At 50.8% G+C, this 57671-nt stretch carries 52 protein-coding genes and 1 tRNA gene (2 of these 53 cut by a window edge); 29 read left to right on the top strand and 24 right to left on the bottom strand.

The genetic code is table 11. The features are described from left to right. On the top strand, positions 1-26 hold the 3' portion of the coding sequence (locus U9S71_RS17395; protein ID WP_326328944.1) for an L-threonylcarbamoyladenylate synthase. The gene continues 595 nt to the left of window position 1, outside the view; 26 of the gene's 621 nt are visible here — the last part of the coding sequence; the start codon falls outside the window, past its left edge; the stop codon is at positions 24-26. A gap of 45 nt (positions 27-71) precedes the next feature. Next, positions 72-1241 (top strand): Na+/H+ antiporter NhaA, encoded by a 1170-nt coding sequence (gene nhaA / locus U9S71_RS17390; RefSeq protein WP_326328943.1) that lies wholly within the window; start codon positions 72-74, stop codon positions 1239-1241. Here the strand turns inward: nhaA and U9S71_RS17385 are convergent. Further along, positions 1170-1925, bottom strand: coding sequence for a basic secretory protein-like protein (locus tag U9S71_RS17385; protein WP_326328942.1), 756 nt, complete (start codon positions 1923-1925; stop codon positions 1170-1172). The two genes, nhaA and U9S71_RS17385, sit on opposite strands and share 72 nt — an antisense overlap. Before the next feature lie 254 nt (positions 1926-2179). Here U9S71_RS17385 and U9S71_RS17380 point away from each other — a divergent pair, with 254 nt between their 5' ends. After that, positions 2180-3610, top strand: coding sequence for a sensor histidine kinase (locus U9S71_RS17380; protein WP_326328941.1), 1431 nt, complete (start codon positions 2180-2182; stop codon positions 3608-3610). Positions 3611-3618: 8 nt separating this feature from the next. Beyond that, positions 3619-4329 carry a response regulator transcription factor gene (locus U9S71_RS17375; protein ID WP_326328940.1) on the top strand — a complete coding sequence of 237 codons (711 nt, stop codon included), beginning with the start codon at positions 3619-3621 and terminating at the stop codon, positions 4327-4329. Here U9S71_RS17375 and U9S71_RS17370 read toward each other — a convergent pair. Genes U9S71_RS17370 through U9S71_RS17360 form a run of 3 tightly spaced genes read right to left on the bottom strand, consistent with a single transcriptional unit; the run spans position 4321 to position 6027 of the window. Next, positions 4321-4611, bottom strand: coding sequence for a DciA family protein (locus tag U9S71_RS17370; protein ID WP_326328939.1), 291 nt, complete (start codon positions 4609-4611; stop codon positions 4321-4323). The two genes, U9S71_RS17375 and U9S71_RS17370, sit on opposite strands and share 9 nt — an antisense overlap. Next, positions 4598-5722: a DNA replication/repair protein RecF gene (gene recF, locus U9S71_RS17365; RefSeq protein WP_326328938.1), complete on the bottom strand. Its 1125-nt coding sequence runs from the start codon at positions 5720-5722 to the stop codon at positions 4598-4600. The genes U9S71_RS17370 and recF overlap by 14 nt, the downstream gene beginning before the upstream one ends. 8 nt (positions 5723-5730) lie before the next feature. Next, positions 5731-6027, bottom strand: coding sequence for a DUF4834 family protein (locus U9S71_RS17360; protein WP_326328936.1), 297 nt, complete (start codon positions 6025-6027; stop codon positions 5731-5733). A gap of 185 nt (positions 6028-6212) precedes the next feature. Between U9S71_RS17360 and U9S71_RS17355 the strand changes: the two genes are divergently transcribed. Both U9S71_RS17355 and U9S71_RS17350 read left to right on the top strand, forming a co-directional pair. After that, positions 6213-6809: a hypothetical protein gene (locus U9S71_RS17355; protein ID WP_326328935.1), complete on the top strand. Its 597-nt coding sequence runs from the start codon at positions 6213-6215 to the stop codon at positions 6807-6809. Positions 6810-6968: 159 nt separating this feature from the next. Further along, positions 6969-9350, top strand: a complete 2382-nt coding sequence (locus tag U9S71_RS17350; protein ID WP_326328933.1) for a hypothetical protein — start codon at positions 6969-6971, stop codon at positions 9348-9350. Positions 9351-9368: 18 nt separating this feature from the next. Here U9S71_RS17350 and U9S71_RS17345 read toward each other — a convergent pair whose 3' ends face one another. Both U9S71_RS17345 and tilS read right to left on the bottom strand, forming a co-directional pair. Next, the gene (locus U9S71_RS17345) at positions 9369-9854 is read right to left on the bottom strand and encodes a hypothetical protein (RefSeq protein ID WP_326328932.1); all 486 of its coding nucleotides are present in this window, start codon (positions 9852-9854) and stop codon (positions 9369-9371) included. 4 nt (positions 9855-9858) lie between these two features. Beyond that, entirely contained in the window at positions 9859-11196 is a 1338-nt protein-coding gene (tilS, locus tag U9S71_RS17340) for a tRNA lysidine(34) synthetase TilS (RefSeq protein ID WP_326328931.1), read from the bottom strand. A 154-nt stretch (positions 11197-11350) separates the two neighbouring features. On the opposite strand from tilS, the gene U9S71_RS17335 reads away from it, so the two are divergent. The 5 genes from U9S71_RS17335 to U9S71_RS17315 all read left to right on the top strand — a co-directional run bounded on the left by U9S71_RS17335 (position 11351) and on the right by U9S71_RS17315 (position 13537). Next, positions 11351-11956: a DUF6624 domain-containing protein gene (locus U9S71_RS17335; RefSeq protein ID WP_326328930.1), complete on the top strand. Its 606-nt coding sequence runs from the start codon at positions 11351-11353 to the stop codon at positions 11954-11956. Positions 11957-12263: 307 nt separating this feature from the next. Continuing rightward, positions 12264-12464, top strand: coding sequence for a hypothetical protein (locus U9S71_RS17330; RefSeq protein WP_326328929.1), 201 nt, complete (start codon positions 12264-12266; stop codon positions 12462-12464). Continuing rightward, positions 12446-12835 carry a type II toxin-antitoxin system VapC family toxin gene (locus U9S71_RS17325; RefSeq protein WP_326328928.1) on the top strand — a complete coding sequence of 130 codons (390 nt, stop codon included), beginning with the start codon at positions 12446-12448 and terminating at the stop codon, positions 12833-12835. The genes U9S71_RS17330 and U9S71_RS17325 overlap by 19 nt, the downstream gene beginning before the upstream one ends. 265 nt (positions 12836-13100) lie before the next feature. Next, positions 13101-13376, top strand: a complete 276-nt coding sequence (locus U9S71_RS17320) for a hypothetical protein (protein WP_326328927.1) — start codon at positions 13101-13103, stop codon at positions 13374-13376. Further along, complete coding sequence (locus U9S71_RS17315; protein WP_326328926.1) at positions 13373-13537, top strand: hypothetical protein; 165 nt, start codon at positions 13373-13375, stop codon at positions 13535-13537. The genes U9S71_RS17320 and U9S71_RS17315 overlap by 4 nt, the downstream gene beginning before the upstream one ends. 22 nt (positions 13538-13559) lie before the next feature. On the opposite strand, the gene U9S71_RS17310 is transcribed toward U9S71_RS17315, so the two are convergent. The 3 genes from U9S71_RS17310 to U9S71_RS17300 form a co-directional block, all read right to left on the bottom strand. After that, entirely contained in the window at positions 13560-15761 is a 2202-nt protein-coding gene (locus tag U9S71_RS17310; RefSeq protein ID WP_326328925.1) for a S41 family peptidase, read from the bottom strand. 133 nt (positions 15762-15894) lie between these two features. Further along, complete coding sequence (locus U9S71_RS17305) at positions 15895-17118, bottom strand: hypothetical protein (RefSeq protein WP_326328923.1); 1224 nt, start codon at positions 17116-17118, stop codon at positions 15895-15897. Next, positions 17108-17680 carry an RNA polymerase sigma factor gene (locus tag U9S71_RS17300; protein WP_326328921.1) on the bottom strand — a complete coding sequence of 191 codons (573 nt, stop codon included), beginning with the start codon at positions 17678-17680 and terminating at the stop codon, positions 17108-17110. Before U9S71_RS17300 ends, U9S71_RS17305 begins: the two co-directional genes overlap by 11 nt. A 187-nt stretch (positions 17681-17867) precedes the next feature. Here U9S71_RS17300 and U9S71_RS17295 point away from each other — a divergent pair, with 187 nt between their 5' ends. Continuing rightward, entirely contained in the window at positions 17868-18860 is a 993-nt protein-coding gene (locus U9S71_RS17295; protein WP_326328919.1) for a glycosyltransferase, read from the top strand. A gap of 475 nt (positions 18861-19335) precedes the next feature. Here U9S71_RS17295 and U9S71_RS17290 read toward each other — a convergent pair whose 3' ends face one another. Together U9S71_RS17290 and U9S71_RS17285 are read right to left on the bottom strand one after the other, a co-directional pair. Further along, positions 19336-20430, bottom strand: a complete 1095-nt coding sequence (locus U9S71_RS17290; protein ID WP_326328917.1) for a permease prefix domain 1-containing protein — start codon at positions 20428-20430, stop codon at positions 19336-19338. After that, on the bottom strand, positions 20397-20747 hold the full coding sequence (locus U9S71_RS17285) for a PadR family transcriptional regulator (RefSeq protein ID WP_326328915.1): 351 nt from the start codon (positions 20745-20747) through the stop codon (positions 20397-20399). The genes U9S71_RS17290 and U9S71_RS17285 overlap by 34 nt, the downstream gene beginning before the upstream one ends. Positions 20748-21091: 344 nt before the next feature. Between U9S71_RS17285 and U9S71_RS17280 the strand changes: the two genes are divergently transcribed. Then, positions 21092-22033, top strand: a complete 942-nt coding sequence (locus tag U9S71_RS17280; RefSeq protein ID WP_326328913.1) for an AraC family transcriptional regulator — start codon at positions 21092-21094, stop codon at positions 22031-22033. A gap of 134 nt (positions 22034-22167) precedes the next feature. On the opposite strand, the gene U9S71_RS17275 is transcribed toward U9S71_RS17280, so the two are convergent. Further along, positions 22168-22644: a hypothetical protein gene (locus U9S71_RS17275; protein WP_326328912.1), complete on the bottom strand. Its 477-nt coding sequence runs from the start codon at positions 22642-22644 to the stop codon at positions 22168-22170. A 95-nt stretch (positions 22645-22739) separates the two neighbouring features. Here U9S71_RS17275 and U9S71_RS17270 point away from each other — a divergent pair, with 95 nt between their 5' ends. The 3 genes from U9S71_RS17270 to U9S71_RS17260 all read left to right on the top strand — a co-directional run bounded on the left by U9S71_RS17270 (position 22740) and on the right by U9S71_RS17260 (position 26771). Next, the gene (locus U9S71_RS17270) at positions 22740-23357 is read left to right on the top strand and encodes a hypothetical protein (protein ID WP_326328911.1); all 618 of its coding nucleotides are present in this window, start codon (positions 22740-22742) and stop codon (positions 23355-23357) included. 130 nt (positions 23358-23487) lie between these two features. Beyond that, positions 23488-24240 carry a hypothetical protein gene (locus tag U9S71_RS17265; protein WP_326328910.1) on the top strand — a complete coding sequence of 251 codons (753 nt, stop codon included), beginning with the start codon at positions 23488-23490 and terminating at the stop codon, positions 24238-24240. Positions 24241-24269: 29 nt separating this feature from the next. Next, on the top strand, positions 24270-26771 hold the full coding sequence (locus U9S71_RS17260) for an OstA-like protein (RefSeq protein ID WP_326328909.1): 2502 nt from the start codon (positions 24270-24272) through the stop codon (positions 26769-26771). On the opposite strand, the gene U9S71_RS17255 is transcribed toward U9S71_RS17260, so the two are convergent. Further along, positions 26701-27423: an SDR family NAD(P)-dependent oxidoreductase gene (locus U9S71_RS17255; RefSeq protein ID WP_326328908.1), complete on the bottom strand. Its 723-nt coding sequence runs from the start codon at positions 27421-27423 to the stop codon at positions 26701-26703. The two genes, U9S71_RS17260 and U9S71_RS17255, sit on opposite strands and share 71 nt — an antisense overlap. A 217-nt stretch (positions 27424-27640) precedes the next feature. On the opposite strand from U9S71_RS17255, the gene U9S71_RS17250 reads away from it, so the two are divergent. The 3 genes from U9S71_RS17250 (at position 27641) to U9S71_RS17240 (ending at position 30179) form a co-directional block, all read left to right on the top strand. Next, a complete protein-coding gene (locus U9S71_RS17250; RefSeq protein ID WP_326328907.1) occupies positions 27641-28102 on the top strand; it encodes a cold-shock protein in 462 nt (153 codons plus the stop codon). An 86-nt stretch (positions 28103-28188) separates the two neighbouring features. Then, a complete protein-coding gene (panB, locus tag U9S71_RS17245; protein ID WP_326328906.1) occupies positions 28189-29004 on the top strand; it encodes a 3-methyl-2-oxobutanoate hydroxymethyltransferase in 816 nt (271 codons plus the stop codon). A 95-nt stretch (positions 29005-29099) separates the two neighbouring features. Beyond that, entirely contained in the window at positions 29100-30179 is a 1080-nt protein-coding gene (locus U9S71_RS17240; protein WP_326328905.1) for a mechanosensitive ion channel family protein, read from the top strand. On the opposite strand, the gene obgE is transcribed toward U9S71_RS17240, so the two are convergent. The 3 genes from obgE to U9S71_RS17225 form a co-directional block, all read right to left on the bottom strand. Then, on the bottom strand, positions 30169-31167 hold the full coding sequence (gene obgE, locus U9S71_RS17235; RefSeq protein WP_326328903.1) for a GTPase ObgE: 999 nt from the start codon (positions 31165-31167) through the stop codon (positions 30169-30171). The genes U9S71_RS17240 and obgE overlap by 11 nt on opposite strands. A gap of 9 nt (positions 31168-31176) precedes the next feature. Next, on the bottom strand, positions 31177-31749 hold the full coding sequence (locus U9S71_RS17230; RefSeq protein ID WP_326329010.1) for an adenylate kinase: 573 nt from the start codon (positions 31747-31749) through the stop codon (positions 31177-31179). A gap of 63 nt (positions 31750-31812) precedes the next feature. Continuing rightward, a tRNA-Arg gene (locus U9S71_RS17225) sits at positions 31813-31886 on the bottom strand. Between the two features lie 155 nt (positions 31887-32041). Between U9S71_RS17225 and U9S71_RS17220 the strand changes: the two genes are divergently transcribed. From U9S71_RS17220 to U9S71_RS17210, 3 genes are all read left to right on the top strand, one after another. Next, positions 32042-32878, top strand: coding sequence for an alpha/beta fold hydrolase (locus U9S71_RS17220; protein ID WP_326328902.1), 837 nt, complete (start codon positions 32042-32044; stop codon positions 32876-32878). 48 nt (positions 32879-32926) lie between these two features. Further along, on the top strand, positions 32927-34096 hold the full coding sequence (locus U9S71_RS17215) for an MBL fold metallo-hydrolase (RefSeq protein ID WP_326328901.1): 1170 nt from the start codon (positions 32927-32929) through the stop codon (positions 34094-34096). Positions 34097-34201: 105 nt separating this feature from the next. After that, on the top strand, positions 34202-39793 hold the full coding sequence (locus tag U9S71_RS17210; protein ID WP_326328900.1) for an MG2 domain-containing protein: 5592 nt from the start codon (positions 34202-34204) through the stop codon (positions 39791-39793). 7 nt (positions 39794-39800) lie between these two features. Here the strand turns inward: U9S71_RS17210 and U9S71_RS17205 are convergent, their stop codons facing one another. Further along, the gene (locus U9S71_RS17205) at positions 39801-40805 is read right to left on the bottom strand and encodes a D-alanine--D-alanine ligase (RefSeq protein WP_326328898.1); all 1005 of its coding nucleotides are present in this window, start codon (positions 40803-40805) and stop codon (positions 39801-39803) included. Positions 40806-41008: 203 nt separating this feature from the next. On the opposite strand from U9S71_RS17205, the gene U9S71_RS17200 reads away from it, so the two are divergent. The 5 genes from U9S71_RS17200 to U9S71_RS17180 all read left to right on the top strand — a co-directional run bounded on the left by U9S71_RS17200 (position 41009) and on the right by U9S71_RS17180 (position 46493). Then, positions 41009-41770, top strand: coding sequence for a PASTA domain-containing protein (locus tag U9S71_RS17200; protein WP_326328896.1), 762 nt, complete (start codon positions 41009-41011; stop codon positions 41768-41770). A gap of 36 nt (positions 41771-41806) precedes the next feature. After that, positions 41807-42850, top strand: coding sequence for an endolytic transglycosylase MltG (gene mltG, locus U9S71_RS17195; RefSeq protein WP_326328894.1), 1044 nt, complete (start codon positions 41807-41809; stop codon positions 42848-42850). Next, on the top strand, positions 42850-43257 hold the full coding sequence (locus tag U9S71_RS17190) for an acyl-CoA thioesterase (protein WP_326328892.1): 408 nt from the start codon (positions 42850-42852) through the stop codon (positions 43255-43257). Before mltG ends, U9S71_RS17190 begins: the two co-directional genes overlap by 1 nt. Positions 43258-43260: 3 nt before the next feature. Next, positions 43261-44274 carry a YihY/virulence factor BrkB family protein gene (locus U9S71_RS17185; RefSeq protein WP_326328891.1) on the top strand — a complete coding sequence of 338 codons (1014 nt, stop codon included), beginning with the start codon at positions 43261-43263 and terminating at the stop codon, positions 44272-44274. An 83-nt stretch (positions 44275-44357) separates the two neighbouring features. Next, on the top strand, positions 44358-46493 hold the full coding sequence (locus U9S71_RS17180) for a response regulator (RefSeq protein ID WP_326328890.1): 2136 nt from the start codon (positions 44358-44360) through the stop codon (positions 46491-46493). Between the two features lie 9 nt (positions 46494-46502). On the opposite strand, the gene U9S71_RS17175 is transcribed toward U9S71_RS17180, so the two are convergent. Next, positions 46503-47429, bottom strand: coding sequence for an OmpA family protein (locus U9S71_RS17175; protein WP_326328889.1), 927 nt, complete (start codon positions 47427-47429; stop codon positions 46503-46505). Positions 47430-47696: 267 nt separating this feature from the next. Here U9S71_RS17175 and rpsA point away from each other — a divergent pair, with 267 nt between their 5' ends. Together rpsA and U9S71_RS17165 are read left to right on the top strand one after the other, a co-directional pair. Continuing rightward, a complete protein-coding gene (gene rpsA, locus U9S71_RS17170) occupies positions 47697-49640 on the top strand; it encodes a 30S ribosomal protein S1 (RefSeq protein WP_326328888.1) in 1944 nt (647 codons plus the stop codon). 195 nt (positions 49641-49835) lie between these two features. Next, on the top strand, positions 49836-49958 hold the full coding sequence (locus U9S71_RS17165) for an SRPBCC family protein (protein WP_326328887.1): 123 nt from the start codon (positions 49836-49838) through the stop codon (positions 49956-49958). A gap of 10 nt (positions 49959-49968) precedes the next feature. Here U9S71_RS17165 and U9S71_RS17160 read toward each other — a convergent pair whose 3' ends face one another. The 6 genes from U9S71_RS17160 to U9S71_RS17135 all read right to left on the bottom strand — a co-directional run. Further along, positions 49969-52188: an NADP-dependent isocitrate dehydrogenase gene (locus tag U9S71_RS17160; RefSeq protein WP_326328886.1), complete on the bottom strand. Its 2220-nt coding sequence runs from the start codon at positions 52186-52188 to the stop codon at positions 49969-49971. 95 nt (positions 52189-52283) lie between these two features. Continuing rightward, on the bottom strand, positions 52284-52745 hold the full coding sequence (locus U9S71_RS17155; protein ID WP_326328884.1) for an RES family NAD+ phosphorylase: 462 nt from the start codon (positions 52743-52745) through the stop codon (positions 52284-52286). A gap of 1 nt (position 52746) precedes the next feature. Then, a complete protein-coding gene (locus tag U9S71_RS17150; protein WP_326328883.1) occupies positions 52747-53232 on the bottom strand; it encodes an Xre family toxin-antitoxin system antitoxin in 486 nt (161 codons plus the stop codon). A 61-nt stretch (positions 53233-53293) separates the two neighbouring features. Next, positions 53294-55180, bottom strand: a complete 1887-nt coding sequence (locus U9S71_RS17145) for a RecQ family ATP-dependent DNA helicase (protein ID WP_326328882.1) — start codon at positions 55178-55180, stop codon at positions 53294-53296. After that, positions 55177-57324 (bottom strand): ComEC/Rec2 family competence protein, encoded by a 2148-nt coding sequence (locus tag U9S71_RS17140; protein WP_326328881.1) that lies wholly within the window; start codon positions 57322-57324, stop codon positions 55177-55179. Before U9S71_RS17140 ends, U9S71_RS17145 begins: the two co-directional genes overlap by 4 nt. Further along, a protein-coding gene (locus U9S71_RS17135) for a ComEA family DNA-binding protein (RefSeq protein WP_326328880.1) crosses the window boundary here: on the bottom strand, positions 57312-57671 show its final stretch. The gene runs 1686 nt beyond the window's last position; only the last 360 of its 2046 coding nucleotides appear in the window; its start codon lies off the right edge, out of view; the stop codon is at positions 57312-57314. Before U9S71_RS17135 ends, U9S71_RS17140 begins: the two co-directional genes overlap by 13 nt.

Raw genomic sequence — 57671 nt, 5'->3', positions numbered from 1 at the left:
AAGGGGATATCAGTCTTTTCATGTAGCAGAAAGAAACAGATTAAGCAGTAACCGATAATTATTTTTCACAGATGCGCAAACAGATCAAGCAGTTTTTCGAAGCCGATTCCGCAAGCGGTATCACCCTACTGGTATTTTTAATTATCTCATTGATTATTGCCAATTCCCCTTTGGGACCGGGCTTTGAATCCCTGCTTGGCCAGCAAATCGGCTTTGAAACATCGCAGGTACACCTCAAGTACAGCGTGCTACTTTGGATCAACGATGGGCTGATGGCCCTCTTTTTCCTGATGGTCGGCATCGAAATCAAGCAGGAGCTAGCCCACGGCCAGCTGTCATCGGCCAAAAAAGCGTCCCTGCCCATATTCGCTGCCCTAGGCGGCATGCTGGTTCCGGCAGGCCTCTACGCCCTGTTCAATACCGGCACCGAGACCGCCCACGGCTGGGGTATCCCCATGGCAACCGATATAGCCTTCGCCATCGGCATCTTATCCATCTTGGGCAAACGGGTACCCGTGGCACTGAAAGTGTTCTTAACCGCACTGGCCATAGTGGACGATCTGGGGGCCATCCTGGTCATCGCTATCTTCTATACCACGGAGCTCCACAGCACCTACCTGCTCTTTGCGCTCGGCATATTCGTGGTGATGATGTTCCTGAATCGCATCGGCATCAAATCGGTATGGTTCTACCTTATCCCCGGTGTCTTCATGTGGTATTTCATCCATCATTCGGGCATCCATGCCACCATAGCGGGTGTACTTACGGCCATGACCATCCCCATCAAAGGCCGGCAGCCGGGCCACTCCCCCATCCAAACCGTGGAACATGCAATCGCCAACCCGGTCAACTTCATCATCATGCCGCTCTTTGCCCTGGCCAACACCAACATCCGGTTTGAAAGTGGCATGATGGAAGGCCTTGCCAGTCCGCTGGGGATGGGCATCATTGCGGGCCTATTTATCGGCAAGCCGATCGGCATCACCTTACTGTCGTGGATTTCGGTAAAACTAGGGTTGAGTGAACTGCCCAAAGGTACCAAATGGTTTCAGGTATTGGCCATGGGGCTGATGGGTGGTATCGGTTTTACCATGTCGATATTCATCGCGTTGCTGTCGTTTGATGATGTCTATCACCAAACGGAAGCCAAGTTTGCTATCCTTATCGCCTCAGCCCTTTCCGGTGTTATCGGTTATATCATCCTTCAGAACATAGGAAGAAAGTACATACGCCGCCCATAGCCCATCGAGGGTAAGGCCCGTTTGGTCTTCCCATACATCATCCGTGTAAGTACGGGTACGCATGGCGGCATCAAGCACGTTCACCAACCCCGGCTTCCGGTGGGTTTCTATCCAATCCAGAAAGCGAGCGGTAACCCGATAGCTCTGGCTATAATGGTGGTCATCTTTCACATCGGGCAACGACCACCCTGCCCCGGCATTGTCCACGCCATATTTGTAGCGCACATAATCCGCAACCCCTTCCACCAGCCAACCCGGGTGGTTACCCGATGGATAAGCCTGTACGATGTGCATCACTTCATGGGTCACTACATCCACGTCGCCCGGTTTCTTTTCCAACCAAGCCTGGCTAATCACCACCCGGCCATCGTGAGCATAGGCCACCCCGTCATACGCTGTGTCGATGGTTAGTGTTACCTCACGCACCGCTGCCGGGTTAAATGCTTCGACCAGCGGGGGGTATACACTGAAAAACACCTCCTGCAACCTTCTGGCCACCGTGGCATCAAACTTCGCATCCTGCTGGATGAACACCAAGGCAAAGCCATCACGTACCAAGGTGTCGGCCACGCCGCCACCCTTCCGGTCGGCAGAGACCGAACGCTTGGTTGTACCGCATGAAATCAAACCGGCCTGGGAAACCACAAGGAGCAGGCCAACAAAGAAAAGGCGAATCGTTATCATGTTTGTTTTAGCAATAAAAATGGGCAACCTTTGTCTTCGCAAAAGTCGCCCATTCCGCATTTGGATTTATTCTGTTTTAATAGGGTACAATTACATCTACCATAACAAAAGTAGTACATTCGTGCTTCGGGGCCTGTTAACAAATGCCCAACGAAATGTTAACAAAAATCAAATAGCCGGTTGCACGGCACGTATTCTTATGATTTCATTACTATATTCGCTTCTATTAAAACAACGGCTAATCAGGTAAATACATGCGGTATTCGTTGACGACACATAAAGGTGTTTCCCTGCTGGGACTCATTTTATTGATTTCCGTGGTGTTCTACCTTACGTTCAATACCTTTAAGTTGAGGGACGAGCAGTACCAGGCCGTTGAGAAAACGCTCATCAACGAGCGCTACACCCAGCGTATCCGCAACGACAAAGTGTTTCCGGGCGGCGTAGCCATCATCGATCGATATGTGATGGGTAATATCCATGCATTAGAAGCGGCTTACCGGCAAGGCCCAGCGGTTTTTGCGCACGAAAAAAACCTCATGCTCGACAGCATGTTCCACGCACTCCGGGCGGGCAACACCATGGATAGCCTTTTTGCGGCCGTTAAAACGGAATACCAACTGGACGAGGATCTCGAATATTTGCTTACCATCAACGACATCCAGTTGGTTTTCAAAAACATGACGGTCGTCAACATCTATCAGGCCAACGAACCACCCCCCTTTCTTGTAGACAGCCTGAATACACCCATAGGCGTCCGCATCGGCGGTGCACTCAACACGCCGTTGCCACAAAATGAAATCAGCAACATCACAGTCAGCAACGCCGAAGACTATAATTATTGGATGACCTTCTCGCTGCATGCCGACCACCGCAATCGTACCTGGCGTGTGATGAGCCTGATGATGCCTACGCTACTACTCGCACTGTTTGCCATCGGCTGCGTGGTGTCAATCTATTACGTGACCTATCGGAACTGGCTCCGCCAGAAAAAACTGGCTGAGATGAAGTCGGACTTCGTCAACAGCATTACGCACGAATTCAATACGCCCCTCTCCACCATCATCGTTGCCAACAAGAATATGCAAAACGATAACGTCTTGGCCAATGCAGAAAACATCAAGCCCCTCACGAAAATCATCGAGCGGCAATCCCTCCGCCTGCAGAAGCTATTTGACCAGGTGATGGACATCACCACGATGGATGACGCCACGCTACAGAAAGAGCGCTACGAACTCAACCAGCTGCTGAATGAAATGATTACCGACTACAACGTAAAGCTATCGATCCAGAACGCTGCCGTGACCCTGCAAACCGTTGCGCAGCCCCTTGATGTGGAGCTCAATAAGTTTTTTTTCACCACGATGCTGCTAAACCTATTTGACAATGCCATCAAATACAACCGCAGCGAATATAAGCAGGTCGTGGTAGAGACCATACTTACCGAAAACACCATTCAGCTAAAGGTATCAGACAATGGCACGGGTATTCCGGACAGAGAGATCGAACATGTATTCGAAAAGTTCTACCGTTTCCAGAAGCAGGGGGCCCAGCATATCTCGGGGCTGGGATTGGGACTCTATTACACCTACCAATGCATCAAAAGTCATGGGTGGACCCTCTCCGTGGAGAGCAGGGAACATATCGGCAGCCAGTTCACCATCCATATCCCACATAAAAGTTAACGCAGAAGATGAATCCGAAATTACTATACGTAGAAGACGAAATGGATCTGGGCAATGTAACCAAACAATACCTAGAAGCGATGAATTTCGAGGTCACTTGGTGCGTGGATGGGAAAACAGCCTACCAGGAATATCTTCGGGGCGGAAATACGTACAGCCTGGTCATCATCGACATCCAACTGCCCGACTTCAACGGCTTCGACCTGGCGCAGAAAATCATGGCGCACGACAAAAACGCTTACTTCCTATTCCTTACCGCCCGCAAGGAGAAAAAAGACCGGCTGCTGGGGCTGGATATGGGCGCGATGGACTACATTACCAAACCGTTTGATATCGACGAACTGGTATTGCGCATCCGCAACATCGTACGGCGGAAAAATGTCGTAGCGGTGGCGGATCCCCCTGCCGAAACCATTCAAATCGGCAACATTACACTAAATAAGGAAGCGTTGAGCTTGTCGGTGGATGGCCGTGTGAAAACAACGGTAACGCTACGCGAGGGCGAGTTGCTGGAATACCTGTATACTCATCGCAATACCATTGTGAAACGCGAAGACCTGTTGATCCGGTTTTGGGGCGAAAACGACTATTTCATGGGGCGCAGCCTCGATGTGTTCATATCGCGGCTCCGTAAGCTGTTGCGGCAATCGGGCTCGGGGGTACGTATCGAGAACAGCTACGGCGTTGGCTTTATCCTCTCTGTACCGTCGTCAGAGTAAAACCAGGTCTTCGATCACCACCTGCCCCACATGCTCATTGAGACGACCGATAATCTGCGACCGCATGAGCACCAGCTCACTTTTAATGACCGATGATTCGACCTTAACAAACAGTTTCTTGTCGCGCACATACAGCTGCTTGGTGCGGCTGGCGATAGCCTTGCCCATCAACTCGGGCCAAGCCGATACAAGAGCGGTTTCGTCAAACTTGCGCCGCAGCCGGTACACATCGAGCATACGCTCGATGGCTTCCTTGATGGTCATGTCTTCACCCCTGCTCATGCTGCTCCAATTGATGTGCCGTGCCGTCGTCAATTTCGAAAACCTGCACACTTCGGTTTATCTCATCAAAGATACGCTTTATCCGCATGGAATCCGTATCGGTTAGGAATATCTGCCCGAAATCATCGTCAGACACCATCTGCATCAGCTTCCGGGTACGCTGGTCGTCCAGCTTATCGAAGATATCATCGAGCAGCAGCAGTGGCTTGAACCCTTTCCGGCGGTGCAGGAAACTATACTGCGCCAGCTTCAACGCAATCAGGAAAGACTTCTGTTGCCCTTGCGACCCGAATTTCTTGAGTGGCATATCGCCGTGGATAGCGAAGACCAGGTCGTCTTTGTGTATGCCCGCGGTGGTCCGTTCCAGCAGGCGATCGCGCTCCAGATGCTGCGCCAGCAATGCAGCGAACGAACCCTGCATCAGTTGCGATTCGTATACCAAAGACACCGTTTCGGCTGTGTCGGTGAGGAACCGGTAATGGCGGTCGAACTCGGGAATAAACTCGGCCATGAACGCCTGGCGTTTTTCAAAAATAGGCACCCCGAGCTCCACCAGCTGCATATCGAGCACTTCCAGCAGGCTACGGTCCAGCACGCCACCCCTGGCAGCCTGTTTCAACAAGCTGTTGCGTTGCGCGAGGCATTTATTATAAGCGATGAGTCCATCGAGGTAAGCCAGGTCGGTCTGCGAGATCACGCTGTCTATGAATCGGCGGCGTTCCTCGCTGCCATCGGTAACGATGGCGGAGTCGCTTGGCGACACCATCACCAGCGGGAATAGACCGATATGGTCGGCCAAGCGGTTATAGGCCTTTTTATTCTTCTTGAATTGTTTCTTCTGGTTACGTTTGAGGCTGCACGCCACCGTATCCGGCTGGCCCTCCTTGTCAAACTCACCCTGCACCATAAACCATTCAGCATCACGGCGGATCTGCTGCGAGTCGATGGGGTTGAAGAAGCTTTTGCACAAGGACAGGTAATGGATAGCATCCAACAGGTTTGTCTTGCCGGCGCCGTTGGGCCCTGTAAACGCATTCACCTCCGGTGCAAAGTGCAGCGTAGCTTCGGTATAATTCTTAAAATTAAGGACAGCGAGTTGTTTTAGCCACATATAGGCAGCTATTCAGCAGACGACTTGATTTCTTCGAAATCCACAAATTCACCGGCGTTTTTAGCGCCGTTTTTGGGTTTGTCCTGTGGCGGCATGTACTCGATGCGCACCTTGCCATCCGGCTGGCGCCGGCCACTGGGGTTAGCCCCACGGAACGTCGTATTTCCTTGTTGGTATTGTTGTTGGGCGTTGCCCATTACCTTTTCTGCCATCTTGCGCATCGCCCATGGGAAAAGGAGCCGTGCTACCAAACGTACCAACCACAGAACGGCTATTGCGATGACTAAAAACTTCAATAATCCCATATTGATACAAACTTACATAAAAATGGATTTACATGCAAGTTTGTCACTATTGATTTACGGGACTTTCGTCGCCTCTTTTTTCGCCCCTTGTACCAACCGAAGGTACGTTCACCAATAAATCCAACGGATTGTTGGATAAATGAATTCAAAAGGCTAAATTAGCCGATACCAACAATTACGAGCCGATGACCCAGCATTCAGTGCGGTATTTAGCCACCCTTCTTTTGGTATTATCCGCCACATCCGTGCTATCCCAGCAGGTACGTTCCACCGATCCGGATAGCGCCACGTTCTTGTGGCCCATACCGAAGAAGACATTGCTTTTTGAATACCCTCCGTCTTTGCCCGTTGACACCGTCGCTCCATGTTATGTAGCTGATTTTGATCTAGCAGGCCATACTGTTTTCACCAGCACGGAAGTTAAGCCCCAACCTTGTAGGGGTCTCGGATGCGAGGAGACTTACTTGAAAAATTTATCGGCAGTCATGGGGCTGCCTGCCGATGCGCTTAATGCGTCCACGACGCCCGATTCCATCATCGTCCAATTCATCGTGCTCCGGAAGGGGAGGATGACCGCGCTCGAATGCACCGACCTCAACAAACCCGGTCACCAAGACATACTGCAGGCCATTAAAAGACTCGCCTGTGTCTGGGTTCCCGGCGTGACGGGCGGTCGCCCGCTACACACAGCATGCAAAATAAAAATCGACTACAGTAAAGGCCAAAACGGCGAAATACGGTCGCTGGATGCGCTTGAATACCGATACGATAACGTGCCTTAACTGAATGGTCAGGGATAAATCAGGTCGCTGCTTTCGCCTTGACGATCGCCTGTTTCAACTCCACCGGCCGTTGCGTACATTCACCAATAAATCCGGAGAATCATTGGATAATTGAATTCAAAAAGCTAGCTTAGCTGACACTAACGATTATATGCCACGATGACACCGTATTCCATGCGCTATTTAGCCGTTTTTCTGTTGGTTTTATCCACTATCCCAGTGCTGTCCCAGCAGGTATATTCCACCTATCCGGATAGTGCCACCTTATTTCCGAAAAGGCATGGATCCTTTGAAAATTACGCGTTTATACTGAATGGAAAGGTCATCGAACAGCATGAATTGGCCGAGTACCCGGGTGCGACATTGAATAACGTATTCCCTTATGTCATTACGCTTGGAGGGCATAACTACCCCGGTGCCGTATACTTCCATACGCAAGAACGGTATGCCCCTTCCGTCCGTTATGCCGATGATCCGGCCTATTTCGTCAACGGCAGGCAAGTCAGTCCTTTTCATATCCGGCAAACCGAGGTGGAAGCCTATACCCGAATTGAAAAGTCGGTTGGGGACACCTTGATAAACGGCACGTTGTACAAGGGCTGTATACAGGTGCATACCGACGAGGATTTTTTTGCTCATCGCACCGCGCTGCCACAGCTCATCCATCAATACGCGGGCTTGCCGCCCGATAAAGTGATCGTTCATTGGCGCAGCTCCGCGTCCCAATACCGGGACGGGGACGAATTCGGCGTGATTATCCGTGATCATTTCCCCATCCATTACTTCAGCATTAAAAAACGAGGCAATACGCCAAACGTATCCGCTTTTTTTCGGTATGACGTGCGAGCGGTGGAAGTCGATCGCATCCAATTCGCGGAAGGCGAACGGTATGTGGTCCACGTGATTGACAACAGTTACCGCCGGAGCACACCAAAAGGTAGATTGCTTTTTGAAAACCCTTTGGCTATTGACACCGTCGCACCATGTTATGTGACTGATTTTGACCCGGAAGGCCAAGCTATCTTCACCAGCACGGAAATCAAACCCCGGCCCTGTCACGGCAAGGGGTGCGAAGCAGACTACCTGAAAAAACTGTCGGCAACCCTGGGACTGCCTGCCGATACTCCCCACGTAACCAGCAGGCCCGATTCCATCACCGTCCAATTCATCGTGCTGCGGAATGGGATGCTGACGGCACTCGAAGGCAATGAACTGGATAAGCCCGGCCATGAAGACATGCTGCAGGCCATCAAAAAGCTTGCCTGCGTATGGTTGCCCGCGGTACAAGGCGGGCGCCCGGTAATCGCTAGGCGAAAAATGAAAATCCATTACCGTAAAGACCAAAGCGGCAACCTCCTGTCGCTGGATACCTTTGTAACCTTGCCGGTAGAAATTAAAACATCATATTTGCAGCAGAGATCACATTCGCGGCGGGCAAATCCCACACCTCCGGATAGTGCCGCATTATTCCCGACAACATTCGGAACGTTTGAAAATGACCAATTTATATTGAACGGGGGAACGATTGCCCACGATCAGCTGACTGACTACCCCGAAGCAAAGCTGAGCAAGATCCTGGCCGGCGCAGTTTATTTCCACACCCCCTGGTATCCACCGCCACCGGCCCGTCCGTATACGGACGAACCCGCCTATTTCATCAACGATATACAGGTGAGCCCATATACCATCCGGTCGTCGAGGGCAGAAGCGTATCACCGCATCGAGAAATCGACACAGGACACCGTGATTGACGGCACCGGGTACCACGGCACCATCCGAGTTTACACCGATGAGGATTTTTTTGCCGAACGTATCCCCCTGCCAGAACTCATTCAAAAGCATACCGGTTTGCCGCCCGAAAAGGTCATCGTCCATTGGCGCAGCCGCTATAAAAACACATCGGGCGCCGGCACCATCATCCACGACCAGCTTCCCTTATATTACATCAATCCCAAAGGTTTACAAGCTGTCGAAGTGGACGGCCTCCAGTCTGCGGGGGGCGAACGGTATGTGGTCCACCTGGCGGACAGTGGGTACCTATTCAATTACGCTTCCAAGTATGGCTGGACGTTTCCCCGTAGAACGTTGATGATTTTCGCTGACCCCGCTACCATCGACCCGATGTGTCCTTGCTATTCGGCTGATTTTGACACGACGGACAATAGCACTATCTATCACCGGGCGAAAGGAGAACCGGAGCCTTATCTGGGTGTAGCACTTTACCTGAAAAACCTATCATCAATCATGGGACTGCCCACGGACAAAACCGCAGCACCGACGACGCCCGATTCCATCACGGTCCAATTCATCATGCTCAAAAATGGAAAGCTATCCGGACTTAAATCTACCGGTGTCGACAAACCCGGCCACGAACAAATACTACAGGCAATCAAACGGCATTCCTGCCCTTGGTCGCGTGCATTTGAGGGAAGCGAGCTCGTGCGGTTCAGACGAAAAATGACCATCTTTTACGGCAGGGACCGACAGGGAAACATCCAGTCGCTGGATGCGCTTGAGTACCGTTATGATAACCTGCCGTAAATGGGTATCAGGGATAAATCAGGTTGCTGCTTTCGCCTTCAGGATCGCCTGCTCCAACTCCACCTGCCGCTGCGTGCCGATGATATACAGTAGGCCATCGCGATCCGTGAGCCAAATCGCATCCTTGCCCCCGGCATAGAACTTAATACGACCCTTTTGGTGCAGGTTGTAGACAGGGTTATTGATGAAAAACTTGCTGTACGGCTTACGCTCCACATTAACGATGCTGTTGAGATCGATCTTCACCAGTCGGGTGGTCCACAATCCGCTCAGCTTCACACAGCCCTCTTCTACGGTAACCCGGTATTGCAACATATACATCATCACGATCGAAACGAAGAGGATGGCGATGCCTACCACGAGGAACAATTGGCTCTCGCTCTCGCGCTCTATGTTGATGTAATAGGCGGTGAAACAGAACAACGCCAGCACCAGCCGCACGCTGAGCCAGCCGCGGTCGCGCCCCAGGTACTGGTTTTCTACGTAAATCGGTTTTTCCTCCATGGCATTAAAGACGTGCTAATGTAAACACTTTTTTCGTTTTGGCCGTAATTTTATAGCGATTGTCCATCCGATAAGGCACCACCCAGATAATATCGCCGTTGCCGTTGATCACTATCGGTACCCGGTGCTTACGGTAAACCGGAATTTTCAGCGACACGAAAAAGTCGCTCAGCTTTTTGCTGCCTTTCATCCCCAGCGGCTGGAAGGCATCACCCGGATGCCACGAACGGATCTGCAATGGGAAAACAAGCAGGTCGGCATCGAACTGGGCAATGTGGGAGGCAGCGCGCACCACCGTATCCGTAGACCAGCCCGACTCGAGACGGTAGTCCCCCCAACAAACGGATTCTCCGGCTTCATGGATGGTCACCACTTCCTCCGTAAATGCGTCGCTCCGTCTCATCACCACCACCTCACGGTCGAGGTGGAGCACATGCGACGGCGAGGAAAACTGCTTGCCGGGTATACCGGGCAAGGCTGCAGTCAAATCGGCCAATACCGTTTCGGTAAACCCGTAGGGCTTGAACAACTCGTACAGCAAGAACGGTTGCGGGTCGAGGCCCATCAGCGCTGCGGTGGGGATGTGCCACTCTTCCTCCCCTTCTATTTGCTGCGGCACAAACAGCTGGTCGCGCAGTTCGGCCACATACCGCTGTACGACCACATAGGCGCCCGAGAAATGGGCCATATTAGCGGCCATGGTATGTTCGAGTGCCGGATTCAGTTCCTTCAGCTTGGGGATGACCTCCAACCGGATTTTATTGCGGGCGTATTTGGTCGAAAAGTTAGACGCATCATCGCGGTAATCCAAGCCCCGCCCCGCCACTTCGGCTGCTACTTCCGCAGCGGTGAGGAACAGCAACGGGCGGATGATGCGGCCGCGCTTGGACTGAATGCCACGGAGGCCGCTTAGCCCCGTACCGCGCACCAGGTTGAGCAGCAGGGTTTCGAGATGATCATTCTGATGCTGTGCTACTGCTATGCAATCGTAACCCTGCGAGCCACGGATGGTTTCTAGCCATGCGTAGCGCAGGTCGCGCGCTGCCATCTGGATGGAAATACCATGCGCCTGTGCGTACGCCCCGGTATCGAACGCCGTGGTGTAGAACGGCACGTCTAACTGCCGTGCCAGTCGGTTTACGAGCGCTTCATCAGCATCGGCCGCTGCACCGCGCAACTGGAAATTACAGTGGGCGATGCCGATTGGGTAGCCAGCGGCCGCAAATAGATGCGTCATCAGTACCGAATCCTTGCCCCCGCTCACGGCCAGCAATATGCGTCCGTCGGGCTGGCACAGTCTCTGTTCATCAAGGAATTGGGAAAATCGCTCCTGCACGTTCATACGGCCAAAGGTACGGGATATTTACTTTTTTCACCTACCTTACCTCAACGCTGAATATATGCTGGCATACGCTATAGATACGAATAAAACACGATAGATTTTGAAAATGATATTTGTCCCATCAAAACGGGCATGGCTTATTAGTTCAATAGTATTGACATTATTCAGCTGCGGCCAGGGTACCGACCCTTCGAGACTCCAAAGCACGGACACAGACTCCGTGCCTTATGACTCGCTTCGAGTTGTTCTTGAGGAGATTTATGACGCTGATCAGGGTATCAAGATTGAGTTGATGAATGCGTTGGGTGGCGACCTAGGTGACTTATTCGGCCGAATGGCTCAGATTGACTCCGTAAACCGGATTAAAATGAATGGCATCCTTTCGGACTACGGCTGGCTCCCCCAAAGCAAGGTAGGAGAAAAAGCATCCAGTGCCATTTTCTTCGTTGTGCAACATGGCGGCAAAGAGATGATTCAAAAAAACCTACCCGCTTTGCAAAAACTTGCCAGCGAAAACGAGGCGAAGTCCACCCATGCTGCCTTGATGGAAGACAGGTTATTGATGAAACAGGGCAAAAAGCAAATTTACGGTACACAAGCATCTGGTGATACTACCGGGCAGTCTTATGTATGGCCTGTAGCAGATCCCAAACGGATAAATGAGCTGCGGAAAACCGCCGGGTTTGAACTCACCGTAGAAGAGAATGCCGAACGGCTGGATGCGATTTACAACCCCAAGCAGGAATTACCGAAAAAATAGGGATATTCATCCTGTCGTATGCTTACCCATTGCCCGCAATGTATTTACGACAGTGCTCGGTCAATTTTGCAAAATTACTTTCAATAGTAATACTACGCGGCAAAACCGCTTGAGCAAACACAGGGCTATGGTTCCGAAATAAGGCAATTTAAAAAATACAGCATCTGATCGCGTAAACTGGATTACTTTTATGGCGATGATTCGAAGCTTGCTGTTGGAGTGTAAGCACATCGAAAATTTTTATGTAAGTTTGTATTTATTGGAAAGGAGACCCAAATAAATGTATTCAGAAGCCAAAAAACTACATTTGATAGAAGAGTTGCTGCGGACGAAGAGTGATCGCGTGCTCGCCGAGGTGGAGGCCGTCTTGAAGCGGGCCGAAAAGCCCATAAAAACCCGGAAGCTTTCCGAGAAGTATGCAGGTTCATTAAACCTCACTAATGAACAGTATACGGCTTTTCAAAACCAAATTTCAGAAGGACGAAACGAGTGGGAAAGGGATATTTAATCGATACCAACGCGGTCATCGACTACCTGGACAATAAGCTTCCCGCTTCAGGTATGACGTTCATGCATAAAATAGTTGATAACATACCTAATGTATCCGTTATCACAAAGATTGAGGTTTTGAGATTCAATGCTCCACCTGTGGTCTATCAGACCCTTACGGATTTTATGCATGACAGTACGGTGCTTGGTATAGACAATCAAGTAGTTAATGAAACTATCGCTATATGTAAGGCTCATCGCATAAAACTTCCCGATGCTATTATTGCCGCTACCGCATCTATTTATAAGTTAAAGCTCGTTACCCGTAATGTCTCAGACTTCAACAAACTCCCAGAAGTATTGTTAGTTAATCCGCACGATATAGGATAAGTATGGGAACAACTACCGTTAAAAACCTATACATCAAGGCACTCATGATGCCGCCATTTTCCCGCCTCGCCGATAGCTGTTAGCTGTCCGATTACGAACAACAAGTGTTCGATATCGAACACATTAACATGTAGCCAACCTCATAACCATCACGTATGCTGATATTTACTCATTTGGTCTGATAACCAACACCAACCCCTATGAATGGGGCCTCGGCGTTTCATACCAACTGTATACCACCCAACATACCGGTATACAAGCCAACGTGGATATGTTATTTCCCGAAGACTATGACCAGTATGATGAGGAAGGCGAACAGTTGCGGGGCTTCGGCGTCCGGCTAAACCCCGAATGGCGCTATTATACCAGCCGGACAGCGCGCAACAACATGACGAGTTTTTTCATCGGAGCCGGCCCGCTGCTTAAGACCATGCGGATACAGGAGGCCGAATGGCGGTGGAAGCAAAACGGTACATCGGATATGCGCAGCGCCTGGTCTTTGAGGCTTCCTATGGATTCGGGCTTACACAAAATTGGGTGAAAACGACCGGTGACGGGCCCCGTCCGCGGCGGAACGTCCTTATCCCGCTCGATGACCTCTCGGTTTCGAACCAACGGAGCGGTTTCTCTCCGTATATCGATGTACGGGCCGGGGTGGGCTTCCGGCTGTTCAGCCAGCGGGAACTGGCGCACCACCTCTAACCATAACGTATCGCCATTGAACTTACGGGTTGTTAATGAACCGAACGGCCCTTTCAAGCACTTCATCCCGGCCCTCCTTCATTCCTTTAATGGTGGGTTTCACCTCGATATCCGGTACGATACCCACCCGTTGCGTTTCGCTACCATCGGGGTAGTAAATACCCAAGCCGCTGATGACAGTGCGGATACCGCCAGGCAGCATAATTGGCGAGACATTACCGTCGGCACCAGCTGTGGCCGACCCCATCACCGTGGCATTGGGATGCACCCGATAGGCCATGGCATGGTATTCCGCAGAGCTTAGTGACATCTCGTTGACCAAGACCACCACCTTGCCGTCATACCGCTTACCATTTCTGACACCTACGGTAGCAGGCTGACTCATGACAAAAAGGCCCGGATGCTGTATGCTGCCACGGCTATAACTCACAAACGGTATCGGGCGGGGCATCAGGTACGCACTCAACTGATGGATCGGGAAATGCTTCGGATAGTTACGCACATCGATAATCAGCCCCTTACGGTCTTTCATGCGGTCCCAATATAGGGGCAGGTCCTTAGCATCGAAGTTGCCGTTGTTGATGTAGGCGATGTCGTCGCCGATGATCTTAAAGCTCTTGTCCTCCACATAGAACGGATTGTTGAAGGTCAGCTCGCCGGCTGTGTATGTCTTCACTATTTTCGATAGCCGCTGGCCATCCCGCAGCACATCCAGCCGGATGGTCGAGTCGTTTGACCGTACCAGCATCGGGCCGATGTCTTGCAATTGCCGCGCGTGGTTGGAAGCCGGTGCATACTTCTGCAGCTCGCTAGCCCGGTCGGCTACGGCCTTGCCATTTACCGCCGTGATCAAGTCGCCCACTTCCAGCCCGGTCGCCGCGCCCCATTGGCTGTGCCGGTATCCGGTTACCACCGGCTGCCCTTCCACGAAATACACATCTACCGGTGCATGCCGCTCGCCGAAGAACTTTTCCAGTACCGGATTTCCCCGGAGGGAGGCATGCGTATCGTGCACCCGGCCGATCAATTCAAGCAATGCCAGGACGTACCCCTCTGTATCATCCCCTGCTGCAAACTGGGTCACAAACTCTCCGAGCACCTCTTTCCAGTCTTCTTCGATGAGGTTTTTATACGGAAAAAAATACTGGATCATGTTCCAATACCGGTATAACGCCAACAAGCGGAAGCCATCATCGGCAGGATCCATCTGTGCGTAGGCTGCCTCATTCTTGAATTCCGGATTTCCCACGTTTGGCACCATGCCGATGTAGTAATGCGTATCGGTTCGCTTGGCTTGTTTGATGTCCGTAAGCAGCTCGGTAAGCTCGGCCGAAAAACCCGAAGCGGTGATCCAGTCCAGGTCAGGTTGCAGCTTTGCCGTCACAGCCGACATATCATTACCTTCTTTTAACCGCCCCAGCTTCTGTATCCATTCCACCAGTACCTTGTCCCTTTCCGCCACATCACGGGTTTCCAATACGTGTGGCAACACGCGAAACAATTCGTAATCCCAATTCACTTCACCGCTCGCCACCTTGGGGTGATAATATTTTATAAAGCCCCATACCAATCCAAGTGTTTTGAGGTTCTCTGTTTGCGTTGCGTTCAAGTCAGGCAAATTGATCGTAGAACCCTTATCAAAGGCGGTATCCTGTTTTGCGGGGGCCTTTTTCAAGGGTGATATCCTTGAAATGTCTTCGCCATCAATGGTTACCGAAAGGCTATCTATCCAGATTTTGCCCGTACCAGCCAACAAAGCACCCAGTACGATTTGGTCCGTCTTTTCGGGAATCATGTCGAGTGTAAACGAATAGCGTTTCCAATCGGTGGTGCCCGAAATCCCTTCCTGTTGCATGTTATTGAAAGCGATTTGCGGGTCGATCCGCATCCACAGTCCCGCGTATCCTTCCACATCCTCGGTCTTGATGTACCCCGAAAAGGTTATTTTCTTACCGGGGTAGTTTTCGGGGAGGATGACCGTCCATGTTCCGAATGCTGGCGTGTCGCCGGTAAATTCGAGCACCGCGGCATAGTTTCCGCTCTTGGTTACCACGGAATCAAGCGATTGCCTATAATTCTTATTGCCGTTCCCGCTCCATCCAACCGGCATGCCTCCGCTGACCGTTTCAAAATCGAGGTTATAGACCGGGTTTGGGTGATGAGACTGGCAGGCGCCCCACAACGAGGCAGCTAGTAAGGTCAGTAGAAACGTGGCTTTTCTCATGGTTATCATTGGATGTACAGACGATGCTGATTTATACGACGTTGCAAGATAGAAAACATCGGCTTAATGCGCAAACAAATCTGAACCGTCAGGAGCTTACACTTATTTCAGTTTGAAACAAGGTAACTGGGCGTCACCGCAAATACCACCTAACAGACACCCCACCATGCAACCAACGATAGTCGTCGTTCCATAACCTACCCACTGGGACGGCCACAAAGGGAGCCAGCACCAGGTTACGCCGCGGTAGGATCGGCGGGGTATACTGACCAGAAAGCCTGACGAATCCTAAGTACGTATTACCCATATACACCGAGTCGGCCCGCTTCATCACACTCCTCTCCCCTTCCAACCGCCCCGTCCCATCACCATTGCCTACCCACCGGTTACGTTGAAGGATATCCGTGCGCTGGTCGCGCACCACCCGGAAGGGCACGAGCCCCAACGAGGCGCCGAAGTTTTCGGAAATGGCGTAATTCAAGGAGACCGGTACGGCCACCATCCCTACCGCATTTTGCACGCCGACCACCTGTAGGCTAACCGTATCGGCTGGATCCGCTTCTTTATCCTGTCCAACCTTTACATTCAGGTAGCTCACCCCTATTTCCGCAGTTAACCGGTTGGTCAACGGCAACCGAGCGGAAACACCACCACCAAGTGAAAACCCCTTATTCGTTAATACCGGCGATATATGGGCCCCTACGTTTATTCCGCTGAATGTAGGCCAGCCCCACGACCAGCCGCCAATCTTAGGCAGGTCAATGTGCAACGGCTTGCGCCCGCCTTGCGGCGACCGCGCGATTTTTCGCTTCACTATTCCAGTTCTTGCAGGGCGCTGGTTTGCCGGTGAACAGACAATCGGCGCGTTCGTTTCAACACGGGCAATGGCTTTTCTGTGCTGATGCGCTCCGGTGTTACCAACCTCTTCCCTCGGTATCAGATCGCTAACCATACTATTGCGCGTTTGAATAATGGTGTTTTCCGATTGAGCCGTCGGTACGTTCGTAGATTCGCGTGTTTGTCCCTCAGTCGGTGTTACCAACGAATCCACGGTCAGTGAATCGGCCTGCTCCTTGCCCTCGTCGGGCCGCGGATGTGGAACTTCGCTGGGTGTATGCTTACCGGCATCATCCGTGCGATCGAGCAACGGCAGCACCCGGACCGAAGCATACACGACCACAACGAGCGCCACAGCGATCCCGGCTAATTTCACGAATAAGGGAACCGGCTTACGGCGCTTTCCATTTCGATGTTGCTGGAAGTGCTCCCACTCGGAGCGGTCGTAGCGCTCCTCGAAATTCCGGAGTGAATCCCTCAGGCCGTCGATCAATTCTTTCCTCGGTCGCTTATCCATCATGCCGCCCTCCAAAATATTTGATGTATAACACCCGTAGCTCCTGTTTTGCCTTTGCCAAATAAACGCGGCTGGAACTGGTGGGAATGCCCATCAACTGTGCAATTTCATCGTGGGAGTAGCCCTCCAATTCATAGAGGTTAAAAACAATCCGGTGCAGCTCGGGCAGCCCCTGCAACAACCGCAAGATGTCTTCCACGTCCAATGCGTCGTCCATTTCTATCGCGGGATGATTTTCCAGCCCATCGATAGCCAACGTATCAGGCAACGTACGTTGGGCCCGCAGGCGATCGATGGCCGTGTTGACGGTGATGCGGACCAGCCACGCCTCCAATACGGCCTTCTTGTCGTCGCCGTTTCCTTTTAACGTCGATAACTTACGGAATGCTTTTACAAAGCTATCGTTCACCACCTCCCGCGCCGTCTCCCTTGCTGGCACATAGCGACGGGCTACCGCCATCAACTTACCCCAGTACCGGCTATAGAGTCCTTCCTCCATCTCCGCCGTAAGGTGTACCCTACCCTCGAATATATCGGCTAAAAAATCGTCGTCTTTCTCGTCCACGTAAAGCAGGTGTCCTAATCGTATATGTCTAAAGTTTCGAGCCTCCATTAGTAAAGACGAGTGCCCTATTCAAAACGCTAATAAAAATAACCAATATTTTCAATTTCAATGATTTCTGCATAAAAAGCGGCAAAACGACTAGCGTATCCGCAGCGGGTGCCGTCTTGTTTACGGAAAGAAGACATCCATGCACCTATCCGTAATCGTACCCGTATTCAACCGACCCAACGAAATAAAAGACCTGTTGGATAGCCTCACTTGCCAGACCGATTCGGCTTTCGAAGTGGTCATTGTAGAAGATGGTTCCACCCATAGCTGCGAAACGGTGGCAGCGGCGTTCCAGTCCAAGTTGGACATCAACTACCTATTTATAGAGAATGCTGGTCCAGGCCCGGCGCGCAATGCGGGTAGTAAGGCGGCAACAGGCGACTATCTGGTTTTCCTCGACTCGGACTGTGTTTTGCCGGAACACTATATCGAAACCCTGCGGCAGTCCCTCGCATCGGAATACGCCGATGCGTTCGGCGGACCCGACCAAGCGCGGGCCGATTTCACGTTGCTGCAACGGGCCATCAACTATTCCATGACTTCCTTCTTTACCACCGGTGGCATCCGCGGCGGAAGTGAAAAGCTGGATAAATTCCATCCACGAAGCTTCAATATGGGGTATTCCAAAGCGGTGTTTGAGCGCACGGGTGGGTTTTCAGCGATGCGTTTCGGAGAAGACATCGATATGAGCATCCGGGTCATCAGGGCCGACTTCAGGACACGCCTCATCAAACAAGCGTATGTTTATCATCGGCGGCGTACCAGTTTACGGCGGTTTTTCAAGCAGGTGTATAATTCGGGCATTGCGCGCATCAATCTGTATAAGCGGCATCCCCATTCGTTAAAAGTAGTGCATTTGGCCCCTGCGGTATTCACCCTAGGGGTTGTTTTCATTTTAGCGCTTTCGCTGTTTTTATCTCCTTATTTTTTAATCTTGTTGCTTGCGCACGCTGGCTTCATCCTGGTAGATGCGGCAGTACGCAGCCGCAACTTTTTGATCGGTTTACTAGCTGTGGTAACGAGCTACGTGCAATTGCTGGGGTATGGCATGGGGTTCATCCATGCCTTCCTAGCGCGGATTATGTTCCGAAAGGGGGAGTTTGCGATGTTCCAACGGTCTTTTTATGAATGACGGCAGCGGGCGGCCATTTAATAATTTTCAGTATCTGAGCAGATTAATAATTTCACGAGGAAATACGTGATTTTTTGTTCATCATAACCAGAATGATATTATAGCGGAGATCGTCAGGGATAAAATAAAATACGTTAATCAATGATATTTTATTTGCAAATTAATTTTTATGTACGTTTGCAGAACAAAGTGCCTCATCGGACATTGCTCTGGTGGTGCACTCTAAAAAAATATTGAGCCCAGTGTAATGCTGGGCTTTTTTATTTTGTACTTAATTAACGTTTGCCTCTAATTTGGCAGCCTGGTTCTCGCTTTTTCCAATATGAGTTTTTTGAGCTTCTTTGTCAGGGTAGAATCAAGGGATCGTTTTTCATCTCAAAAAAACACCTATTCTGTATCAAAGTGCCATGTACCGGTATAATATAACCTATCTGCATGCAAACGCAGGGTGAAGCGCTTGTTACCCGCAGCGTCCTTATGAAAAAGACAATCGAGAGTTAAAAAAGCGGCCGGCCTTATAGCCGCCGATTAGGCCGACCATTAATCCGAGCACGAAGTAAGGGGTTAGGATGGCATTATAAGCGGTTGAAGTGTCGTAATCACTTGCAAGTCGAATCAAATCAGCTTGGATACCAACAATAATTTCAGTAGCCATGCCAAACACAGCATACCAGCAAAGGTACTTGACAGCGTTCGTTCTATTGTAATAACTGATCGCAAAAGCGCCAAGAAAATAAATTACCCCGAAATATAGTCCGGCAATCAGTGCCATATTATGGGGCGGGAGAACCCGTGTGCATGCCGCCAAAAGCTCCGTAGCAAAACCAGCCAGTAAAAGGAATGGGATAGACGGTCGGCTAAAAAGGTGCTTTAAGCTTGCATTCTCTGGGTTCCGAATGGTGAAAAATAGGCTAACCACGCCGATGAACTGCATAAATAATAGCATATAAAAGCTGAATTCGACATAGGAATTCTGGAATTCGTAGAGCGCAATGGAAAGCGCGTTATCAAATTGGCTGTTGATTGCCACGACTTTATTTACCCATGCCGCCAGCCCCATGAGGAAGGCTGCATTAACCAGCATCAACAGGGGACGTCGCTGTAATTTGCGCTGTAAATAGGCAGCGACAGCGCGTTTGTGGTATATCAGCAAGCCAATTGCGGCACAAAGCACCAGGTGTGTAGCTGCGACCAATAGCGATGAAAACAAGGGCACCTCCCCACCGCTTCTCAAGGCGTTACCGTAGATAACAGTCAACAAAGCTTTACCTAATTCCCAAAGCCCGGTCAATCCGGCAAATCCAAAAATGAAATAAACCCAAATCCGGTTAACCTTTAAAGAAGGGCGTACTTTCCCATATTCCTTCACCAATTGCCGTTGCGTACCTAAACGTTTGATGGCTATTGTAAAGGCTTCTTCTTCGGTTAGCCCTTGTTTGGCGAGCACCTCAACGGAATCGTGGAGATGACTCGCAAGTTCTTTAGCGTCATCGGAGGGTAGACTACCCTCCGCAGCGATTGATTCGACGTACTTCGCTACTGCTTTTTCAATGTTAAATGAGGTTGCCATAATTGCTGCATTAAATCATGAATAAAATCCCATTGCCCCACTTGGGAATCGAGCGCTGTCATCCCCTTGCTCGTAATTTTGTAATACTTCCGCTCCCGTCCATTATCACCCTTCTTCCAATCAGCTTCTATCCACCCCTTGCCTTCCATTTTTTTGAGTACTGGATATAATGTGCCCTCAGCCACATCGAGCTGGCCGCCTGATTTTTCCTTGAGATGCTGAATGAGTTCGTACCCGTAACTTTCTTGCCTTTTAAGGATCATTAATACCATCGGCGCGAGCGAGCTGGCAACTAGGTCTTTTCCAACTTCCTTCATAATACTGCAATTATACATAGAAGTTCTAAGTATACAACTATTTTTCTACTTTTATTTTATATTGTTACTCCTCATTCTGGTTGCGGCATTCATACTATCCAACATACTGCCGTCTTATATTTACACCCTAAAAAAATCCTATGTGATGCCCATATTTTCATCGCTGTCCCATTAACAGCCGCCTGCACAGTGGATGGTTGCCTCACGTTTGCCGCTAATTCAGAAGCCTGATTGTCGCCATTTCCAATATGAGTTTTTTGAACCTCCTTGCCAAGGCAGAATCAAATCTCCTGCACACTCACGGGATATTGGATATATGGTCGTACAAACTTTGCTTTTTCGCCATGAGATTGCTATTTTTAACCCGTGAACACTACCCAAGCGGCCTATTGAAGCCGATAGAGCAACATATCCAGTTAAGCATAAGCGGCAAATCCCGCCCACCCGAGCGCGCGTTTGCCGGCACAACCGTTTTCTATGTTGCCGTGAAGGTACCTGCGGGGACGACAGGAGTAACACTGCAGTTGCCAGCCCGCACCCTCCTACTGGTACTCAACGGCCAGAGCGCAACCCGGTGGGCGTTCGGAAATGACCGGAAGCAGCTCAACATCCCCCCGTTCGCCTTTTTCGCAGTCCTGGGACCGGCCGGAGCTATCGAGGTGCAACCCGAACAGGGCACATCCACATCCACTGCGCATTGCATCGGCTTCTCGCACCGGGCCATCCCTTTGCTGGCGAAAGAGTTTGACCGCTTTGCCGAGCTTGCGGCAACGACCGAAGACACTGCGCCGGAAAGTAAAACCCTCCCCCACCGGTTCCTTCCATACACCGTATATAAGTACCTGGACCGGCTTCATACAAGAGATAAACTAGGGTTTGCATTGAATGTATATTGCAAAGAAGCGCTTTATCAGGTAGCGAAACTCTACCATACCAATTTAATGGCGGCCACACCTAAGCCGCGCGTCACGCAAGACGAAGATAGGCTGCGCCAGGCTGAAGAACTCATCCGAACGCACTTCGCCGACCCCACGTTCAACGTAGACAGCCTCGCGCAAGACGTCGGCCTCTCCCGCCGCAACCTCTACCGGTTGTTTGAAAACCAAGAGAAATCTACACCCCAGAAGCTGATACTGGTTACCCGGTTGGAAAGGGCACACGAGCTATTGAAAAACAACGACCATTCCGTGGGCGACGTAGCCACCATGGTGGGGTTCAACCATCCGTCCTACTTCGCTACACAGTATAAAGCCGCTTTTGGCCACCTACCCAACGAACACCGTTAAACACCTACAAATAAGACCTTTGCACGAACAATTATCAATATCGTGCCAAAAATACCATTGATCGGATTGCAGATTGGCACGATACTGCTAACACGCTGCCTCAATATTCCCCAATTTTGTTATATGCCCCTTTCCTACAGGTATGGACAACGGGCATCGTTCTTTGACAGGTTATTACATCCCGGGGGGAAGCTCCTGCTCACCGAGAAAGCGTTATTGCTCATGTATAAAAGTTCATTGCTCGCTTTCAATGCTTCGTTGAAGATGAGCAAAACTTCATTGCTCGCTTTCAATGCTTTGTTGAAGGTGAGCAAAAGTTCACCGCTCGCTTTCAATGCTGCGTTGAAGATGAGTAAAAGTTCATTGCTCGCTTTCAATGCTGCGTTGAAGATGAGCAAAACTTCATTGCTCGCTTTCAATGCTGCGTTGAAGATGAGCAAAAGTTCACCGCTCGCTTTCAATGCTGCGTTGAAGGTGAACAAAAGTTCACCGCTCGCTTTCAATACTGCGTTGAAGGTAAACAAAAGTTCATTGCTCGCTTTCAATGCTGCGTTGAAGATGAGCAAAAGCTCATTGAACACCTTCAAACCCGGAAAAACGTTCCGCCGCATCAGCCCAACCTCCGGATACCTCCGGTAAAGCCAGAACCATCAACCCTAACCTGTGGATTAATTCATTAAATTTTAAACACTTAAATTCAATTGTTATGTATTACAAACCCAAATTTAGTTTCAAGCGCAAAACGACAGAAGCGCTGGACCATGCAGCCGAGAAGGTATTCACCAATATGAGCGGCAATGAGCTTTTTACGGATGTGGCCGATGAAGTAGTCGCACTAGAAACCGAACTGACCGATTTCCGTGCGGCTGTAGCAGCGGCTATCCGTGGCGGCAAGTCCACCACCACAGAGCGTAATCAAACTCGGACCATTCTGGAAAACCGATTACAGATGCTTGCTATGGGCGTACATCGGGTGGCCAAGGGCGACCCAGCCCTTATCTTGGCTGCCGGATTTGATCACACCAAGGCCCGCCAACCCAAGGGCCTATGTCCACAGCCCATCGATTTCGTGGTCATCAACGGGTCGCTCGGCTCGTGCGCCGTCAGGCTGAAGGTAAAACCCCATCGCAACGCCCGGGCCTACCGCTTTGCTTACCGGATGGCGGGTAGTGCCGATGCGTGGACCGAAGTGGATGCCCACGGATCCAAACGGACGGTAGCTGGGTTGCAGCAGTTCGTGGAATATGAATTTCGCTGTACCTACATCGGCAATGATACGGATGAGTTGAATTACAGCGACAAGGTAACGGCTATTGTAATCTGATGCTAAGCACCGCGGTCCAATCGTCCGCAAGTCAACATCAGCGGAACTTCTTGAACTAACAATTTTAACGGCACTCCAGAAATGGGGTGCCGTTTTTTTTTTCTGTACTTTTGCTGCAATTGATGAACCCATGGAAAAAAACATCACCCACCATCCGCTCCGTACTATCGAGTTGGCGTATCACCGCGATAGGCCGCAACCCGATTGGGAAAAGGAAACACTATCGAAATATATCCACCTGCATGACGAGGTGTGGCGGCTAAAAAATATGCGCGAGGAGTATGAGCACCGATTGGATAAGGCCATCTCGCATATGAAAGAAATCTTCTACGCCATATCGCCATACCGACAGCGGCTACGCCTGCTACAAGCCGTGGCCGGAATCATCGAATCCGTACATGCCCGCCCACTAGACAACAGTGGCGTGTTCCACATCGATATGGACGATTTCCGGACAAACAAGGACCGTGTAACCGATGATATGGTTGCGCTTGGCAGCGAGATGTCCCGGTGCAAGGAAGAGTACAATACATTCATAAATACATCCGAAGAATTTGACGTCTGGTTTGAGGATTTCGCCGAGGGGCAGTTGCATGAAATCTACCAACGATACGACGAAGTCAGCGTGGATACAGTTTCCCTCGACCGCGACCATCAAAATCTCCTCGAAGAATGGCAACACATTACTTTTTCCGAACGGCTATATAAGGACAAAGCCCTCTCTTCATTCTTTGAATACACCGAAATAGTAGAAATTACAGCTGATTTTTCCGAAGATGTGAATGTGATGGAAAACAGGCTTTATAAGCGACACCCTGAAATCGAAAAATCAGGCATCATCAATATCCGCCTCGGTGATGATGGGGAATACCGCGCTTTTTAGCTACTTTTGTCCCTGTGAAAAAATGGCTGTTGCTCATATCTATTTCTACCCTATGCTGTTCGGCGCTACAGGCGCAGCAGCGGGATGAATTGCGCCTCCTGTCATCATCACATAGTCGGCTGAATGCCGTTACCGGCCGCATGATCAACTACCGGCCGGTATACGAACACCATGGCTCCACCCTCTCCGCCGATAGCGGCTACATCTACAACGACGACGAAGGGCGCCAGTTTTTCGATGCCTTCGGTAAAGTCATCATCACCCAGCCCAGTGGCTCGGTAATCTATGCCGACAAGCTGCACTACGTAGCCGAAACGCAACTGGCTACCCTTACCAACAACGTACGCATGGTCAGTGAGAATTCGATACTCACTACCAACTACCTCACTTACAACATGGAAAGCAGCGTGGGCACTTATACGGGTGGAGGACGCATTGTAAACACAACCGATACCATCACCAGTAAAAATGCTTACTACTTCGACAATACGAAGGACGCTTATTTCCGGTACGACGTCGTCGTGCGCACGCCCGATGTGAAGATTTATACCGACACCATGCGCTACAATTCGGATACGAAAGACACCTACTTCTATGGTCCCACCAACATCAAGGGCAACGATGGGGCCAATATGTATACCGAGCGGGGCAAGTACAACACGGAGACCGAGCAAGCGTGGTTCGACCTGGACAACCTATATACCGAGGGAAGCAAATTCCTGCGTGGCGATAGCATTTACTACGACGGCGTATCGGGCAATGGCCACGCTGTGGGAAATGTGGTGTTTATCGATACGGCCGACCAATATTTCAGCTACGGCGGCGAAGGCGTGTACAACCGTACCGAAGAATCGATCACGATGACCCGCAACCCACTGGTAATGACCGTGACCCGTAGCGACAGTACCGCCAGGGACAGCCTTTCGGCAGATAGCCTGATGGGCGATAGCCTCCTTACGGACAGCCTCCTCGCAGACAGTATAAGCGAACCGCTATTGCCTCCGGATAGCCTCTTTGCCGATAGCTTAGCGCCACCGGTCAACGAACCACCCGTCATCGATACCATATACCTCACCGCCGACACGCTTTTTTCGCGGCTGATTTTGCTCAAAGACTACGTACCACGGGTTTTCGAGCTTGACCGCGAGGGTGGTGAGCTCGATGAATTTACCGATGAGTCGTATGGCGACGATTTCGGTGGCATGGATGGCTTCAGCGGTTTGGACGAATTGGTGCAGCCGGGCGACACGAGTGTACGTGCACCAGCCCTGCCACCGGGCGCCGATACCGCGCGGGTAGACCGTACAGCCCTACCGCTAGACTCGCTCGAAGCACCGCCCGACAGCCTCGCAACAGTGCTGAAAGACACCATTATCCAACAAGATACCGCCATAGCCGGCGAACAGCTGGCAACCGATTCTGCCCTGCTGGCCACTCATATCGAACGCGTGAACGCGGTGCCGCTTGGCGCCGAGCTGGGCCACGATGCGCTGGCGCAAAGCTTGGCGGCCGACAGCCTGCTGCGGGACCGGGCCATCATCCCCACGGGGGGCGAAGCGGACAGTCTCATGGCCGGTGCCATCGCCGCACTCTCGCGCCCATCTACAGATACCATCCCTTCCGACTCGCTGGCTAACGACACCGCTAAAACACGCATTATCAAAGCGTATTACAACGTGCGGCTGTTTAAATCGGACTTACAAGCGGTCGCCGACTCGGTATATTATGGATACCCCGACTCGATGATGCGCTTTTTCGGGCGACCCATGATCTGGGCCCAAGGGTCGCAGATGACTTCCGATACCATTTTCATGCAGGTGCATAACGAACAGCTGGATAACATGATCCTTATGGGTAACGCTTTCATGGTGAACACCCAGCTGGACTCCACGAAGTATAACCAGATTAAAGGTCGGCGGATTACCGCGTTTTTCGACAATAACGAACTGGACCGCATGTTTGTAGATGGCAACGCGGAAAGTATCTACTACAACGTCGATAAAGAGAAGCAGGTTTACACCAACATGTACCACAGCCGGAGCAGCCGCATCAAGATCGTGGTGGACAGCAATGAAATCGTGAAGTTCGTTCCCATAAACCGTATGGACAGCAAGTTATACCCCATGTTCCTTGTGCCGCAGGAGGCCGAGATTTTGGATGGCTTTGTGTGGAAACCGGGCGACCGGCCGATCTCGAAGGAGGATCTATTGACACGCCGGCGACCACCCGCCGACGTGGCATCGGCCGTTCCAGCCGACTCGACCGACACACCGGAGTCGCCTGGGGCAGATGATCAATCGCCCGCAGCAGGCCGGCCCATTACCAATGATTCGGTGCGTATGGACCTACCCGTGCAACTGCCCGATAGTGTGGCGAGGAATGCGGATTCTTCGGCATACATTCGCCCGCCACGCACCCACCAAGCTAGCATGACGCTGGCTAGGCAACGGCAGTCTACACTTACAGCCTTTGATGCAACCAACCGGGCAGTACGCGATAGAGCCAGGCGACACCCCGCCACCGCCGTGTGACATACACCACATGGCGCCGCTTCTGCAACCCCCGATAAATCTGTCGGGCCGCTTTATCCACCGGTGCCACCCAGAATCGTGTAGGTGATTTGGCCATCGGGGTATCCACGAAGCCGGGACAAAGATCCGTTACCGCGATATCCAACTGTTCTTTATACGCCTTCTGCCTCAGCCCCTGCAGATAATTGATCTGATAAGCCTTACTGGCGCTGTATCCTGGTGCCTGCCGACTGCCGCGCATGCCGGCCACGGACGTGATGGCGGCCAAATGCCCACGCCCCTGCGCCTTAAAATAATTGAATGCCCAATCGGCCAGCTGCGTAAACGCACGCACATTGAGGTCGATCATCCGCTGTTCGATGTCGAAATCCAGTGCTGCATTGGTATCGCCACCCCCGGCACTGATCACAATGGTATCTACGCCGCCCATGGCTGTTGCAAGCGCCGCTAAGTGGGTGATACTCGTTGCGACAGCTGTTACGTCGAACGCAACGGTATGGTAGCTGGTCGGCCGCGCATCCGCCATCTCGCGAAGCAATGCCTCGCGCCGGCCCGTGATGCCTACGATATGGCCTTCGGTCGCAAAAACCTCGGCTACCGCATGGCCAATGCCAGACGTTGCCCCGATGATGATGATTTTTTTACTCGTCATGGTCCTATCGGCCGTTCCGCTTTTACGGCGACCAGCCGCTAAAGGTAGAAACAATTTGGCAATTCCGCTCGGGCTCACCCTTTTGGTTATCCGATACTATTTTGTACCTTTGCAGAAAGGGCCATGTTATTCCTTTCGTTGTTGCTCCCTACCCCAGCTTGCAAATCCTCGAAACGCGGTAGTGGCCCTGATAGAGTTGTTTAATTTAAAATCATCAATGGGAAGATCGCAAGAGACATTCAGTAAAAAAGAAAACGCCAAGAAACGAAGACAGAAGAAAAAAGAAAAGGAGTTGCGCCGTGACGAAAAGCGGGAGTCCGCTGCATCCAGCAAAGGCAAAAGCTTAGATGAAATGCTTGCCTATGTGGATGAGAATGGCAACATCACGAATACCCCGCCCGATCCCAAGAAGCTCAAACCGGTGTCGGCAGAAGAAATCTTGATCAGCACGCCAAAACTCGAAGACCTCGAAGATGCCGACGGCATGCGTACCGGCCGTGTGGCGTACTACAATGAGTCGAAGGGCTATGGTTTCATTAATGACGGCATGACAGGCGAACGTATCTTCTTCCATGTCAATGATCTGACCGAACCTATTGCCGAAAACGACCGTATCGAATTTAACATCGTGAAAGGCCAACGTGGCCCGCAAGCGGCAGACGTCAAAAAAATCAGCTGAGCCGCGCCGCCAGCAGACGCTGTAGGAACAAAATATGCAACGTCAAATGCCAAAACCATTTGGCGTTTTTTTACTACGTTTGTGTTATGTCGGTAAACAAGGAAATCAAACGCATCACCACCCATACCATCCGGGAGATGAAAAGCCGTGGTGAAAAAATAGCGATGCTTACGGGGTACGATTATTCCATGGCCCGCGTACTGGATGATTCGGGCATCGATATCATTCTCGTGGGCGACTCGGCCGCCAATGTGATGGCTGGCTATGAAACCACCGTGCCCATCACACTCGAGGAGATGATGTACCATGCTTCTGCAGTGGTACGTGCCGCTAAGCGTGCGCTGGTGATCGTGGATCTGCCGTTCGGCTCCTACCAGGGCGACAGCAGCGACGCCCTGAAAGCTGCCGTGCGCGTAATGAAGGAAACGGGCGCCCATGGCCTCAAAGTGGAAGGTGGCATCGAAATACAGGAAACGGTGCAGCGTATCGTCAATGCGGGCATCCCCGTGATGGGCCACCTGGGTCTTACCCCGCAATCTATTTATAAATTCGGCACCTACACCGTACGGGCTAAAGAAGAAACCGAAGCCGAAAAACTCAAAACAGATGCCCAAATATTGGAAGATGCCGGCTGCTTTGGTCTGGTACTCGAGAAAATACCAGCGGCACTTGCAACCGCGGTAACGGGCACCATCGGCATTCCGACCATCGGCATCGGCGCAGGTGCCGGGTGCGACGGACAGGTACTTGTGGTGCATGATATGCTGGGTATCAATAAAGGATTCAAACCAAGGTTTCTACGCCAATATGCCAACCTATATGAGGAAATAGGCAATGCCGTGAGCAGCTACATCCGCGACGTCAAGTCGTCGGACTTCCCGAATGACAAGGAACAGTATTGAGTGCGACTTTGACTTTTCGTCAACAATTATCAAGCGCCGATTGTTAGCCTACCAAACACCGCTTGGCATCCCCAAGCGGGGCAATACACGCGCTTATGGATACTGTTGTTTTCGAAAACACCTTGCAAGCTTACCTTATCGTTATCGCCATCATCGTACTGGGCATATTGGTTGTCCGCCTGTTTAAACGTACCCTGCTGGTTTGGCTGAAAAGTGTGGTCCAAAAATCGATCACTACGTTCGATGATTTTTTAGTTCAGGGAATCGGCAACGCCTTTTTACCATTGCTGTATTTCGGGGTGGTCTACTTTGCCTTGAAAAGCCTGGTACTGCCCATGTGGCTAAATCGGGCGATCGACATCGCCGCCATGTTTTTATGGGTCTTCCTGATTACCCGGCTCATCATTTTTGCCATCCACTATTTCCTGAAGGAACATTTGAAACGGCGGGGCCGTGCAGCCACCGGTTTGCAGCAAATAAAAGGGATTACGCTGATTCTTTCCGTTATGATATGGATCGTAGCCATTCTTTTTTTCATCAGCAACCTGGGTTACAACGTGGCAACGTTATTAACCGGCCTTGGGATAGGTGGTATTGCAATTGCACTCGCTACGCAAAACATCATCGCCGACCTTTTCAATTATTTCGTGCTGTTTTTCGATCGCCCTTTTGAAATAGGCGACTTCATCGTGGTAGAAGACAAAAGCGGCACCATTGAATCAATCGGTATAAAAACCACGCGCGTTAGGGCGTTGACGGGGGAACAACTCGTTTTTTCAAATACGGACCTGACCAATTCGCGGCTTCACAATTTCAAACGGATGCAGCGACGGCGGATTGCTTTCACTACCGGTGTTACGTATAATACCCCGAAAGAGAAGCTGATAAAGATACCGCACATGATCCAAGAGGCGATTACGAGCCAACCGGAAACGCTTTTCGATCGCTCACACTTCTTGTCTTACGGCGATTTCAGCTTGGTGTTTGAAACGGTATATTTTGTACTCGATGATGATTTCAACAAATACATGGATATCAATCAGGCGATTAACCTGTTCCTTTATGATGCATTTGCAAAAGAGGGGATCACATTCGCCTACCCTACCCAAAGCCTGATCGTACGGAATTCGGCCATCGCGAACGAGTCTGCAGATGACGACGAGGCTAGCCCGTAATGGCCTGCCAAATCATATCTTTTAAGGCTTGGATATTTTTATTTGCTACCGACGAGATAAATACATAAGGTATTCCGGAAGGAACTTCAGCCTTCATCTCGGCCTCCAGTTCATCGTCGAGCATGTCAGCTTTGGTAACGGCTAGGATACGGGGTTTGTCTTTCAATTCGGGGTTGAACGCAATGAGCTCGCCCAATAGAATGTTATATTCTTCGGCAATGGTCCGGTCCGTATCGGCGGGCACCATGAACAACAGCACGGAATTACGTTCGATGTGGCGTAGGAATCGATATCCCAACCCCTTCCCTTCCGACGCTCCTTCGATGATACCGGGGATATCGGCCATAACAAACGACTTGTTGTCGCGATAGGAAACGATACCTAGGTTGGGCACCAATGTAGTAAAAGGATAGTCGGCTATTTCGGGCTTTGCGGCAGAGACCACGGAAAGCAACGTAGACTTCCCCGCGTTGGGGAACCCTACCAATCCCACATCAGCCAGCACTTTCAGTTCAAGGACCATCCATTGCTCCTTACCCGATTCGCCGGGCTGTGCATACCGCGGCGTCTGCTGTGTAGGGCTTTTGAAATGCCAGTTCCCTTGTCCGCCCCGCCCACCGGCGGTAAGCACTTTCACCTCACCGTCTTCGGTGATATCAAACAGCACTTCGTTGGTTTCGGCATCGCGCGCTACGGTACCCAGCGGTACTTCCAGCACTTCGTCCCTGCCATCGGCACCGGATTTCAGGGCACTGCCCCCGGGCTGGCCGTCATCGGCAATCACGTGCTTGCGGTACTTCAGGTGCAGCAACGTCCACAATTGCGCATTGCCCTTAAGGAAGACATGGCCGCCACGGCCGCCATCGCCGCCATCGGGACCGCCCTTGGAGGTAAACTTATCGCGATGCAAATGCGCAGAGCCCGCCCCGCCCTTACCGGAACGGCAGCATATCTTTACGTAGTCTACGAAATTTGACCCTTGTGCCACGCTTTACAATCAAACCAACGAGTCAACAACTCCGCCGATCTCGCTAAAAATAGCTTCAATGTCGCCGATTCCATTCACTTTGGTAAGTTTACCTTGTTGCTCATAATACGGCAATACGTGGATGGTTTTATTGAAGTACTCCTCAATACGTTTTTTCAACTTTTCGCTGTCGTCGTCGGCGCGGTTGCTGATGGCCTTACGTTTAGCAATACGCGCCGTCAATTCAGCTTCAGTAACGTCGAGTGCGATAACGCCGGTGATACTGGAATCCTTCGATTCCAGGAAGCGATCCAATGCCTCGGCTTGTGCCACCGTGCGGGGGAAACCATCGAAGATAAAACCCTTTGCCTGTGGGTTCTTATCGATCTCCTCCTCCAGCATGGCAATGGTAATGGAATCGGGCACCAATTCGCCGTCGGCAATTAACTTGCTCACACGCTGCCCCAATTCCGTCTGGTTGGCGATATGCGCCCGGAAAATATCGCCCGTGGAAATATGCACCAGTTCGTACCGGTCGATAAGCTTTTGCGATTGGGTTCCCTTCCCTGCTCCCGGAGGGCCAAATAAAACAAGGTTTAGCATCATATATCCGTAAAAAATAATAGCCTAACCGGTATGCTGATTAGGCTATATGAGTGAAACATGTGCGCTTGAAGGGAGTCGAACCCCTAACCTCCTGATCCGTAGTCAGGTGCTCTATCCAGTTAAGCTACAAGCGCATTCCCGATTCGGTTCGCAAAGATAGGAATCTGATTGATACCTGCGAAATATTTTTGGAAAAAATACCGGGTATGATCACCGGAATGGTATTAGTCCCCTGATTTTATTACCTTTAAAGCCAAACATATTCATCGTGTCAAACGTTAAACTCCTTATGGATTACAATAAAAGCCTAATCAAACGGCGTCGGATTCGCATCGGCGATATCAGTATCAGCTATTTATTGAAAGAAACCGAACCTACCAACCAAACCGTGGTATTTGTACACGGCTTCCCTTTTAATAAAAACATGTGGATACCGCAACTGGAAGGACTTCCTCCTACAGTTAGAGGCATCGCGATGGATGTGCGGGGCCACGGAAACAGCACCACGGGCCATGGCTTTTTCAGTGTGGATGTGTTCGCTAAAGACCTGCTGGTTTTTTTGCGGAAAATGGCGATCAAGCGCGCCGTGGTATGCGGGATTTCCATGGGTGGATACATCGCGCTCCGGGCATACCAGATCCAGCCCGACGCATTCGCCGGTTTAGTATTGTGCGACACCAACTCGCTTGCCGACGACAACACCGCGAAGCAAAAGCGGTTTGACACCATCCAGTCCGTGCTGAAAAATGGTAAACGGGCATTTTCCATCGGGTTCGTCAACAACGTATTCGGACAAAAGGCGCTATCGGAAAATCCGGAAGCCATCGACCTGATCAAAAGCAGTATCCGCCGGAACACGGAAAGCAGCATCTGCGCTACCCTACTGGCGCTCGCCTCGCGTACCGATACCACTGATAGCCTGCAAGAGATCACGGTACCCTCGCTGGTTGTCCGCGGTGCAGAAGACCGCGTTACCCCGCGCGAACAGTCCGATATCCTCGTATCCAAGATACCCGGGGCCACCTACCTGGAAATCCCCGATTGCGGCCATCTGCCCAATCTGGAAAATGCAACCCGCTTCAATATGGAGTTGATGGCGTTTCTCGACCAAATCGACGTGGTGTAACACGGCGGCCGTCAGGCCAATGTAAAAATCAACCAACGGATTGCATTTATGAGTAAGGGGCAGTACTTTGCGCTGTATTTCGCCTGTTACACCGGCATGAAGAAAACCATCAAACGTATGTTGTTAAGCTTGCTTATCGTCTTTACGGCGCTCGCCGTGGGGATCATGATATTTATCCGACAACCACCATTCGGCAGGGCCCCGCAGGGACAACGGCTGGAGCGGATTGAACAATCGCCCAACTATAAAGACGGGCGCTTCCAAAACCTCGAAGATACACCCGATCTGGCCGAAGGGGCAAATATGGTTACCGTGCTATGGAATTTCCTTTTTGCCAAGAAACCGCGGCAGATACCCGTGGATTCCATCCCTTCTGTTAAAACGGACCTCCATGGGCTCGATCCCGACACCGACATGCTCGTCTGGTTCGGCCATTCCTCGTACTTCATGCAGACGGCCGGCAAGAAATTCCTGGTAGACCCGGTGTTCAACGGCCATGCCTCCCCGGTGTCGTTCACTACGAAAAGCTTCCCCGGAACCACGGGGTACCACGTGTCGGATATGCCCGATATCGACTACCTTATCATCACGCACGACCATTGGGACCACCTCGACTACAACACCGTTAAACAGCTCCAACCCAAAGTGGGCCGCGTGGTCTGCCCCCTGGGCGTGGGTGCACACCTCGAATACTGGGGCTACCCGGCGGCAAAAATCGTGGAGCTTGACTGGCATGAGTCGACCGCACTGGCAGACGGGCTTACGCTGCGCGCCACCCCGGCACGCCACTTTTCGGGCCGCGGCTTTAAACGGAACGGCACGCTGTGGGCCTCGTTCGTATTGAATACGCCCACACAGCGCATATTCATCGGTGGCGACAGTGGCTACGGAACGCATTTTTCGCAAATCGGCGAACAATATGGACCATTTGACCTCGCCATCCTCGAAGACGGACAATACCACCCCCATTGGGTGTATATCCACACCCTACCCGAACAGGTTCTCCTTGCCGCACAAAACCTCGGGGCCAAGCGGGTACTGCCGGTGCACAATTCCAAATTCCCCTTGGCCATGCATGCATGGGATGACCCGCTCATCAAAATCACCGAAGCGAATAGTACAACGGGCTTGCCATTGCTTACGCCGATGATCGGCGAACCGGTGTACCTGCGAGATACCGCACAAACCTTTACACGGTGGTGGGAAGGCATCAATTGACGGAGATAACCATCCCCGAAAACCGTTATTTTCCAATTTCGTCCTGCGGGTTTCAAGGATTTACCCCTTAGTTTATGTACATTCGCCTTGATAAAATCCATCACTATGAACAAGGCCAATTGGATTCCCACCCGCAAAAGTACGTTGATTGCCGCAGGTGGAGTAATCATTGTCATCATCATCGCGTTGCTCCTTTGGAAGTACAGCCAATCGAACACCGTGAATGCCAACAACACCGCTTTCGCCAAATATGTAGAAGCCTATACCGCTGGTGTGGTATCTCGCGAAAGTACCATACGCGTACGGCTGGCATCACAGATAAGCACCTTTCAGCAAACCAACCAGGAAGACCAGCGCGAGCTCTTTTCCGTCGACCCCCATGTCAAAGGGAAGGTGTATTGGATAGACGCCCGTACCGTGGAGTTCAGGCCCGACGAGCAGCTGAAGCCGGGGCGTGAGTATAACGTCACCTTCCACCTCGATAAAGTGGCCGACGTAAGCAACGATCTAACCGATTTCGTCTTTAATTTCAAAGTCATCGAGCCATCGTATAATGTGGAAATCGACGGATTGACATCGCAGACAAACACCGCCACCGACCTGATGAAACTCACCGGACGCATTGTTTTTGCAGATGCGGAACAGCCGGAAGATATCGAGAAAATATTAACAGCAGCATCGCAGGAAGGTATATTGTACGATATCAAATGGCAGCATAACGTCCAAACACGACTATCTACCTTCGCTATCGACTCGATACCTAGGGGCGATGAGGCGCGCAGCCTTGTCATGAACTGGGATGGCCGTTCCATTACCGCTTCGAAAGCGGATGAAACAACCATCGAAATACCGGCCAAAGGTACATTCAAGGTATTGGATATCCGCGCGGTACACGAGCCAGAGCAATATGTACTGGTGCAATTCTCTGATCCCATCCTCGTTGCCCAACAGCTCAGCGGATTGATCGATATCGCGGACATGCAAGAACTTCGCTATACCATCGATGGCAGTGAAGTGAAAGCATATGCACCCGATCGGCTGGAGGGCGACTACGCCATCGCCGTGAACGAGGGAGTGGAAAACATCAACAATCAGAAAATAAAGGTAGCGTATGCCGCCAATGTCAATTTCGAAAACCGACTGCCCTCCGTCAGCATCCCCGGCCAAGGCTCCATCCTACCCGGTTCGGGAAAACTCACCATGCCCTTCGAGGCGGTAAACCTGCGGGCCGTGGATGTGACCATTGTCAAAATTTTTGAAAACAACGTGCCGCAATATTTCCAGCAGACCTACGACAGCAAATACGAATTGCGGCGCGTAGCCCGGCCCGTGGTGCAGAAGACCATCGCACTCGATACCGACAAGAGCATAAACCTGCACCGAAAAAACCGCTTTTCGCTGGACATCGACCAGCTACTCAAAGCCGAGCCAGGGGCTATCTATCGTGTACTGATCGGATTCCGCCACAGCTACTCCGTGTACCCGTGCAGCGATGCGGATGCCGAAGCCATCGCCGAGGCCGAGGAGCAGCAACGCAGCTATTATTACGGCGACCCGATTGATGATGAGGACGAGTTTTGGGGGCGGTACAATAGTTATTATCCGTATGATTACGACTGGGATGAACGCGATAACCCTTGCCACAGTGCCTACTACACCACCGGGCGTTGGGCCAGCCGCGACATGCTGGCATCGAACATCGGGCTCATTGCCAAGCGCGGCAACGATAACAGCATAAACGTCATCACCACCAGTATCCTCACCGCACAATCGATGGCAGATGTGGAAGTGACGCTGCTCGACTACCAACAGCAGGTGATCCAAACCGCTACCACAAACGCCGACGGGTTTGCTAAAGTGGAAGTACCCCGAAAGCCTTTCATGCTTATCGCCGCCAAAAACGAAGAGCGTGGATACCTTAAGCTGGACGACGGCTCGTCCTTGCCGTTGAGTCGCTTTGACGTAGGCGGCGATGTGGTGCAGAAGGGCATCAAAGGGTTTATTTACGGCGAGCGTGGCGTATGGCGGCCGGGCGACTCCCTGTTTGTGGGTTTCATCATGGAAAACCAATCGGCCGACCTCCCGGAAGGGCACCCCGTTACCTTCGAACTGTACAACCCTAAAGGACAGCTCAACAAGCGCCTGGTAGAATCAACGCATACCAATGGGTTCTATACGTTCAAAACGAAAACGGAAACTACCGCCCCCACAGGCAACTGGGTTGCTAAAGTGAGTGTGGGCGGTGCGGTATTCCAAAAGACGCTGAAAATCGAGACCATTATGCCCAACCGGCTGAAAATCGATCTCGATTTCGGCGACAAAGCCGTACTGAGTAAAGGAAGTGCGGTGCCCGTCAACCTTTCTGCGAAATGGCTGTTCGGTGCCGAGGTGCAAGGGCTCAAAGCCCGCGTGGAGGCTGTGGTAACTCCAGTAAGGACTACCTTTGATGACTACCGTACCTATACGTTTGACGACCCAACGCGCAGCTTCGCGAGGGAAAGCGAAATCCTCTTCGACGGCACGCTCGATGCCACCGGAAAGGCTGCTTTTTCGGCCGACATCACCGGGACAAACGGCACGCCCGGCATGCTCCGCGCGAGCTTCACCACCCGTGTATTCGAACCGGGCGGCAATTTCAGTATCGACAACGTGAGCATGCCGTACAGTCCGTATACGAGCTACATTGGCGTGCGCACGCCCGAGGGCGACCGCCTATCGGGGAGGCTGCTTACCGATGTAGGCCATGCCGTTGACATTGTGGGTGTAGACGCTACCGGAAAGAAAATAACGGGGCGGCGCCGCGTACAGGTAGAATTCTACAAAATACGGTGGCGTTGGTGGTGGAACCAGGAAGACGAATACCTCGGTAACTTCACGCAGGATAAATACAACCAACTGCTCAAAAAAGAGACCATCACCCTCGAAAACGGCGCCGGCAAATGGAACATCCGCGTGAACTACCCCGACTGGGGTCGCTACCTAGTGCGCGTGGTGGACCTCGAAAGCGGCCACGCCACGGGAAAAACCCTCTACATCGACTGGCCCGGATGGGCACAACGTGAACAACAGAACAACCCTACAGAGGCCTCCATGCTATCATTCACGGCCGACAAGGAAACCTACCACGCGGGTGAGAAGGTTACCCTCACCATTCCCTCTTCGGCCGGCGGCCGTGGGCTCATCAGCATCGAAAATGGAAGTCGCGTATTGAAGAGCTGGTGGATAGATACCGAACAGGGGCAAACCGTGCACAGCTTCGAGGCCACCGAAGAGATGGCCCCCAATGTGTTTGTGAATGTAACCCTCCTGCAACCACACCAACAAACGGCCAACGACCTGCCCATACGGATGTATGGCGTGATACCATTGCTCATCGAAAATCCGAAAACGATTCTCAAACCACAGATCGATATCGCTGAAACACTCCGCCCGGAGACCGAATCGCGCATCTCCGTATCCGAATCCAACGGCAAGGCCATGACCTACACCATTGCCATAGTAGACGAGGGGCTACTCGATCTTACCCGTTTCAAGACGCCGGATCCACATGCGAGCTTCTACGCCCGGGAAGCGCTGGGTGTAAACTCGTGGGATCTGTTTGACCAGGTGCTCGGCGCCTGGGGCGGCGACCTGGAGCGGATACTCAGTATCGGCGGCGACGGCGAAATCGACCGCAACGTTAATCCCGCGAAGGCGAATAGATTCCAGCCGGTGGTCAAATTCCTGGGGCCCTTTACGCTGGGCAAGGGCCGCACCAACACCCATAACTTCACGTTACCGCAATACGTCGGTTCCGTAAGGGCCATGGTCATCGCCGGACAGGATGGCGCCTACGGCTTTGCTGAGAAAGCCGTAGCCGTGAAAAAGCCACTGATGCTGCTGGCGACCCTGCCGCGCGTAATCGGACCGAGGGAAACGTTCAAGCTACCACTGACGGTCTTCGCCATGGAAGACCAAGTGAAACAGGTGAGCATCGATGTGACCGCTTCGGGTGGCCTTGCCATTCAGGGGGGAAAACAGACGCTGACTTTCGCCAAACCCGGTGAGCAGATGGCCTATGCCACGGTAACCGTGGGCAACGAAACCGGCGTGGGCAAGCTCCGTGCGGTAGCGAAAAGCGGCTCAGAAACGGCAGTGTATGAAATAGAAATCGATATCCGAAACCCCAACCCGTTCATCACTTCGGTGGATAAAGATGAAATAGCAGGTAATGGGTCGTGGCAACAGGCCATGGAGCCCCTTGGGCCGGGCAATGGCAATACCGCCTCGGTGGAGGTATCGTCCCTTCCACCCATCAACCTCTCCAAACGGCTGAATTACCTGATCCGATACCCCTACGGGTGCCTGGAGCAGGTGACATCCAGCGTATTCCCGCAGCTGATGTTGGATAGACTGGTCGAACTGAAAGACCGGGACAAAGCCGCCATCGAGCGAAATATCAAAGCGGGAATTAACAGGCTGCGCAATTACCAGCTGCCCAATGGCGGACTGGGCTACTGGCCAGGAGCCACAAACGTAAATGAATGGAGCACGAACTATGCAGGTCATTTCCTTTTGGAGGCACAAGCCAAGGGATATACGCTCCCCGCCGGATTCCTCGACAGCTGGCTTCGCTACCAGCGCGGTGCTGCACAGGGATGGGCGCCCGACCAATACAATTGGCGGGGGGGCGACCTGCTGCAGGCGTACCGGCTCTACTTGCTGGCCTTGGCGAAAGCTCCTGAAATGGGGGCGATGAACCGACTCAAGGAATTCCCCTACCTATCGGACGAGGCCGCCTGGCGACTTGCCGCCGCCTATCAACTGGCTGGCCAGGGTATTGTGGCTAGCCAGCTGGTGAAAGGCCGCAATACCGATGTAAAGGCTTATGAACACGCCGGACGCACCTTCGGGTCGGCGCTGCGTGACCGCGCGATGATTCTCGAAACACTCGACCTGATGGGACGCCACGAGGAGGCCGAACGCATGCTGCTGTCCGTCGCATCGGGGCTCGACAACGATCGGTGGTACAGCACGCAGACCACCGCTTATGCGCTACTGGCGATCGGCAAGTTCGGTGGCAGTGAACAACGGAAGAATAGCTTCGACTACACCCTCAACGGCGAATCGGCCAGCGTGAATGCCGACACGTACTTATACCGGATTGATGTGGACCTGAGCAAGCCAGACCGTACGCTGCGTATCCAGAACAAGGGAACGAATAAGCTATACGTCCGTATCATCCGTGAAGGCCAGCTGCCCGTGGGCGAAAATCCACCCGTGCGCAATAACCCCGAGCTGCTCACCATGGGCGTACAATACACAAACCTGCAGGGTGAGCCAATAGACCCGGTGGCCCTGCCTCAAGGAACGGATTTCGTAGCCGCGGTGACGCTGAAGAACACGGGGAGCATGGGTACCTACGAGCATATGGCGCTCGCGCAGATTTTCCCGTCGGGATGGGAGATTATCAACACACGGCTGAACAACACCCAGTCGGCCGTGAGTTCATCCCCGTCTACTTACCTGGATATCCGCGATGACCGCGTGCTTACCCATTTCAACATCAGGGAGAATGAAACACTGACCTACCGCGTGCTATTGAATGCCTCTTATATCGGCCGGTATTTCTTGCCAGCGGTAAGCGTAGAGGCTATGTATGACAATCGGATACAAGCAACAACACCCGGTCAGTGGGTGGAGGTAGGTGATTATTGATGATCAACTACCCCTTACGTAAAGCTTCCTCGATCAATTCGCCGTAAAATGCGGTTTCGGTCATTCCAGCCGCGCGCACCTGCTGTGGGATGAAGCTCTGTGCCGTTTGGCCGGGGATGGTGTTGATCTCAATGAAATAAAACCGATCACTGCTGCGTTCAAGGAAGAAGTCTACCCGCACCATCCCTTTGCAATTGAGACGGGTGTAAATGGCCTTTACGACGCGATCTATACGGTCACGCTGCTCAGCGGTGAGTTCAGCGGGAGTTATTTCCTGGGTCTGTCCATCGATATATTTCGCTTCGAAGTCGAAAAACTCGCGCTCGGTGATGACCTCCGAGGCCGGCAACACCACCAACTCGCCTGCGCTACGATATATGCCCACGGAAAATTCCCTTCCATCCACAAACTCTTCCACGATGACTTGGTTGCCCGTGTTCTCCGCATCGAATGCTTTGTCGATCGCGTCGGCAAGCTCGGCATCCACTTTAACCTTGGTCATCCCGATACTGCTCCCCCCGGCATTGGGCTTAACGAAATACGGCAACGACAACGCCTCACGCACCATATCGACAGCAGAGCCGCGTTGCGATGCAAACAATTGGACGGAATGAGCCACATGCAGGTCGGAGATGCCAGCCAGTACCGCTTTAGTATATGCTTTGTTCATCGTCAGCGCCGACGTCAGGGCATCACACGAGGTATAGGGCAAACCCACCATGTCTAAATACCCCTGAAGGCGGCCATCTTCACCCGGAGACCCGTGCAACATAATGAAAGCTAAATCGAAACGTATGGTATCGCCATCCATGGAGAGGCTAAAGTCGTCGCGGTTAACAGGATACGGCACCCCGTTTTCGCCCACATGGAACCAGCTGTCGGTGGTAATCGTAATAAGGTAAACATCGTACAACGACTTATCCAATTGCTGGAAAACAAAATCCGCGCTCTTCAGCGAAACCTCGGCCTCTGCGGTGTAGCCGCCGGTAACTAATGCGATGCGTATGCTCATGATTGAGCAAACATAGCTAACTTGCAGATTATATACAAGATGGAAAAGCGAGCTCGGGATAAAAATATATTTGCTATGCCCGGAAAAACAAATAATTTTGTGCGATATATGCGGTATTCATTTAGGATAACTAAACAATGGCGCTAATATTGCTCTGCACGGGTGGGAATGCACAGGGCGTGCGAAAATGCTAAGACTTAACAATGGTAAAATTTTTCAACTATTTGCGAACCGACACCTTCAGGAAGAATCTCATCGGCGCCATTATCGGCCTGACCGTTCTTCTCCTGCTCATCATATTCGGCCTCAACACCTATACACGCCACAACGAATCGATAGCAGTGCCCGACCTACGGGGAATACCAATTCACGAGGCCGTGGAAAAATTGCAAGCCGACGGCTTCGAATACGACCTCGATTCGGTTTACCAAGTAGATGCGACGCCAGGGCTCGTTATCGAACAAGACCCCGACCCGGCAACGAAAGTAAAGAAAAACCGCACCCTTTACCTCACCATTATTACCCGCGTGGCGCCCGAAGTAGCTTTCCCCGACCTGATTGAGAAAACCTTCGTGGAAGCACGTGCCGTGCTCAATAGTTACGGTATTAAACTGGGCGACACCACTTATATTCCCGATATTGCCGAAAACGTGGTGCTAGATGTCAAGTTTGGCAACGAACGGCTCAATGCGGGGCGTCCTATCCCCAAAGGATCGACGGTAGATCTCGTGCTGGGTGACGGCCGCGGACCAAGCGAAATACAGGTGCCTGACCTGACTGGACTCACACTTGAACAGGCGAGATTTGCGTTGCAGGGCAATTCGCTGTCGCTGGGCGCTGTCAACTACATGGGGTTGGTAACGGATACCGCTGGCGCAACCATCATTTCACAAACACCAACGCCCACCGACCCGAAAGTCAGTATCGGTACACCAATCAATGTTGCGCTTACGAATCAACAATAAATGACTCGCGGTAGTGAACCCGCAGACCAAAACAACATGAACAAAAAGAAGAAAGGCATATTCATTACACTGGGAATCGTTGCCGTCGTTGTACTCGCAATAGGTGGCGCCATTGCGTATAAGTATTACCGGTCTTTTTTTGCTCCGAATGTGACCGCGAATGCCGAATATCTATATATCTACACACATTGGGGTTTTGAAGACGTGATGACCAGTATAGCGGAATTGCAGGCCGTCGAAGATACGGCTACTTTGCGATGGGCAGCTACGAAAATGGATTATCCCGCTCGCGTGAAGCCGGGAAAATACAAACTGGACAGGGGTATGAATAACCGGGCACTGATTAACAGGCTTGGTGGTGGTTTCCAAGAACCGGTAAAGCTCCGCTTCGAGAACGTACGGCTCAAGGAAAATTTGGCGAGTATACTGGCAAAACAGTTGGAGCCCGATTCCATTGCTTTTATCAACCTAATGAATAATGATAGCCTAGCCGCACGTTACGGATTCGACACCGATAATTTTTTCAGCATGTTCGTGCCCAACACCTACGAATTTTATTGGAATACATCCATCGACCAATTTGCCGAGCGGATGCATAACGAATATGAGAAATTCTGGACCGACGAACGCAGAAAGAAAGCCGAGGCCGTCAACCTCAATCCGCAAGAAGTAGCTGTACTCGCCGCTATCGTGAAAGGCGAGGCACTGCATACCGACGAAATGCCCACTATTGCTGGACTGTATCTCAACCGGTTGAGGAAAGGCATGCTGCTACAGGCCGACCCAACCGTTATTTTTGCCAACAACGATTTTACGATACGGCGCGTGCTCTACCGCCATCTGCGCACCGACTCGCCATACAACACGTACTTGTATCGTGGATTACCGCCGGGTCCGATTATGATGCCTAGTATTGCGGCTATCGACGCTGTATTGAATTACAAACAACACGACTATATTTACATGTGTGCCAAGGATGATTTTTCGGGCTACCATAATTTCGCGGTAACGCAAGCCGAACATAACATCAATGCGCGCAAATTCCAACAAGCGCTCAATGAGCGAAACATCAAGCGCTAATGTATACGTTTGAAACAACCGTACGGGTTCGATACGCCGAGACCGACCAAATGGGGTACGTCTATTACGGCAATTATGCAGCTTTTTACGAAGTTGGGCGCGTGGAACTCTTCCGCAGCCTCGGCTTTTCATATAAGGCATTGGAAGATCGTGGGGTGATGATGCCCGTCCTCGAGCTGTATTCCCGCTTTCTGAAGCCCTCCCGGTATGATGAGGAAATCACCGTACGCACACATTTAAAAGAAAAACCTGGCGTCAAAATCCGCTTCGAATACGAATTGCTTAACCAACAGCGTGAATTACTCAACACAGGCAGCACCACATTGGTTTTCGTAGATATGAAACGCAATAAGCCGTGCGTAGCGCCACCCGATTTTATGGAGCGGTTGGCAGCGTATTTCGATTGAGCAATGAACTGGATTCATAATACCTTAATTAAATTCAGACCCTATTTCCATTTTATCGAATGGACCAAGGTTATTGTATTGCCAGGATTCGGTGCGTTGCCATTATATACCGTGGCCACTTTTTTTTTCCAAGAGATCGCGCGCGAGTCCATCCTCAACAAAGCATCTTCACTGGCTTACAACTTTATGTTGGCCATTTTCCCGGGCATCATCTTCCTATTTACGCTCATCCCCTATATCCCGATAGACAATTTTCAGGAAAAGCTACTGGACTTCATGGAGGTAGTCATACCCGAAAACGCGTTCCTTACGGTAGAGTCAACCCTGGAAGATATTGTGAAAAATCAAAATAGCGGACTGCTCTCCGTCGGTTTTATCCTGGCGACCTTTTTCGCCACCAATGGTGTCAGTTCGTTGATGCTTGCCTTTAACAAGGCGTCACTGCTTATCGAAAGCCGCAGTTGGGGCCAACAGCGGTTGGTCGCCATTGGATTGACACTCATGATTATCATTGCACTAGCGGTGGGCATGACCATCTTCACCGCTGCAGGGTATGTGGTGGGATACCTCCGGCAAAATATCGCGATCAATGCTGCTTTCTGGAGCTTCGTGATTGCGGCTGCCCGATGGTTTATCCTCTTTGGAATCTATTTTCTCACCGTAAGCATCCTCTACAAATTCGGTCCCGCCGCATCGCGAAAATGGAAATTGTTCAGCCCCGGCGCCATGCTGGCGACCATCCTCGCCATATTGACGTTTTCTGGGTTTGCTTTCTACATCAACAACTTCAACGCTTACAATAAGCTTTATGGCTCAATCGGTACGCTAATCGTCATCATGATTTGGCTGTACCTCAATTCTCTTATCCTACTTGTAGGTTTTGAATTGAACGCCAGCATTGCCCTCTCGAAACAAAGTATCAAGATTGTACGACCGCGTGCTTTCAACACCTTCAAATCGGACGAAGCCACAGAAAAACCTGCTGAATCGGCCAAGGGAAAGGTTCATCGTAATTAAACTTTTTGCCAATAATGAGATTTTAATCTATTTTTGCTGACAAGCGCCGACCTATATATCGGCGGCTAAGGGGCTGCTTAACCATGAAGCAAAACAAACAACATACGCCGACAGCACGAATCCTATTATTGTGTAGTTTCATCATTTTGTTTCTTTTTATTGGGTCGGTCTTCATTTATCAGTATGGCCAATACCGAAAACTTGAACGTCGGTTAACAACGGCGTATCAAACGCGGAAAGCGGGATCGGACAACCTAAACTACTTGTTTTCCACCTACAGCGAAGCAGAAAATGCCTTCCGCTTATATACGCTAGAATTTAGCGATAGTAGTTATATAGGATACCTAACGAAACTCAATTTACTCAAAAGCTTTGTAGACTCGCTGGCGTCACAACGGGGTTCAGGAAATCCGTTGAATAACCCGACACTGAAGGTTGAGGACCAGCAGCGGATAGCCATGGAGTTTGCCTCGCTCAAAAAAAGGCTCGACCGCCTGGTATTCCACACCCATGATTCGCTGAGCATACTGAGTAAGCACACCCACGTCAAACCGCCCTCGGCTGTCCGGATTGAATCGGTCGTAGACAACGTATTGCGCGATACGACGACCAATATTACAAAAGACACCATTGTAAGAAAAAGACCGGGGTTACTCAAACGGATTTTCAATACCAAAGACGACACCATCGTTATAGCCACTGAACACAACAGCGTGGATGTGGAACGTATTGCACTACTACGCGACAATTTATCTACGGCACAGTCCAACCTCGAAAGGTCCTACTTGAACAATATTATGGATCTCCGGCAGACGTTCAGTCAACTGCAGGAAAAAGAAAGGCAGCTCATCACGACCAATATCGACTTACTGAACAAACTCAAGGAAAGTATGGAGATTGTCCGGACACTTGATGTGTATACGTTGCGCAAAGCGGAGGAACGCGATTTTTCGCTCTACAAAGAAAACATCAAATTATTTGGCACGCAGTTGATTTTCGCATTGATATTGATGTTCATTATGATTGTGGCATTGGTCTACTATCAGTTCTATGCCCGTTCATACGAACGCCGATTGCATGTGGAAAAAGATTATGCAGCCAACCTGGCCGAAGAGAAAACCAGCGTGTTGGCAAACATCAGCCACGAAATCCGCACCCCGCTCAATTCCCTGTTGGGTGTTATTGACCTGCTAAAAAGCAGGACAATATCCGATTCGGCCGATGAAAAACTTATCGATTCGGTATATTATAACATCAACCTCATCAGCAACAATATTACCGATATATTGAGCCTAAGCAAACTCGAGGCAACCCATAAAAGCAACATTGCAAAAGATTATTTTTCACCGAACCGGTCTTTCCAAGATGTGGTAGCCCTGCACAGCAATCAGGCCGAATTGAAAAACTTGCAGTTGCATACCGAAATCGAAATCGACCCGCTACTGACTTTGCTGAGTAACGAATTCAGGATACGTCAAATCGCTTCCAACTTTTTGAGTAATGCCATAAAGTATACCCAGAAAGGCGATATCACGTTCAGGGCATCGTTATTCCGTAAAGGTAACGACTCCAACTTGCACCTCGAAGTCGAAGATAGCGGCATAGGTATCAGTGAAAAGCACCGCCGCCAAGTATTCCGCAAATATTTTACGGCTAATCCGAATTCAGGGGGAATCGGCTTGGGACTATATATATCCAAAATCATGGCCCAGGAGCTGGATGGAACCATCGGATTGAAAAACAAACCTACCAAAGGCGCTATTTTCTTTGCTGACATCCCTTTCTCGGATAGCAAGATGGAAACACAAGAGCACCGGAAAGCTCAGCTTGCCGATCTGCCTACGGACCTCCGCTTACTCGTTGTGGACGACAACCCTATCAACATCCTACTTATGAGACAGTTTTTCAAGGACGTGGGTAGCATTCACACCGTCAATAGTGGCGAAGATGCGCTTGTTTTCCTCGATAGCCACGCCGTCGACCTCGTAATCACCGATATTAACATGCCCGGCATGAGCGGCGTAAAGCTGCTCGAAAAAATCCGTGCGGAGGAACGGTTCAACACCGTCCGCGTGTTGGCTATTTCTGCCGACATGTCTACCCTGAAATACGCGGAAGAGGCACACGTCGAGGCGTTCTTCGATGGTTTCATTGAAAAGCCTTTTACCGAGACCGAAATTGTAAAAGCAATCACAGCGGCGCTTTCCGGCAAAACGTAATTAAACCGATTAGGGGTGTTCAATCGGCAATACCATGCTGGTGTCCGCAGGCTCCCCCTCCATGTCAGGCGCCGGCTCACTTTCCGGCGCTTTGTCAATCAGCTCCATGAACTGGTCGAGCTTGGGCGTAATAATAATCTGCGTACGGCGGTTGCGCGTTTTGCCACTTTCCGTCGCATTACTGGCAATGGTATTGTATTCGCCGCGCCCGGCTGCGGTAAGGCGCTTGGGATCCACTCCATAATCTTCTTGTAAGGCCTGAACAACGGATGAACCGCGCAACGCGCTCAAATCCCAATTGTTGCGAATATTTGGCTTCGAGATCGGCACATTGTCGGTATTGCCCTCCACAAGCACGTCGTAGTCTTCATAGTCCATGATGATCTTCGCAATCTTACTAAGCGTCTCCCCTGCCTTGTCGGATATTTCATAGCTTCCCGACTTATAAAGCATGTTGTCCGATAAGGAGATATACACCACCCCCTTCAGCACCTGCACGTCTACATCCTGCATCTCCTCGCGGCTCAGTGAGCGCGTCAACCGGTTGGTAAGCACCAGATTCAGCGAATCGCTCTTATTCTTGGTATTCACCAAATGCTGGATATACCGGTTAGATGCATTGATTTCATCGACCAGTTTGGAAATATTCACATTTCCTTGATTGGAAGAGGTAAGACATTTATTAAGCGCTTCCTGCAGTGCCGCCACATTCGAACGCTCGGAAGCGATTTGGTCCTCCAGGCTTTTCGCCCGAGTATTTACGGACGATAATTGCTGTTGGGCGTCCTGATAGCGCTTGCTCAGCTCCTGTTCTTTGCGCTGCATTTCGTCGTAATTTGCTTGCAACGAACGGTATTTCTTGTTGCTAACGCAGCTGGGCAACAGCAATGCGGCGGAAACCAAAGCCAACACCGCATATATTGATAATTGTTTCATAACCCTATTCTCCTTTCGTTATTCAATACTCCTAATTATATGTATGCGAACATAATGCCAAAAAACAAGATTCGTCCCTTATGGTGTTGTTGAGCTTATAAAGCATTTTCGTATAAGGGTCGGAATCCCAACGCTGTGAAAGTTGACGCTGCGTTATCAACTCTGCCTTAAATAATACAAAAATAAAACAATAACTCCCTATAAATAAAAGTTTTTCATACCTTTGCAGTCCCGATAAAAATCGGGGAAAAGGAGAAATATGAATTAATGGCAAAAAAACAAGAAGCAGAAAAGGAACTGGCAGCTAAAACAGCTGAACTTCAAGACACTGAGGAGACCTTGGTGAAAGAAAAGGAGGACATCGAATCGGAAGCCGACTCGAAATTCATTGACGAAATCAAATCGACAGCCTGGGAAACTCCCGATGACGATTTTGATTGGGACAAGGACGAAAAAGGTTTTGGCAACTACAGCGACGAAGAACGTGCTAAGTTGGAAGAACAGTATGCAGGAACCTTCAATTCAATTAACCGGGGCGAAATCGTATCGGGCATCGTTGTATCCATCAACAACAAGGATGTGGTGCTCAATATCGGCTTCAAATCCGATGGCTTGGTATCCCTTTCTGAATTCCGTGACACTCCCGACCTGAAGGTTGGTGACGCGATCGACGTTTTCGTCGAATCACAGGAAGATGCTAACGGCCAGTTGGTACTTTCACGCAAACGTGCGAAAACACAGAAATCGTGGGAAGAAATCAACGAAGCGCTGGAAAACGACACCATCATCGACGGTTTCGTGAAGAGCCGCACCAAAGGCGGTCTCATCGTAGACATCAAGGGTGTTGAAGCGTTCTTACCCGGTTCGCAAATCGACATTAAACCCATACGTGATTACGACATCTACGTGGGCAAAACCATGGAATTCAAGGTGGTCAAAATCAACCACGAATTCAAAAACGTTGTCGTGTCTCACAAAGTACTCATCGAGGACGACTTGGAAAACCAAAAAACCGAGATTGTTTCCAAGCTCGAAAAGGGACAGGTATTGGAAGGTACGGTCAAAAACATTACGGATTTCGGTGTATTCATCGATCTCGGCGGTGTGGACGGCCTGTTGCACATTACCGACATCTCTTGGGGTCGTATCGAACACCCACGGGAAGTGTTGCAGCTTGACGAAACCGTCAACGTGGTCGTACTCGATTTCGACGACGAGAAAAAACGGATTGCCCTCGGCTTGAAACAACTTACCGAGCACCCTTGGGAATCGTTGGATACCGCGTTTGAAGTAGGATCCAAAGTGAAAGGTAGAATCGTAACCGTTGCAGATTACGGTGCATTCCTCGAAATCACCCCGGGTGTGGAAGGACTTATCCACGTATCGGAAATGTCGTGGTCACAGAATCTCCGCAGTCCGCAAGAGTTCCTCAAAGTAGGCGACGAAGTGGAAGCACAAATCCTCACACTCGACCGCGAGGACCGCAAGATGAGCCTTGGCATTAAGCAATTGACCCCAGATCCATGGAAAGATATTGCTGAGCGCTACCCTATCGGTTCGAAACAAAAAGCCGTGGTGAAAAACATGACTAACTTCGGCGTGTTTGTTGAACTCGAAGAAGGTATCGACGGATTGATCCATATCTCTGACCTTTCATGGTCAAAGAAAATCAACCATCCCAACGAATTCACCAAAGTTGGTGAAGAATTGGAAGTTGTGGTACTCGAACTCGACGAAGAGAACCGCAAGCTGAGCCTCGGCCACAAACAGTTGGAAGAAAATCCATGGGATACATTTGAAACCATTTTCACCCTCGATTCCATCCACGAAGGAACCGTAATCAAGGTGGGCGAAAAGGGTAACATCGTAGCCCTGCCTTATGGTGTGGAAGGGTTCTCTCCCGCCAAGCACAGCATCAAAGAAGATGGAAACCCATTGAAGCTTGACGAAGTTGCTGATTTCAAAATCATCGAATTCAACAAAGACAACAAGCGTGTGGTGATTTCACATTCCCGTATCTGGGAAGACCAACGTGCAGAAGCACGGATGGAAGACTTCAATAATCGGAAGAAAGAAGCAAAAGCCGCTTCATCTGCCGTGAAGAAAGTGAAGGAATCCGTAGAGAAATCCACACTGGGCGACCTCGATGTGCTTGCGCAGCTGAAACAACAGTTGGAAGGCGAAGAGAGTGCCAACAAGTCAAAAAAATAACGGCATAAGCCGTTGTTGACGCATAGCTTAACGCTCCCTGAAAAATTATTTCAGGGAGCGTTTTTTATTGCGTATAAAAAGTGTTTTTCTTGTGGAGGGCGAAAGGATGGACACGCAGCTTCGCTTCAAAGAACCATTTGAATCGGAAGCATCATGCTACCTGCTTACCGAAGCGCAAGGTGAAACCAAACCGTTGTGAAATGGGGAATTTCGGGAAAGTCACCGTACCCGCTCAATCTGATGTCACTCTTCTTCGATATGGGCGATAGTTTCGAGGAAGGTTTGCAGGGACTGAAAACCATCCTCGAAAGCCAGTAAGATTGAAGTGTTAAACCGATGCGATAATATGGTTCAGTGTTTCACTTGGCCGCATGGCGGCTTCCGCTTTCACTTTATCGGGCCAATAGTATCCATCGATATCCTGCGGCTTACCTTGCGCGCCGATTAATTCATCATTGATTTTAGCTTCGTTGGCACGTAGCTTACCCGCTACTGGCGTAAACAATGCGCCCAATTCGCTATCTTTGGACTGAGTGGACAGTGCCTCGGCCCAATAAAGCGCCAGGTAAAAATGCGAGCCCCTGTTATCGATTTGACCAACCTTCCGAGCCGGTGATTTATCGGTTTCCAAAAACTTCTCGGTGGCCGCGTCTAACGCTTCTGCTAATACGAGCGCCTTGGCATTGCCCTGGGTTTGGCTTACGTGCTCTAAGGAAACGGCTAACGCGAGAAACTCACCTAATGAATCCCAACGCAGGTACCCTTCATTCACGAACTGGTCCACATGCTTAGGTGCGGATCCACCGGCTCCCGTTTCAAAAAGCCCGCCGCCGTTCATCAATGGAACAATGGAAAGCATCTTCGCCGAGGTACCGAGCTCCAAAATAGGAAACAGATCGGTGAGGTAGTCCCGAAGTACGTTACCCGTTACCGAAATCGTATCCTCGCCCCTGCGGATGCGCGCCAACGAGAACTTTGTCGCTTCTACTGGATTCAGGATACGGATGTCGAGGCCCGACGTATCGTGCTCGGCAAGATAGGTATTAACTTTTTCAATGAGTTGACGGTCGTGGGCGCGATTCTCGTCCAGCCAAAAGACCGCAGGCGTATCGGAAAGGCGTGCGCGGTTAACGGCCAATTTCACCCAATCTCGAATCGGTGCATCCTTAGTCTGGCACATCCGGAAAATATCCCCCGCGTCTACCTCTTGCGCCATCAACACATTCTCATCACCGTCCACCACCTGGATCGTTCCTTTTGAAGTCGCCTGGAAGGTTTTATCATGCGAGCCATATTCTTCGGCCTTCTGGGCCATGAGCCCCACATTAGGTACCGAGCCCATCGTAGCCGGGTCAAACGCCCCATGCTGTTTACAGTCGGCAATCGTAGCCGCATATACCCCCGCGTACGAACGGTCGGGTATCAGTGCCAGTGTATCGCGAACGTCGCCGTTCTTATCCCACATCTGACCGGAATTACGGATCATGGCTGGCATGGAGGCATCAACAATGACGTCTGACGGGACATGCAGGTTAGTGATTCCTTTGTCGGAATTGACCATGGCCAAGTCTGGACCGTGATCGATAGCCCCAGCGATGGCTGCCTTTATCTCATCCTCCTGGGGATGCCCGGCAATTTTCGCATATACATCGCCCAGACCGTTACGGGTATCCACCCCGAGTTCTTTGAAAAGACCTGCATATTTATTAAATATTTCCTCGAAATAGACCTCAACAAGAGCACCGAAGATAATCGGATCGGAAACCTTCATCATGGTTGCCTTCAAGTGGGCCGACAACAGCACACCGGTTTCTTTGGCTGTATTGATCTGCTCCGCCACGAATTTCTTCAGTGCGGAAATACCCATATGCGATGAGTCGATCACTTCGCCTGCCTGTAATGGGGCCGGCGCTTTCAACTCCGTGTTAGTGCCGCCTTCGTCCACGAATTCAATCTTGAACGTGGTTGCCTGTGGTACGGTTACCGACTTTTCATTCCCGTAAAAATCGTCGGATGGCATCGAGGCCACCTCGGTTTTAGAATCTGCTGCCCATGCCCCCATGGAGTGCGGATGCTGCTTGGCGTAATTTTTAACGGCACGTGGTGCCCGGCGGTCAGAATTACCTTCCCGCAGTACCGGGTTTACGGCAGACCCCAGCACTTTGGCATAGCGGGCTTTGATGGCTTTCTCTTCGTCATTCTTCGGCTCCTCGGGATAATTGGGTACCGCGTATCCCTTGCGCCGCAATTCGGCGATGGCGGCTTTCAGCTGCGGGATGGATGCTGAGATATTGGGTAATTTGATGATGTTGGCCTCTGGTGTAGTGGCTAGCTGGCCTAGCTCGGCCAACGCGTCAGCCGCCTTTTGGTCAGCCGTAAGTTGCTCCGGAAAACTCGCAATAATCCGTCCAGCCAATGAAATATCTTTTTCTTCGACCGATATACCGGCCGGACTTGTGAATGCTTTAACAATCGGTAAAAAAGAAAAGGTAGCCAATGCGGGCGCCTCATCTGTTCTAGTATAAGAAATGGTGGTGTTTTTTGACATAATCTGAATGAATTTCAGTCGCGAAAGTAGCTAAAAATACGCTATTTTGCAAGTTCCTCATGGACGATCGATGGACACCAATCCCTATTGGGGTGTCATGCTCCGAAAAGCCGCCTATCGAAAGGGAATTTCACAAGCGAATCGACTTTTATTCGGGAAAAGTCCGGATGCTTCGGGTTAATCAGGTAATTAAAGTCGCCGTATGTAACTACGGATGGAATTTTCAATACAGCACATTTGGCATTCGCCACGAACGCATCCCCGATCTGTTGCGTCAAAAGAGGATGTGGGAATGTATTCCAGTTATTGGGTAGGTCACTTACGGAAAGACTAGTTATTTGCACGTCATCCGGAATCCATATTGACATCATCAGGTAATCAGAAGGCAACGATGCCAGCGTAAGATGAACTGCTACCTCCGCCATCGCCAACGACCGGTTACCCGCGGTGTAAATCAGTTCTACTCCGACGGAATTCCATCGTGCCCCGCGCAACGCAGCGCCCTTTCCGGATAAAGGGGAAGCGAACTGCTCACGAACCAGCCTGAAGACAACCATACTATACAAAAATACCGTGGTTGATATGCGTAAGCTCTTTCAAGACGAGTTCCTTGCCATACGAATCTTTTAAGAGCTCCATAGGCTTTTTGTTGCCGAGTGCATAGTTGGCGGTATGAAGCCACTGCTTGAATAGCTCGGCATCGCCGAACATTTCTAACCCCTCTCGGGTTACCTCTGCCAGTTCCATGATTTTCTCGGAATGCAATGTCTTGAAGTAGCGGTTCTCCATTTTATAACGGGTGAGTGTCTTCGTAGACAATTCAAGGAAAACAGCCCATTCGTTTTCGGTAAAAGGTGTGATACGCTGTATCATTTCAAAAAAACGATAGGATATACCGCTTTGCACCACCGTGGTCATCATCAACCGATCTGTAAAAAGGCCATTAAAAGTTAAGGAACCGAGGCCTAATGTAAGATAGCCATCGGTATCAAACTCTTTGAGGATACTTCTAATTTCATGGTCCAATTGCTTTTCGTATGCCATTCTGCTTCTCCTTTCAGGAAATGTGTCCACGAATTTAAGACTTTTTTCTTGGTTTCACAAATCATTTTAAATAGTATTTATCGCCATTCACTTTTAGCCGCCCCTCGTCCAGTCGTTTACGGATAAATACTAAACGGCTTGCTTCGTCGCCCGCTTGGAGCCCCAACACCAGCTGGTCGATGTCCAGGGGCCCATCCGAAAGCAACTCGGCCAACTCCGCCATAAGGCGCTCCTCCACGTTCTCTACTTTATTCCGCACCAGGCAACGATCACAGATACCACAGGGCGTGGAGTTGTCTTCATCAAAATACGCCAGGAGTTGCCTGCTCCGGCAATCCGTGCTCTCGAGGTAGGCGAAAACGGCGTCCAACTGGCCTTGCTTGACCGTTTTCCGCGCACGGATATATTGGCTATCGATATGCAATCGCTTATTATCGATCCGAGGTCGCAAAAACTGCAATTTCGGACTATCGGTTTGGGGAAGGTAAGAAAGGATTTCCATCTGCTGAAGATGCCCGAGCATATCGACAATTGCGGCACGTTGCGTTCCTAGCCGCTTCGCTAATTCGTACTCACGGATGTGAACAAAATCATCAAAAGCACCGCCATGGCTGCGAAGGATAGTTTTTATCAGTCCATCGTAGGCAACATTTCCCACTTGGAATTTATACAGGTACTGTTGGTCCGCCTCGAACTTCACCCGCGAAGGGATGTACACCGATTCGGTCACATTGATCCATCCGTCGCGCTCGATGAACTTCAAGGCATTGAGCGTCATCACTACATCCAGTTTATAACGACTGCAAAAATCGCCTATATCAAAATCCAGTGTTACCCCCTCTCCCGCCCCATAGGCTAATTGATAATAGTTGCCTAAGTACTGATAAACCTGCTTGATGTAGTCGACAGACGGAAAGCTCAGTGTATGGTTTTTCAACAACTGGTTACGGTCACTTTGATGGTAAAGCAGCACCGCATAGGCTTTTTTACCATCGCGTCCGGCCCGGCCGGCTTCCTGGTAGTAAGCTTCGAGTGAATCGGGAATATCGAGGTGGATGACAAATCGCACATCCGGTTTATCTATGCCCATCCCAAAAGCATTGGTCGCAACAATCACCCTGATGTTGCCGGCCTTCCAGGCTCCCTGCTTGCGGGTCCGTTCGGGTGTATCCAAACCAGCATGGTAGAAGTCCGCCGAAATGCCCTCGTTCAGCAAGATACGTGCTGTTTCCTGCGTCTCCCGCCGGTTACGCACATATACGATGCCGCTCCCCTGCAACTTGCGGATGATACGCAGCATACGTCCCTGCTTATCTTCTTCATCAAAAGCCATGTAGGCCAGGTTTTCGCGCACAAAACTCTTGCGCAGCACCCGGTTTTCAGCAAATCGCAGCTGTGTTTGGATATCGTCAACCACCCGTGCCGTGGCCGTGGCGGTGAGCGCAAGAAAAGGCACGCCGGGTTGCAACGATCGTAACGCAGCAATATGAAGGTAAGATGGCCGGAAATCATAGCCCCACTGGGAGATACAATGGGCTTCGTCTACGGTAAGGAGGTTGACCGTCATGTGGCGTATGCGTTCTTGCACCAAATCGCTACCTAGCCGTTCAGGTGAGAGATAAAGAAACTTGATAGGACCATAAATGCAATTATCAAGGGCGATATCCACCTCGCGCTTAGTCATGCCCGAGAAAATGGCTACAGCTTTAATCCCTTTGGCTTGCAGGTTTTCGACTTGGTCTTTCATCAACGCGATGAGCGGAGTTACCACGATACATATACCATCCATCATCAACGCAGGCACCTGGAAGCATACCGACTTGCCTCCCCCGGTAGGCATCAGCGCAAGCGTATCCCGTCCAGCCAGCACCGACTGGATGACTTCTTCCTGCAGCGGCCGAAACGACTCGTGCTTCCAGTATTTTCGAAGGATGTCTACACTGTTCATGGCACTCGGGATTCCAATGGCCAAACATACGCAAAATTGTCTTTCAACACATAAACCGGCAGTGCTACTGCGTTGGCTTCCGCTTTCCATCGGTCGATGGTCGAATGGTAATTAGACCCATCCAGCAGCAGTTGTTTGCAATCAACGGCTTCCAGCAATGTTGCCAACGACCCCTCCGGATTGTTACGTAAAATAACGACATCGACCTCCATATGCCCCCCGTAGGTGTTGGTTCCATCGTACACCATGAACCGGGTATCCCCAAATTGCAAAACATCTCCTTTCGCATACACCTGCTGATCACGGTAACTGCTATCTCGTACCATAAAATGGATATCGTCTACGGATGCATGGGCCTCCAGAGCCGGCAAAACGGAGTAACCTATCGAACGGTCATCAATGGACGAAAGATTGGTATACAGCCAGGCTTCTCCCCGATCAACAAGGCCAATGGCCAAGTTCCGGCGCACATTGAATACGATGACTTGTGGACCGGTATTACTTAATGCAGCGAAAAATGAGGTGCATACCAAAAAGGCGACGCATACCAATGCACCATACACCCACTGCTTACGCCGCACCATAATTGCCATTGCCACCACCGTAATCAGCATGTAAACCAAAAGAGACTCCCACCAGGTTGTCCAGATGCCACGAATGCTGGCCATCGGCCATTGCTCAATCCACCCTAATGTGGTATTGGTTGCCAAAATAAGCTTTTCTAACACGGCTCCAGTCCACCGTGCCAAATTGCCTGCCGGCAGAATTAACAACGCGAATCCGACATACATAATGGCGCTGGTTGGTAATACAACAAACAAGTTGGCGGGAAGGAAATACAGCGGAAATTGATGGAAGTAGTAAGCCGCCAGCGGCCCTGCTCCGGCCTGAGCTCCGATCGACATCCCGATATAGTCGGTAACGGGCCTCACCAACCGATTGCTGGTGGGAAAAAAGGCTCGCATAACGGGATGGAGGTAAACAATACCCAACACAGCCAAATAGGAAAGTTGAAACCCGATATCGACGATGAATTTTGGTTCATATAACAGAAGGAAAAACGCGGAGGCTGCAATGCTGTTGTAAATCCGGTTCTGCTGCCCAAATATCGTGGCGGCCATCACAAAGCTCACCATAATGGATGCCCGCAATACCGGTGGTGAAAACCCCGTCAACAAGGCGTATCCCCATACCGCAAGCAACAGGATCATAAACTTAGCAACCCGCAATCCCTTGCTTCGGTCCATCCACCACAGTAATTTAGCCAGCAACCAGAACACGAGAACCACGTGCATGCCCGACACACTTAGTACATGAATGGTGCCCGTATTGGAAAAAGCCTGCACCAACCGATCGCTCATCTCCGCGCGGTAGCCTAAAATCAAGGCGGAAGCCACGGAATAAGCATCACGATCGGGGATGTACTCAGCAAACTTCGCCACCATCCGCTGGCGTATGGCCAACGCATAGGTAATAAATGGGCTCCCCTTTCCGCCACCCAACTTCTTCAATTCGTGGGATCCCAGGTAGTCTTGATGCCAGATATTCTTACCGGCAAGGTAACTCCGATAATCCAGTTCACCAGGATTGTATGGCGGCGCTACCGTTTCATAGCCCGATGGGATCAAGAGTTCGTCGCCGTAACTCAATTGTTCTGGAACCAAACTATCACTTACCCGGACAGTGAGCATCAGCGTACCCGTAACGTTTTGAGCCCCGGTATCTCCGTATGCATGTGTGATAGCAAGGGGGAACCGGATATGGTTTCCTCGTAAAACGGGTTCGTCGGCCACTAAGCCCACCAAGGCCTTGGATTCGACACGACTGAAATGTGTCCGGTTAATCGCCGGATCCGTTTGCCAAGTCAACAGACAGCCTATTATACTCCATGCGAGAAGAACGAGCACGCCCAAGGTATTATAATAACGGTGTTGGCGCAACCGCGTAATACACCGGATGGTTATAAAAACACTTACGACAATTACCAGCGCACCCCAAGCGGCAAGATAGAGTGGCCAGGTCGGCACCATGGCGCACCCTATTCCGATGCCAACTGTCAGCGCAATTAAGAAACGTACGAAAGGTGCATGGCCACCATGGTGAATCTGTCCATTATATGCGTCCGATTCCGCTAAAATTGCCATCTCAACTGCACTTTTATATCCGACCGCCGATTACCGGCAATAACATCCAAACCGCTGCCTACCTCATCGAGATCCCGATAAATAAATGAGGCATACCTCATCCAAAGATCTATATTCCGACCGATACGGTATCGTGCGTTCACATAGGCTCGGATGCCATTGTTATGGTATACGGGAAACGAATACCCGTATAACACGTCATTCTCATAAGCGTACATACGTGCATTATAACTCGGAATACCGAATACAGCCAGCCGCATATTGCCGCTCAACTTACCATTAAGAGGTTTGTAAATAACATCATGATAGGCCATGAGCCCCAATTCTGCTTTCGCTGCCTCCTTTCG

Origin of the sequence: Parapedobacter flavus (assembly GCF_035818675.1) — a bacterium.
GTDB lineage: Bacteria > Bacteroidota > Bacteroidia > Sphingobacteriales > Sphingobacteriaceae > Parapedobacter > Parapedobacter flavus.
The sequence above is the reverse complement of the archived record's forward strand: the minus strand, read 5'-3'. Positions and strand labels throughout refer to the sequence as shown.

What these genes read in the sequence shown, in the direction of transcription:
- nhaA (WP_326328943.1), top strand. Translation starts at nt 72, where the DNA reads ATGCGCAAACAGATCAAGCAGTTTTTCGAAGCCGATTCCGCAAGCGGT.
- U9S71_RS17385 (WP_326328942.1), bottom strand. Translation starts at nt 1,925, where the DNA reads ATGATAACGATTCGCCTTTTCTTTGTTGGCCTGCTCCTTGTGGTTTCC.
- U9S71_RS17380 (WP_326328941.1), top strand. Translation starts at nt 2,180, where the DNA reads ATGCGGTATTCGTTGACGACACATAAAGGTGTTTCCCTGCTGGGACTC.
- U9S71_RS17375 (WP_326328940.1), top strand. Translation starts at nt 3,619, where the DNA reads ATGAATCCGAAATTACTATACGTAGAAGACGAAATGGATCTGGGCAAT.
- U9S71_RS17370 (WP_326328939.1), bottom strand. Translation starts at nt 4,611, where the DNA reads ATGAGCAGGGGTGAAGACATGACCATCAAGGAAGCCATCGAGCGTATG.
- recF (WP_326328938.1), bottom strand. Translation starts at nt 5,722, where the DNA reads ATGTGGCTAAAACAACTCGCTGTCCTTAATTTTAAGAATTATACCGAA.
- U9S71_RS17360 (WP_326328936.1), bottom strand. Translation starts at nt 6,027, where the DNA reads ATGGGATTATTGAAGTTTTTAGTCATCGCAATAGCCGTTCTGTGGTTG.
- U9S71_RS17355 (WP_326328935.1), top strand. Translation starts at nt 6,213, where the DNA reads ATGACCCAGCATTCAGTGCGGTATTTAGCCACCCTTCTTTTGGTATTA.
- U9S71_RS17350 (WP_326328933.1), top strand. Translation starts at nt 6,969, where the DNA reads ATGACACCGTATTCCATGCGCTATTTAGCCGTTTTTCTGTTGGTTTTA.
- U9S71_RS17345 (WP_326328932.1), bottom strand. Translation starts at nt 9,854, where the DNA reads ATGGAGGAAAAACCGATTTACGTAGAAAACCAGTACCTGGGGCGCGAC.
- tilS (WP_326328931.1), bottom strand. Translation starts at nt 11,196, where the DNA reads ATGAACGTGCAGGAGCGATTTTCCCAATTCCTTGATGAACAGAGACTG.
- U9S71_RS17310 (WP_326328925.1), bottom strand. Translation starts at nt 15,761, where the DNA reads ATGAGAAAAGCCACGTTTCTACTGACCTTACTAGCTGCCTCGTTGTGG.
- U9S71_RS17305 (WP_326328923.1), bottom strand. Translation starts at nt 17,118, where the DNA reads ATGATGGATAAGCGACCGAGGAAAGAATTGATCGACGGCCTGAGGGAT.
- U9S71_RS17295 (WP_326328919.1), top strand. Translation starts at nt 17,868, where the DNA reads ATGCACCTATCCGTAATCGTACCCGTATTCAACCGACCCAACGAAATA.
- U9S71_RS17290 (WP_326328917.1), bottom strand. Translation starts at nt 20,430, where the DNA reads ATGGCAACCTCATTTAACATTGAAAAAGCAGTAGCGAAGTACGTCGAA.
- U9S71_RS17285 (WP_326328915.1), bottom strand. Translation starts at nt 20,747, where the DNA reads ATGAAGGAAGTTGGAAAAGACCTAGTTGCCAGCTCGCTCGCGCCGATG.
- U9S71_RS17280 (WP_326328913.1), top strand. Translation starts at nt 21,092, where the DNA reads ATGAGATTGCTATTTTTAACCCGTGAACACTACCCAAGCGGCCTATTG.
- U9S71_RS17275 (WP_326328912.1), bottom strand. Translation starts at nt 22,644, where the DNA reads ATGCGGCGGAACGTTTTTCCGGGTTTGAAGGTGTTCAATGAGCTTTTG.
- U9S71_RS17270 (WP_326328911.1), top strand. Translation starts at nt 22,740, where the DNA reads ATGTATTACAAACCCAAATTTAGTTTCAAGCGCAAAACGACAGAAGCG.
- U9S71_RS17265 (WP_326328910.1), top strand. Translation starts at nt 23,488, where the DNA reads ATGGAAAAAAACATCACCCACCATCCGCTCCGTACTATCGAGTTGGCG.
- U9S71_RS17255 (WP_326328908.1), bottom strand. Translation starts at nt 27,423, where the DNA reads ATGACGAGTAAAAAAATCATCATCATCGGGGCAACGTCTGGCATTGGC.
- U9S71_RS17250 (WP_326328907.1), top strand. Translation starts at nt 27,641, where the DNA reads ATGGGAAGATCGCAAGAGACATTCAGTAAAAAAGAAAACGCCAAGAAA.
- panB (WP_326328906.1), top strand. Translation starts at nt 28,189, where the DNA reads ATGTCGGTAAACAAGGAAATCAAACGCATCACCACCCATACCATCCGG.
- U9S71_RS17240 (WP_326328905.1), top strand. Translation starts at nt 29,100, where the DNA reads ATGGATACTGTTGTTTTCGAAAACACCTTGCAAGCTTACCTTATCGTT.
- U9S71_RS17230 (WP_326329010.1), bottom strand. Translation starts at nt 31,749, where the DNA reads ATGCTAAACCTTGTTTTATTTGGCCCTCCGGGAGCAGGGAAGGGAACC.
- U9S71_RS17220 (WP_326328902.1), top strand. Translation starts at nt 32,042, where the DNA reads ATGGATTACAATAAAAGCCTAATCAAACGGCGTCGGATTCGCATCGGC.
- U9S71_RS17215 (WP_326328901.1), top strand. Translation starts at nt 32,927, where the DNA reads ATGAGTAAGGGGCAGTACTTTGCGCTGTATTTCGCCTGTTACACCGGC.
- U9S71_RS17210 (WP_326328900.1), top strand. Translation starts at nt 34,202, where the DNA reads ATGAACAAGGCCAATTGGATTCCCACCCGCAAAAGTACGTTGATTGCC.
- U9S71_RS17205 (WP_326328898.1), bottom strand. Translation starts at nt 40,805, where the DNA reads ATGAGCATACGCATCGCATTAGTTACCGGCGGCTACACCGCAGAGGCC.
- U9S71_RS17200 (WP_326328896.1), top strand. Translation starts at nt 41,009, where the DNA reads ATGGTAAAATTTTTCAACTATTTGCGAACCGACACCTTCAGGAAGAAT.
- mltG (WP_326328894.1), top strand. Translation starts at nt 41,807, where the DNA reads ATGAACAAAAAGAAGAAAGGCATATTCATTACACTGGGAATCGTTGCC.
- U9S71_RS17190 (WP_326328892.1), top strand. Translation starts at nt 42,850, where the DNA reads ATGTATACGTTTGAAACAACCGTACGGGTTCGATACGCCGAGACCGAC.
- U9S71_RS17185 (WP_326328891.1), top strand. Translation starts at nt 43,261, where the DNA reads ATGAACTGGATTCATAATACCTTAATTAAATTCAGACCCTATTTCCAT.
- U9S71_RS17180 (WP_326328890.1), top strand. Translation starts at nt 44,358, where the DNA reads ATGAAGCAAAACAAACAACATACGCCGACAGCACGAATCCTATTATTG.
- U9S71_RS17175 (WP_326328889.1), bottom strand. Translation starts at nt 47,429, where the DNA reads ATGAAACAATTATCAATATATGCGGTGTTGGCTTTGGTTTCCGCCGCA.
- rpsA (WP_326328888.1), top strand. Translation starts at nt 47,697, where the DNA reads ATGGCAAAAAAACAAGAAGCAGAAAAGGAACTGGCAGCTAAAACAGCT.
- U9S71_RS17160 (WP_326328886.1), bottom strand. Translation starts at nt 52,188, where the DNA reads ATGTCAAAAAACACCACCATTTCTTATACTAGAACAGATGAGGCGCCC.
- U9S71_RS17155 (WP_326328884.1), bottom strand. Translation starts at nt 52,745, where the DNA reads ATGGTTGTCTTCAGGCTGGTTCGTGAGCAGTTCGCTTCCCCTTTATCC.
- U9S71_RS17150 (WP_326328883.1), bottom strand. Translation starts at nt 53,232, where the DNA reads ATGGCATACGAAAAGCAATTGGACCATGAAATTAGAAGTATCCTCAAA.
- U9S71_RS17145 (WP_326328882.1), bottom strand. Translation starts at nt 55,180, where the DNA reads ATGAACAGTGTAGACATCCTTCGAAAATACTGGAAGCACGAGTCGTTT.
- U9S71_RS17140 (WP_326328881.1), bottom strand. Translation starts at nt 57,324, where the DNA reads ATGGCAATTTTAGCGGAATCGGACGCATATAATGGACAGATTCACCAT.